Annotated in this window: 52 protein-coding genes, 2 tRNA genes and 1 other RNA gene (1 of these 55 only partly in view); 36 read left to right on the forward strand and 19 right to left on the reverse strand. The window is 59.3% G+C overall.

Going from position 1 to position 56,943, the window contains the following annotated elements; all coding sequences use genetic code 11:
• Window positions 1–170: 170 nt before the first annotated feature.
• From HU811_RS02290 to HU811_RS02320, 7 genes are all read right to left on the reverse strand, one after another.
• Window positions 171–1,325 carry a M20 family metallopeptidase gene (locus tag HU811_RS02290; RefSeq protein WP_186653707.1) on the reverse strand — a complete coding sequence of 385 codons (1,155 nt, stop codon included), beginning with the start codon at window positions 1,323–1,325 and terminating at the stop codon, window positions 171–173.
• Entirely contained in the window at window positions 1,322–2,746 is a 1,425-nt protein-coding gene (locus HU811_RS02295; protein WP_186653710.1) for a M20 family metallopeptidase, read from the reverse strand. Before HU811_RS02295 ends, HU811_RS02290 begins: the two co-directional genes overlap by 4 nt.
• Window positions 2,743–3,732 carry an ABC transporter ATP-binding protein gene (locus HU811_RS02300; RefSeq protein ID WP_092394445.1) on the reverse strand — a complete coding sequence of 330 codons (990 nt, stop codon included), beginning with the start codon at window positions 3,730–3,732 and terminating at the stop codon, window positions 2,743–2,745. The genes HU811_RS02295 and HU811_RS02300 overlap by 4 nt, the downstream gene beginning before the upstream one ends.
• Window positions 3,729–4,745, reverse strand: a complete 1,017-nt coding sequence (locus HU811_RS02305) for an ABC transporter ATP-binding protein (RefSeq protein WP_186653712.1) — start codon at window positions 4,743–4,745, stop codon at window positions 3,729–3,731. Before HU811_RS02305 ends, HU811_RS02300 begins: the two co-directional genes overlap by 4 nt.
• Window positions 4,746–4,761: 16 nt before the next feature.
• On the reverse strand, window positions 4,762–5,664 hold the full coding sequence (locus HU811_RS02310) for an ABC transporter permease (protein WP_092394439.1): 903 nt from the start codon (window positions 5,662–5,664) through the stop codon (window positions 4,762–4,764).
• Window positions 5,665–5,673: 9 nt separating this feature from the next.
• Window positions 5,674–6,591, reverse strand: a complete 918-nt coding sequence (locus tag HU811_RS02315) for an ABC transporter permease (protein ID WP_024077467.1) — start codon at window positions 6,589–6,591, stop codon at window positions 5,674–5,676.
• 104 nt (window positions 6,592–6,695) lie between these two features.
• Window positions 6,696–8,216: an ABC transporter substrate-binding protein gene (locus HU811_RS02320; RefSeq protein WP_092394432.1), complete on the reverse strand. Its 1,521-nt coding sequence runs from the start codon at window positions 8,214–8,216 to the stop codon at window positions 6,696–6,698.
• Window positions 8,217–8,401: 185 nt separating this feature from the next.
• Here HU811_RS02320 and HU811_RS02325 point away from each other — a divergent pair, with 185 nt between their 5' ends.
• The gene (locus HU811_RS02325; protein ID WP_092394429.1) at window positions 8,402–9,319 is read left to right on the forward strand and encodes a LysR substrate-binding domain-containing protein; all 918 of its coding nucleotides are present in this window, start codon (window positions 8,402–8,404) and stop codon (window positions 9,317–9,319) included.
• A 73-nt stretch (window positions 9,320–9,392) separates the two neighbouring features.
• On the opposite strand, the gene HU811_RS02330 is transcribed toward HU811_RS02325, so the two are convergent.
• Window positions 9,393–10,481 carry a GlxA family transcriptional regulator gene (locus HU811_RS02330; protein ID WP_186653714.1) on the reverse strand — a complete coding sequence of 363 codons (1,089 nt, stop codon included), beginning with the start codon at window positions 10,479–10,481 and terminating at the stop codon, window positions 9,393–9,395.
• A 98-nt stretch (window positions 10,482–10,579) separates the two neighbouring features.
• On the opposite strand from HU811_RS02330, the gene HU811_RS02335 reads away from it, so the two are divergent.
• The 7 genes from HU811_RS02335 (at window position 10,580) to HU811_RS02365 (ending at window position 16,707) form a co-directional block, all read left to right on the forward strand.
• The gene (locus HU811_RS02335) at window positions 10,580–11,449 is read left to right on the forward strand and encodes an ABC transporter substrate-binding protein (RefSeq protein WP_186653716.1); all 870 of its coding nucleotides are present in this window, start codon (window positions 10,580–10,582) and stop codon (window positions 11,447–11,449) included.
• A gap of 75 nt (window positions 11,450–11,524) precedes the next feature.
• A complete protein-coding gene (locus tag HU811_RS02340) occupies window positions 11,525–12,313 on the forward strand; it encodes an amino acid ABC transporter ATP-binding protein (protein WP_092394419.1) in 789 nt (262 codons plus the stop codon).
• Window positions 12,313–12,969: an amino acid ABC transporter permease gene (locus tag HU811_RS02345; RefSeq protein WP_186653717.1), complete on the forward strand. Its 657-nt coding sequence runs from the start codon at window positions 12,313–12,315 to the stop codon at window positions 12,967–12,969. Before HU811_RS02340 ends, HU811_RS02345 begins: the two co-directional genes overlap by 1 nt.
• Window positions 12,966–13,649: an amino acid ABC transporter permease gene (locus tag HU811_RS02350; protein ID WP_186653719.1), complete on the forward strand. Its 684-nt coding sequence runs from the start codon at window positions 12,966–12,968 to the stop codon at window positions 13,647–13,649. The genes HU811_RS02345 and HU811_RS02350 overlap by 4 nt, the downstream gene beginning before the upstream one ends.
• 4 nt (window positions 13,650–13,653) lie before the next feature.
• A complete protein-coding gene (locus HU811_RS02355; protein ID WP_186653721.1) occupies window positions 13,654–15,081 on the forward strand; it encodes an amidase in 1,428 nt (475 codons plus the stop codon).
• A complete protein-coding gene (locus tag HU811_RS02360; RefSeq protein WP_186653723.1) occupies window positions 15,081–16,313 on the forward strand; it encodes a D-amino acid dehydrogenase in 1,233 nt (410 codons plus the stop codon). Before HU811_RS02355 ends, HU811_RS02360 begins: the two co-directional genes overlap by 1 nt.
• Window positions 16,314–16,338: 25 nt before the next feature.
• Window positions 16,339–16,707, forward strand: a complete 369-nt coding sequence (locus HU811_RS02365) for a RidA family protein (protein ID WP_186653726.1) — start codon at window positions 16,339–16,341, stop codon at window positions 16,705–16,707.
• Window positions 16,708–16,788: 81 nt separating this feature from the next.
• On the opposite strand, the gene ssrA is transcribed toward HU811_RS02365, so the two are convergent.
• The 7 genes from ssrA to HU811_RS02400 all read right to left on the reverse strand — a co-directional run bounded on the left by ssrA (window position 16,789) and on the right by HU811_RS02400 (window position 25,333).
• Window positions 16,789–17,182, reverse strand: a transfer-messenger RNA (tmRNA) gene (gene ssrA, locus HU811_RS02370).
• 96 nt (window positions 17,183–17,278) lie between these two features.
• Complete coding sequence (locus HU811_RS02375; protein ID WP_186653730.1) at window positions 17,279–17,566, reverse strand: PA2433 domain-containing protein; 288 nt, start codon at window positions 17,564–17,566, stop codon at window positions 17,279–17,281.
• Between the two features lie 98 nt (window positions 17,567–17,664).
• Entirely contained in the window at window positions 17,665–20,532 is a 2,868-nt protein-coding gene (locus HU811_RS02380; protein ID WP_186653732.1) for an FAD-binding and (Fe-S)-binding domain-containing protein, read from the reverse strand.
• Window positions 20,529–21,200, reverse strand: a complete 672-nt coding sequence (locus HU811_RS02385; protein ID WP_186653735.1) for a LutC/YkgG family protein — start codon at window positions 21,198–21,200, stop codon at window positions 20,529–20,531. The genes HU811_RS02380 and HU811_RS02385 overlap by 4 nt, the downstream gene beginning before the upstream one ends.
• Window positions 21,197–22,666, reverse strand: coding sequence for a LutB/LldF family L-lactate oxidation iron-sulfur protein (locus tag HU811_RS02390; protein ID WP_186653737.1), 1,470 nt, complete (start codon window positions 22,664–22,666; stop codon window positions 21,197–21,199). The genes HU811_RS02385 and HU811_RS02390 overlap by 4 nt, the downstream gene beginning before the upstream one ends.
• Entirely contained in the window at window positions 22,663–23,487 is an 825-nt protein-coding gene (locus HU811_RS02395; RefSeq protein ID WP_186653739.1) for a (Fe-S)-binding protein, read from the reverse strand. The genes HU811_RS02390 and HU811_RS02395 overlap by 4 nt, the downstream gene beginning before the upstream one ends.
• A gap of 151 nt (window positions 23,488–23,638) precedes the next feature.
• Complete coding sequence (locus tag HU811_RS02400; protein WP_186653741.1) at window positions 23,639–25,333, reverse strand: lactate permease LctP family transporter; 1,695 nt, start codon at window positions 25,331–25,333, stop codon at window positions 23,639–23,641.
• Between the two features lie 263 nt (window positions 25,334–25,596).
• Between HU811_RS02400 and HU811_RS02405 the strand changes: the two genes are divergently transcribed.
• Window positions 25,597–26,364, forward strand: coding sequence for an FCD domain-containing protein (locus HU811_RS02405; protein ID WP_092394318.1), 768 nt, complete (start codon window positions 25,597–25,599; stop codon window positions 26,362–26,364).
• Between the two features lie 154 nt (window positions 26,365–26,518).
• Here HU811_RS02405 and smpB read toward each other — a convergent pair whose 3' ends face one another.
• Window positions 26,519–27,001, reverse strand: coding sequence for an SsrA-binding protein SmpB (gene smpB, locus HU811_RS02410; RefSeq protein ID WP_025211771.1), 483 nt, complete (start codon window positions 26,999–27,001; stop codon window positions 26,519–26,521).
• Window positions 27,002–27,119: 118 nt separating this feature from the next.
• Between smpB and HU811_RS02415 the strand changes: the two genes are divergently transcribed.
• The 3 genes from HU811_RS02415 to HU811_RS02425 are packed head-to-tail and all read left to right on the forward strand — an operon-like array spanning window position 27,120 to window position 29,273.
• Window positions 27,120–28,523, forward strand: coding sequence for a sodium-dependent transporter (locus tag HU811_RS02415; protein WP_092394918.1), 1,404 nt, complete (start codon window positions 27,120–27,122; stop codon window positions 28,521–28,523).
• A gap of 7 nt (window positions 28,524–28,530) precedes the next feature.
• The gene (locus tag HU811_RS02420; RefSeq protein WP_092394314.1) at window positions 28,531–28,974 is read left to right on the forward strand and encodes a type II toxin-antitoxin system RatA family toxin; all 444 of its coding nucleotides are present in this window, start codon (window positions 28,531–28,533) and stop codon (window positions 28,972–28,974) included.
• Window positions 28,971–29,273 carry an RnfH family protein gene (locus HU811_RS02425; RefSeq protein WP_186653742.1) on the forward strand — a complete coding sequence of 101 codons (303 nt, stop codon included), beginning with the start codon at window positions 28,971–28,973 and terminating at the stop codon, window positions 29,271–29,273. The genes HU811_RS02420 and HU811_RS02425 overlap by 4 nt, the downstream gene beginning before the upstream one ends.
• Before the next feature lie 54 nt (window positions 29,274–29,327).
• Here the strand turns inward: HU811_RS02425 and HU811_RS02430 are convergent, their stop codons facing one another.
• Window positions 29,328–29,855, reverse strand: a complete 528-nt coding sequence (locus tag HU811_RS02430; protein WP_092394308.1) for an outer membrane protein assembly factor BamE — start codon at window positions 29,853–29,855, stop codon at window positions 29,328–29,330.
• Window positions 29,856–29,952: 97 nt separating this feature from the next.
• Between HU811_RS02430 and fur the strand changes: the two genes are divergently transcribed.
• Entirely contained in the window at window positions 29,953–30,357 is a 405-nt protein-coding gene (fur, locus tag HU811_RS02435; RefSeq protein ID WP_092394305.1) for a ferric iron uptake transcriptional regulator, read from the forward strand.
• A gap of 78 nt (window positions 30,358–30,435) precedes the next feature.
• Here the strand turns inward: fur and recN are convergent, their stop codons facing one another.
• Window positions 30,436–32,109, reverse strand: a complete 1,674-nt coding sequence (recN, locus tag HU811_RS02440) for a DNA repair protein RecN (protein WP_186653744.1) — start codon at window positions 32,107–32,109, stop codon at window positions 30,436–30,438.
• Between the two features lie 241 nt (window positions 32,110–32,350).
• On the opposite strand from recN, the gene grpE reads away from it, so the two are divergent.
• From grpE to HU811_RS02480, 8 genes are all read left to right on the forward strand, one after another.
• Complete coding sequence (gene grpE / locus HU811_RS02445) at window positions 32,351–32,917, forward strand: nucleotide exchange factor GrpE (protein ID WP_092394299.1); 567 nt, start codon at window positions 32,351–32,353, stop codon at window positions 32,915–32,917.
• Between the two features lie 101 nt (window positions 32,918–33,018).
• On the forward strand, window positions 33,019–34,935 hold the full coding sequence (gene dnaK / locus HU811_RS02450; protein ID WP_092394296.1) for a molecular chaperone DnaK: 1,917 nt from the start codon (window positions 33,019–33,021) through the stop codon (window positions 34,933–34,935).
• Window positions 34,936–35,295: 360 nt separating this feature from the next.
• Window positions 35,296–36,420 (forward strand): molecular chaperone DnaJ, encoded by a 1,125-nt coding sequence (gene dnaJ / locus HU811_RS02455; RefSeq protein WP_047229065.1) that lies wholly within the window; start codon window positions 35,296–35,298, stop codon window positions 36,418–36,420.
• A 9-nt stretch (window positions 36,421–36,429) separates the two neighbouring features.
• On the forward strand, window positions 36,430–37,236 hold the full coding sequence (gene dapB, locus HU811_RS02460) for a 4-hydroxy-tetrahydrodipicolinate reductase (protein WP_092394293.1): 807 nt from the start codon (window positions 36,430–36,432) through the stop codon (window positions 37,234–37,236).
• Window positions 37,237–37,530: 294 nt separating this feature from the next.
• The gene (gene carA, locus HU811_RS02465) at window positions 37,531–38,667 is read left to right on the forward strand and encodes a glutamine-hydrolyzing carbamoyl-phosphate synthase small subunit (RefSeq protein ID WP_047229063.1); all 1,137 of its coding nucleotides are present in this window, start codon (window positions 37,531–37,533) and stop codon (window positions 38,665–38,667) included.
• Between the two features lie 105 nt (window positions 38,668–38,772).
• The gene (carB, locus tag HU811_RS02470; RefSeq protein ID WP_092394290.1) at window positions 38,773–41,994 is read left to right on the forward strand and encodes a carbamoyl-phosphate synthase large subunit; all 3,222 of its coding nucleotides are present in this window, start codon (window positions 38,773–38,775) and stop codon (window positions 41,992–41,994) included.
• Between the two features lie 2 nt (window positions 41,995–41,996).
• Entirely contained in the window at window positions 41,997–42,473 is a 477-nt protein-coding gene (gene greA, locus HU811_RS02475; protein WP_030139783.1) for a transcription elongation factor GreA, read from the forward strand.
• A gap of 28 nt (window positions 42,474–42,501) precedes the next feature.
• Complete coding sequence (locus HU811_RS02480; protein ID WP_186653746.1) at window positions 42,502–42,906, forward strand: MFS transporter; 405 nt, start codon at window positions 42,502–42,504, stop codon at window positions 42,904–42,906.
• 10 nt (window positions 42,907–42,916) lie between these two features.
• Here the strand turns inward: HU811_RS02480 and HU811_RS02485 are convergent, their stop codons facing one another.
• Window positions 42,917–43,225, reverse strand: coding sequence for a YhbY family RNA-binding protein (locus HU811_RS02485; RefSeq protein WP_003177852.1), 309 nt, complete (start codon window positions 43,223–43,225; stop codon window positions 42,917–42,919).
• 107 nt (window positions 43,226–43,332) lie between these two features.
• Between HU811_RS02485 and rlmE the strand changes: the two genes are divergently transcribed.
• From rlmE to pnp, 15 genes are all read left to right on the forward strand, one after another.
• Window positions 43,333–43,983, forward strand: a complete 651-nt coding sequence (gene rlmE / locus HU811_RS02490) for a 23S rRNA (uridine(2552)-2'-O)-methyltransferase RlmE (protein WP_047229060.1) — start codon at window positions 43,333–43,335, stop codon at window positions 43,981–43,983.
• A gap of 192 nt (window positions 43,984–44,175) precedes the next feature.
• Window positions 44,176–46,089, forward strand: coding sequence for an ATP-dependent zinc metalloprotease FtsH (gene ftsH, locus HU811_RS02495; protein ID WP_047229059.1), 1,914 nt, complete (start codon window positions 44,176–44,178; stop codon window positions 46,087–46,089).
• Between the two features lie 8 nt (window positions 46,090–46,097).
• Window positions 46,098–46,949, forward strand: coding sequence for a dihydropteroate synthase (gene folP / locus HU811_RS02500; RefSeq protein ID WP_092459606.1), 852 nt, complete (start codon window positions 46,098–46,100; stop codon window positions 46,947–46,949).
• A gap of 16 nt (window positions 46,950–46,965) precedes the next feature.
• Window positions 46,966–48,303: a phosphoglucosamine mutase gene (gene glmM / locus HU811_RS02505; protein WP_092394281.1), complete on the forward strand. Its 1,338-nt coding sequence runs from the start codon at window positions 46,966–46,968 to the stop codon at window positions 48,301–48,303.
• A gap of 66 nt (window positions 48,304–48,369) precedes the next feature.
• The gene (tpiA, locus tag HU811_RS02510) at window positions 48,370–49,125 is read left to right on the forward strand and encodes a triose-phosphate isomerase (protein ID WP_092394278.1); all 756 of its coding nucleotides are present in this window, start codon (window positions 48,370–48,372) and stop codon (window positions 49,123–49,125) included.
• A 4-nt stretch (window positions 49,126–49,129) separates the two neighbouring features.
• Complete coding sequence (gene secG / locus HU811_RS02515) at window positions 49,130–49,513, forward strand: preprotein translocase subunit SecG (protein ID WP_047229055.1); 384 nt, start codon at window positions 49,130–49,132, stop codon at window positions 49,511–49,513.
• Window positions 49,514–49,534: 21 nt separating this feature from the next.
• Window positions 49,535–49,620: transfer RNA gene (locus HU811_RS02520), tRNA-Leu, on the forward strand.
• Window positions 49,621–49,717: 97 nt separating this feature from the next.
• Window positions 49,718–49,794: transfer RNA gene (locus tag HU811_RS02525), tRNA-Met, on the forward strand.
• Window positions 49,795–49,934: 140 nt separating this feature from the next.
• A complete protein-coding gene (rimP, locus tag HU811_RS02530; RefSeq protein ID WP_025211790.1) occupies window positions 49,935–50,393 on the forward strand; it encodes a ribosome maturation factor RimP in 459 nt (152 codons plus the stop codon).
• A gap of 59 nt (window positions 50,394–50,452) precedes the next feature.
• Entirely contained in the window at window positions 50,453–51,934 is a 1,482-nt protein-coding gene (nusA, locus tag HU811_RS02535; protein ID WP_047229054.1) for a transcription termination factor NusA, read from the forward strand.
• Window positions 51,935–51,961: 27 nt separating this feature from the next.
• A complete protein-coding gene (gene infB / locus HU811_RS02540; protein WP_092394272.1) occupies window positions 51,962–54,484 on the forward strand; it encodes a translation initiation factor IF-2 in 2,523 nt (840 codons plus the stop codon).
• A gap of 159 nt (window positions 54,485–54,643) precedes the next feature.
• Window positions 54,644–55,045 (forward strand): 30S ribosome-binding factor RbfA, encoded by a 402-nt coding sequence (rbfA, locus tag HU811_RS02545; protein WP_003177871.1) that lies wholly within the window; start codon window positions 54,644–54,646, stop codon window positions 55,043–55,045.
• Between the two features lie 3 nt (window positions 55,046–55,048).
• Window positions 55,049–55,966 (forward strand): tRNA pseudouridine(55) synthase TruB, encoded by a 918-nt coding sequence (gene truB / locus HU811_RS02550; protein ID WP_076383530.1) that lies wholly within the window; start codon window positions 55,049–55,051, stop codon window positions 55,964–55,966.
• 142 nt (window positions 55,967–56,108) lie between these two features.
• Entirely contained in the window at window positions 56,109–56,378 is a 270-nt protein-coding gene (gene rpsO / locus HU811_RS02555) for a 30S ribosomal protein S15 (protein WP_024684882.1), read from the forward strand.
• A 175-nt stretch (window positions 56,379–56,553) separates the two neighbouring features.
• Window positions 56,554–56,943: the start of a polyribonucleotide nucleotidyltransferase gene (pnp, locus tag HU811_RS02560; RefSeq protein WP_047229052.1), read on the forward strand. Its footprint extends 1,716 nt past the window's final position; the window shows 390 of its 2,106 coding nt (coding positions 1–390); its start codon is at window positions 56,554–56,556; its stop codon lies beyond the right edge, outside the window.

A 56,943-nucleotide genomic window follows, 5' to 3' on the forward strand; every position in this document is an offset into this window, starting at 1 on the left:
GAGCAAGCCCGCTCCCACATGTTTTTTGTGTCATGTTCAGATGCTGTGAACACCCGCGGCCCCTGTGGGAGCGGGCTTGCTCGCGAAGGCGGTGGTTCAGCTACATAGAGGCTGGACGTGTGTCCTGCTCTTGTTCTTGCTTTGGACTTTGATCTCGACGCCCCGTTATCTCAACTGCTCTCGCCAACAGCCAGAATGGTCGCCACCAAGGCTTGGGCGCGAGGCACCAGCGTGTCCAGTTCCAGGTATTCGCGATCGGTGTGGACCTTGCCACCCACCGGGCCGAGGCCACACAGGGTGGGAATGCCCAGGCTGGCGGTGAATCCGGAGTCGGCGCAACCGCCGGTGAACTCGCCTTCGACGCTGAAACCCAGCGCCAGCGCTTGTTGTTGGTAGATGTGCAGCAGCCGTTCGCTGTGCTGGGCTTCCATGGGTAGAAAGGTCGTTGCTTCCTTGAGGATGGCGTGGGTGCCGATCAGTTCTTCTTCGGCGACGATGGCCTGGATGGCGCTGAAGATCCGATCCCAGTGCTTGAGTTCGATAAAGCGCACGTCCAGCCGGGCCGAGGCGCTCTGCGCGACGGTGTTGCTGGACGTGCCCCCGGATATCAGGCCAACGTTGGTGGTGATGCCTGCCGGGTAATCGGTCAAGGCATGCAGCTTGACGATCTTGCGTGCCAAGGCCTCGATGGCGCTGGCTCCGTCGGCATGGTTGACCCCGGCATGCGCCGCGCGACCGCTGACTTCGATGATCAGCGTGGCGCCGCCTTTGCGGGCACTGACCACGTTACCGCTGGCCCGGCCGGGTTCGGTATTGAGCACGGCGCGGGCGGCACGGGCGGCGTGTTCGATATGGATTCTGGCGCTACCGGAGCCAATTTCTTCGTCACCGCTGTACAGAACCTGCACCGGATAGGGCAACGCCCCAGCGCGCTTGAGTGCCTTGAGCGCAAAGCAATTGAGCACCAGGCCGCCTTTCATGTCGGCGACGCCGGGGCCAAAGGCGAGGTTGCCATCGCAGCTGTAGCCGCGCGTCGTGGTGGTGCCTTGAGGGAACACCGTGTCGCGATGGCCCAGCAGCAACACTGGCTTTCCAGGTTCGCCTGGTACTTCGGCCAGTAGCACGTCGCCAAAACCCTCCACCGGCATGCGCTTGAGCAGGATGCCGTCGGCTTCCAGTTCAGCCGCGAGCAGCGCGCCCACTGCGTCGACGCCCGCTTTGTCATAGCTGTTGGAATCGGTGTCGACGAGACGCTGCAGCAGCGCTTCCATGGCCTGGCGCTGGTCGGCAAGCCAGTCCAGCGCCTGTTGTGGCGTGGCGCTCATTGTGCCTGCTCCCGCAACTGATGTTCCTGGGTCAGGCGTGCCGCATCGTTGCCCAGGTCCCAGAATAGCCCGGCCATGATTTGCAGGCTTTCCTTGACCACCGGTGCCAGCAAGTGCTCGTTCGGCGCATGTTGTGAGCAGGCCGGGTACGAGTGCGGCACCCACAATGTGGGCAGGCCGAGCACGTCCGCGAACACATCGTTAGGCAGCGAGCCACCGAGGTTTGGCAGCAGCGCAGGTTTTTTGCCGGTGGTCTGGGCCAAGGAGCTGAGCGCCCAATTGACCCAGGGGCTTTGCGGGTCCAGCCGAGTGGCATGCATCACGTCGATGCGGCTTTGCTTGACCTCGACATTACTGAAACCATGAGCATCCAGGTGGGCGCGCACCGCCGGGATGAACGTCGTGTAGTCGCTGTTCACCACGAAGCGGATATGGCAATGGGCGTTGGCCTTGCCGGGGATCGCGTGCACGGGGGCGTCCGGGTTGCCGGTCTTGAAGGCGATGACGTCGAGGGTGTTCCAGCCGAACACTTTTTCGCTCAGCGAGAGTTCCGGGTTACCCCAGTTGGCGTCGATCTGCGGATCGCCCGGGCCGCCACCGACGTCGATATCGGCCAGTGCCTGGCGAACCGGCTCAGGCAGTGTCGCGGGCATCAGCCCCGCCACTTTCACCCGACCGTGCTCATCGACCATGCTCGCGATGGCATTGGCCAGAATGATGCCAGGGTTGGCCAGCAACCCGCCCCAGTTGCCAGAGTGATGAGCGCCTTCGCGCAAATTGACCACCAGCTCGAAGTTGAACACCCCGCGTGAACCGAGAAAAATCGTCGGTCGTGAGGCCGCCAGGCGCGGGCCGTCCGAGGCGATGAAAATATCCGCGGCAAGCTCTTTACTGTGTGCGGCACAGAATGCATTCAAGCCCGGTGAGCCTTCTTCCTCGCCCATTTCCAGCAGCAGTTTGACGTTGAAACCCAGCTTGCCGTCGCGAGCCTTGAGCGTTTGCTCCAGCGCGGTCAGGTTGATCAGGTGCTGGCCTTTGTTATCCGCCGTGCCGCGGCCGTACCAGCGATCGCCTTCAGCAACGACCTGCCACGGCGACAGGCCTTCACGCCACTGTGCTTCATAGCCGCGCACCACATCGCCGTGGCCGTAGCTGAGCACGGTCGGCAGTTCTGGATGTTCAATGCGCGTGGCGATCATAAAGGGGCCGCGCTCTGCCACCGGGTTGTCGTAGATCTTGACGCTAAAGCCCATCGCCTCGACATGCGGGGTGATGAAGTCATTAAGGTAGCGATACAACTCGGGTTGGCTGTCCGTTGCCTGGCTTTCGGTGTGCAAGGCGACGCTACGTTCGAGCAGATTGAAAAATGCGCCGTTATCAAATTGCTCTGTGGTGTTGCTGATGGCCAGTGAACGACTCATGAGTGGACAAGCTCCAGTGTTTGGGCAGGATTGTCGTGAAGGTGACAACGCACGTTGCCGCCGATAATCGGCTCTTTGGCCGGGTAGGCCGTTTTGCAGGGGGCGAAGCAGCTCGGGCAGCGCGGATGGAAGGCGCAACCGGGCGGCGGTGACATCGGATTGGGGAAGGAACCGTGCAGGCCGATGTCGGGGATGCCCAGGCGCGGGTCGGGCGTGAGCACCGAATCCAGCAAGGCGCGGGTATACGGGTGGCCGGGTTTGGCGAACAACGATTCGCGAGTGCGTTCTTCGACGATGCGCCCCAGGTACATCACCGCGACCCGGTCGGCGAGGTGTTCGATGACCGCCAGGTTATGGCTGATCAGTAGATAGGTCAGGCCGAATTCGCGCTTGAGGTCTTGCAGCAGGTTGAGAATCTGCGCCTGCACCGACACATCCAGCGCCGAGGTGGGTTCGTCGCAGATCAACACATCAGGGCGCATGATCAACGCCCGGGCAATGGCCACCCGTTGCCGTTGGCCGCCAGACAGTTGGCTCGGATAGCTGTCGATGACCCGTTTGGGCAGGCCGACCACATCGAGCATCTCTTCGGTCTTCTTGCGCCGCTCGGCGGGGCTGCCAATGTCATGCACGATCAGCGGCAGGGTCACGATTTCGCGCAGCGTCTTGCGTGGGTTCAGCGAGGAATACGGGTCCTGGAATATCGGCTGGATGTGCCGGGACATTGCCTTGCGATCAGTCGCCGCCAGATGTTTGCCATTGACCAGCACATCGCCGCTGGTGGGCGGTAACAGACCGAGCAACATCTTTGCCAGGGTACTTTTTCCGCAACCGGACTCGCCTACCAGACCGAGGGTCTCGCCACGCATCAGCCGCAGGGAAACGCCATCGACGGCCTTCAGGGTGGCGGCGGGTTTGAAAAAGCCCTTGTTGATCCGAAACTCGCGACGGATGTCGCACAGCTCCAACGCGATGTCTTTTTTCATGACCGTGCTCGCTCTTGAAGGCGAATCGGCGCCGGGGCCGGTGTGGCGAACAGGCAGCGCGCCATGTGGCCGTCCTGTTCGACTTCGGGGATGTCTTGCGCGCAGGCCGCTATCGCCTGAGAGCAACGATTGCGGAACGCACAACCTTGTTGTTCGCCTACCAGACTCGGCACCAGGCCTGGAATCGAGCCCAGCGCCGCACCCGGTTTGGTCCGGCCAGGGATTGGAATACTGGCCAGCAGACCACGGGTGTACGGATGCTGTGGGTTTTCGAACAGTTGCAGGGCAGGGGCGGTTTCGACGATTTCCCCGGCATACATCACGGCGACCCGATCGGCGATCCGTGCCACCAGCCCGAGGTCGTGGGTGATGAAGATCACCGCCAGGCCGAACTCTTTCTGAATGTCGCGGATCAAGCGCAGGATCTGCGCCTGGATGGTCACGTCCAGTGCCGTGGTGGGTTCATCTGCGATGATCAGGTCCGGTTCGCACATCAGCGCCATGGCGATGATCACCCGCTGGCGCAAACCGCCAGACAGTTGATGCGGGTACTGACGCAAGCGTTCAGTGGCGTTGCTGATACCGACTTTCTCCAGCATCTGCGCGGCGCGCGCCAGGGCATCCTTGCGTGACACCTTGCGATGCTGAGTCAGCACTTCGCTGAGCTGATCGCCAATGCTGTAGGCCGGGTTCAGCGAGGTCATCGGTTCCTGGAAGATCATCGCCAGCCGGTTACCGCGCAGGTCGCACATGCGCCGCTCGCTCTGGCCGAGCATGTCGATGCCGTCCAGCGTCAGCCGGGACGCGGTGCGTTTGGCCTTGCGGGGCAACAGGTCCATCAGCGCCAGCGAGGTCAGGGATTTACCACAGCCGGATTCGCCGACGATACACAGCATTTCCCCGCGCTCGACTTCAAAATCCAGACCGCGCACGGCATGCAGCATGTCATCTGGCGTCGGGCTGTTGCCCATGGGGATGTCCACGCGCAGGTTTTCAACATGGAGTAGTGCCATTGTTCGGTGCCCTCTATCAGTTGCGGCCGTCGGGCAGGATCAGATCGCGCAGGCCGTCGCCGACCAGGTTGATGCCCAGCACCAGAACCATCAGGGCGACGCCGGGAATGGCGATGACCCATGGGGAAAAGAACATGTAGGGTTTGCCTTCAGCGATCATCAAACCCCAGGACGGCGTCGGCGGTTGCACGCCAACCCCGAGGAACGACAAGGCCGACTCCAGCAGGATCGCGTGGGCCATTTCCAGCGTCGCGACGACGATCAGCGCGCCGACCAGATTGGGCAGAATTTCACTGACCAGAATGCGCAGGGTCGAGCAGCCAAGCGCTTGGGCCGAGGCCACATATTCAGCATCGCGAATCTGTTGCACCGAAGCCCTGACCACCACCGCGAAGCGATCCCATAACAGGCAGCCGAGCAGCACGATGACCACTTTCAGTGAGCCGCCCATCAGCGAGGCCGAGGCCAGCGCGACCATCACCACCGGCATCGCCAGTCGGGTGGTGATCAGGTAGCTGATAAACGCATCGACCTTGCCACCGTAATAACCGGCCAACAGCCCCATGACGGTGCCGATAAAGCCGGAAATCAACGCCGCCGCAATGCCGATGAACAGCGAAATACGTGCGCCGTAGAGCAGTCGCGACAGGTAGTCGCGGCCCAGCTTGTCGGTGCCCAGGACGTATTCCCAGGTGCCGTTGGCCATCCATACCGGCGGTTTCATGCGCAGCATCACGTCTTGCGCATAAGGGTCGTAAGGTGCCAGCCACGGCGCGAACAGCGCGCCGGCGAAGATGATCAGCAACAACACCGCGCCGATGGCGAAACCACGATGACGAAAGCTCTTGCCGAGTACTCGGCTCAGGCTGCTCGGGGGTGGCAGGTAGTCATTGATCGCGAGGGTCGTGGGGGTGCTCATGTAAGCCTCCTAGCGCACGCGAATGCGCGGGTCGAGCAGTGCGTTGAGCACATCGGCCAGCAAGGTGAGGATGATGTAGATCACCGCAATCAGCAGGACCACGGCCTGTACCACCGGAAAGTCGTCACGGGCGATAGCGTCCCAGGCGAGTTGTCCGATGCCTTGCAGGGAGAACACGGTTTCGATCACCACCGAACCGCCGAGCATGAAGCCGAACTCCACCGCCGCCAGCGCGACGACCGGAATCAAGGCGTTGCGCAGGGCATGCTTGAACAACACGCGGGCAGGGCGCAGGCCCTTGGCGCGGGCGGTGCGGATGTAATCGGAACTGAGTACATCCAACATGCCTGCGCGGGTCAGACGCATGATTGCCGGCGTGGCGTAGTAGCCCAAGGCGATGGCTGGCATGACGAAGTGCAGCAGGGTCGAGTTGCCGGACACCGGCAGCCATTTGAGCGTCACCGCGAACACCACGATCAACATCAGCGCAAACCAGAAACTTGGCATGGCCTGACCCAGCACCGCGATGCTCAAGGCCAGTCGATCAACCCAGGTGTCGCGTTTGACCGCCGCCAGCACGCCCAGTGGAATCGCCACCAGCAAGGCGATACCCAGCGCCATGGCACCTAACCCGAGGGTAATCGGCAAGCGGCTGGCAACAAGGTTGTAGACCGACTCCTGAAAGAAAAAAGAGTTGCCCAGGTCCAGCCGCAGCAAATCGCCCAGCCAGTTGAAGTACTGGGTCGGCAGCGGTTTGTTCAAACCGTACTGCACGCGGATCTGTTCGATCTGTTCGCTGGTGGCTTCCGGTCCGCCAATGGCTGTGGCCAGGTCGCCGGACAGGTGCAAAAGAGAAAAGCTGATCACCGACACGGTAATGGCAACGCAAATTGCGATGCCCAGACGGCGCAGAAGGAATCCAAGCATGGCAAGTTTCCTCATATCCAATGGATGACAGGTGTGAGGAGGTTTCCGTGGTGCGGGTTTGTTCGCAGCCACGGCACCTCTCGATCAATCCGCTCGGTGGCGGATTACTTCCAACTGGACTGAACGAAACGCGGCAGCTCATCCGGGTACGGCGTGAACGCGAGTTCGGCGGTGTAGGCGTAGTTCATCGAGTAGTTGAACATCGGCGCCCAGTACGCCTGTTCGCTGATGCGCTGCAACGCCTTGCGGTAGTTGTCCTTGCGCACTTGCGGGTCGAGGGCGTTATCGGCGGTCTGCAACCAACCCTGGACTTGCGGGTCCTTGATGTTGTCGTCCGGATTGCCCTTGAACCAGGTGCCGGCCGACGCCGAGGTGTCGAGGATCGAAAACGAGCCCCAGGCCTGAAACGACATCGGCACCTTGCCGCCACGTTGCTGATCGCGCAGGGCGGCGTACTTCAAGTAACGCAGCTTGGCGTTGATGCCCACAGCACGCAGGTTGCCGATGATGGCTTCGACGTAATCACGGTCGCGATAAGCGAAGATTTCTGTCTCGAAGCCATTTGGGTAGCCGGCTTCGGCGAGCAGCGCCTTGGCCTTGGCCGGGTCATAGTCGTAGACCGTGGCCGCGGTGGTATCGCAGCCGAACTGGCCTGGATAACAGGCAACCTGCAAAGGTTTGGCTTCGCCGCCCACCAATTGCGTGGCCAGCGCATTGCGGTTGATCGCATGGTTGATGGCCTGACGCACTTTGAGGTGCTTCATCGGCGAGTTTTCCGAGGAAGTGCCCCGAGCATCAAGAATCAGGAAGCCGATGCGCATGGTTTCGCCGCTGCTCACGGTCAGGTTCGGCATGCCTTTGAGGTCGACTGCCTGATCCGGGGTCACACGCCAGGTCCAATCGACACCGTCGGTCATCAACTCGGCCAGGCGGGTTTCTGCATCCGGGATCACGCGAAATTTCAGGTGACCGATATGGGGCTTGCCTTGTGGACTGTCCGGGAAGTAGTCCTTGTTGAGCTCCATGGTGACGCCTTCGCCAGCCACCACCGATACGGCTTTATACGGCCCGGTCCCGATTGGCTTGCGGCTGAATTCGGCCAGGCCGACCTTCTCGAAGTACTGTTTGGGGAACATCGGAACGGCGTTGGACAGGTATTCCAGCGCCGGAGGGAAAGGCTTCTTCAAATACAGGCGGACGCTGTAGTCACCGGTTTTTTCGGCGCTCTTGATCCAGTCTACGTTTTGCACGGTAACGACTTTCGATTCTGGCGACACCACGTAGTTGAGGGTGAACACCACGTCGTCGGCGGTGAAGGCGTCGCCGTTGTGAAATTTGACGTCTTTGCGTAAATCAAAGTCGATGGTGGTGTCGTCGACCTGTTTCCAGCGGGTGGCCAACATGGGTTTGTATTCACCGCTGCTGGGGTCGCGGTAGATCAGATTGTCCCAGATCAGCCGGCCAAGAATCACGCCTTCGCGTAAATCGTTGTGATAGGGGCTGATGTTTTCTGGCTCGCTGTCGGAAGCGTAAACCAGGGTGTCGTTGGCTTTACCGGCATGAGCCGGAAAACTGCTGATGAGGCCCATCAGCGCAATACTGCAGGCGAAACCTTTGATGCCCATGCCGTCGTCTCCGTTGGCGAGAGTGGTTGAATCAAAGGGCAGCGAATCGCAAACGCGCAAAGAAGGAAAAAAGATCGGCTCGTGTTTTTTTTGGTCTGGACTCGAATGTAGGGAAAGGCTATCAATGCCACAAGAATAATATTTCGATACTTTCTTTGCCGAAAAGGCAAACCTTGGGGGCGCCAATGCAGCTGTATGGTGTGCAGTCCACGGCACTGCGCTATTTTCTTGAAGTAGCGCGATGCGGATCGATCAGCGAAGCCTCGGTACGGCTGAATGTCGCCGCGTCCGCGGTGAGCCGGCAAATTTCCAAGCTGGAGTTGGCCTTGGATGCCAGCCTGTTCGAGCGCCGTGCCCGGGGCATGGTGCTGAGCGAGGCGGGGACGCGACTGGCGGCTTATGCGCGCAAGTCGCAGCTTGAGGCCGAGCAGGTGGTGCTGGAAATTACCGAGCTGCATGGCTTGCAACGAGGTCATGTGCATGTTGCCTGCTCGGAAGGGTTTGCACTGGAATACATGCCCAGCAGCATTAGCGCGTTCAGGCGTGAGTATCAGGGCATTCATTTCACATTGGAGGTCTGTGCGCCTGCGCAAGCGACGGAGAAGGTGCGTTCCGGCGAAGCCGATCTGGCGATGACCTTCAGCCTGACGCCGCAGAAGGAAATCAAGGTCGAACATGTCCTGGGCGGGGCGATTTTTGCCGTGGTCTCCAATTCCCATCCTTTGGCCGGGCGTGAATCTGTCAGCCTCGCCGAGTTGCAACCCTGGCCCATTGCGCTTCCCAAGGCCGACACCACGATACGGCAACTTTTCGACATCTGTTGCGGTGTACAGGGCTTGTTGTTCGACCCGGTGTTGACCACTAATTACGTTGCCTCGCTCTATAGCTTCGTCCGCGAAGAGGGCGGTATCAGCCTGGCCAGCGAAATGACCTTGCACAAGCAGGTGGCGGACAAGGCACTGCAATGCTTGCCGATCCTCGATGAGGGCATGCAGGCGCGGCGCATCGAACTGCAGAGCATGGCGGGACGCAATTTACCGGCGGCGGTGTCTGCGTTCAGGGATTTTCTGATTGCTGAGCTGGAGAGGGCGAAGCGTCGTTGAAAAAGGACGAGATAGGCGGGCGCACGGTTCCTCAGGAATGGCGTTGTACATAGAGTTAGGGTCACTTGCGGCGTTATTTTCCATCTTGTTGCATCAGGACCTTGCGTAACTTCCCCGGCGACAGGCCAAACAGGCTCTGAAAATGTCGAATGAAATGAGGGGCATCCGCGAAGCCGCATTCAAAAGCGATCTCACCGATCTGACGGTCGGAACTCACGAGGAGCCATCGGCCGAACCTGAGCCGGACTTGGCGATAGAACTGGGCGGGGCTGTTGTTGGTTTCAGCGACGAACAGGCGTTCCAATTGCCGTTTACTGGTGCCGACCAGGTGCGCAATGGCCTCGATCTCCAGAGGTTCGGCCATGTGTTTTTCCATCAACATCACCGCTTCATGCAGCCGCCGATTGGACGAGCTGGCGTACCCGAGTGCCTTGCGCCGATCGACGAAGCTGCTGGACGTGTTCTTTGCCACCGTCATCTGATGCACAACCTTGCCTGCCCGATCCGGCCCGCAATGCAGGCCGATCAGGTGAAGGGCCAATTCGATCACTGAAACACCGCCCGCGCAGGTGATCCGGTCTCGATCGATCAGAAAGTCTCTGTTGATGACAAAGCGCAACGAGGGAAACAGCCGCTTCCAATCGTCGCCATGATAGGCGTGGACACACGCCGTTCGCCCCTCCATCAGGCCATATCGCGCGAGCACGAAGCTGCCGGTGCACAGGCCGATCAACGGCACCTGTGCGGCGGCCGCCTGATGCAGGAACGCGGGATAGGTTTTCGGCACCGCTTCGATGGAATCGAGCAATCCCCCAATGACCACGATGTAGTCGAAGTGCTCTGGGGCAGCGAGTTCGCTGTCGATGGGCACGTCCAGCCCGCTGCTGGAAATGACTCTTTGCCCGGGTGTGCCGAGTACTTTCCATTGGCAGCGTATGGGGCGGCTTTGATCACCGGTATCGGCGGCATGCCGCAATGCATCGGTCAGGCCTGAGAGTGACAGTAGCGGGAAGCGGGGCCATAGCAGGATGCCAATGGACAGCTCGCTGGCGCCGCGGCGGACGGGCGGATGACGGGCGTGACCGCGATCGAGCTCGCTCACCAGACTTTGCTGAAGCGTAGCCGGCTCTTCATCACCAGAATGTCGCAAATGTTCAATCATTTGTGCAAAGCATCCAACTGTCTATGCCGCCGATCCCACTACGATGGGCCCATACGAAACGTTCTGCTGCCACCACTATAACGAGCGAGGAACATCCGATGAAGAGATCAAACACTCAGCGTTTTTCCGGTATTTGTGCCGGTTTTCTGCTGTCTATGCTGGCTGCGGCACCGGTGTTCGCCTTGGAAACGGTAGAACCGGGAAGCCTGACCATCGCTTTCAGTGGTGATATGCCGGGCACAGGATATCAAGACGGTCGGATGGTCGGCTATGACGGTGAAATTATTCAACAAATTTCCGAAAACCTGGGGCTTAAGATCAAGCCGGCATTGATGGAATGGTCAGGGACGATTGCGTCGGTACAGTCCAAGCGGGTGGATGTCATGGCGGGGACTATGGGCTGGACCGAGCAACGCTCGAAAATCATGGCCTTGAGCGACCCTATCCATTACTTCAAGAACGGTATCACCCAGACCCGGAAGACCGATTGGAACAGCCTCAAGGATTTGCAGGGCAAGAAGGTCGGCACCATCACCGGTTTTTCGTTCATCCCTGAGATGCGCAAGATCGATGGCCTGCAAGTCGCGCTGTACGACACATCCGACGCGGCTGTGCGTGATCTGCTTGCCGGACGCATCGATGCGGTGATCGGCGATCCACCGGTCATGCAATACGCCATTTCCCGCAACGAGCAATGGGACCTGCATTTCAACGCCTTTGTCGACAACGACCCGAACTTCCCATTGCTCACTGGCTTGGGCCAGGTGGTGTTCGGCTTCAACAAGGCCAATCCGGAAATGGTGGCTGCGGTGAATGCGCAGATACAGACGCTCTGGAAAAACTGTGAGATGCGCAAGATCGGTGCGCGTTATGGCCTGACCCAGGATGTCTGGTTCATGCCCGAAGGCAAAGACCTGCGCCAGGGTGTCGATCGCCCGTCGGACTGGACGCTGCCTGGCTGCAAGTAAGTGTGAGGCGATGGGACGGGTCACACACCGGCACCGACTCATCGCCAGGCCGACAACAATAAGAGGTGAGCCGACATGTCGAACCCGTCTGGCGCGGCGTTGCTGCGCGTGCATGAATTACACAAGCACTATGGTGATCTGGAAGTACTCAAGGGCATCAGTCTGGAGTTGAAACCCGGTGAAACTCTGTCGCTGATTGGCCCAAGCGGATCTGGAAAATCCACCTGCCTGCGGTGCATCAATTACCTGGAAAAACCTACCAGTGGCGAGATCTGGCTGGGGGCCGAGTTGATCGGGCAGGTCAAGGATGGCAAGCGTTTACGCCTGATGAGCGACCGGGAACTGGCGCCGCAGCGCCGCGAGATCGCCATGGTGTTTCAGTTGTTCTACCTCTGGCCGCACTTGAACGTGCGCGACAACGTCGCACTTGGCCCTATCAAGGCCCAAGGCATACCGCGCAAGCAGGCGTATGAGTTGGCCGACGCGATGTTGGAGAAAGTCCATCTGCGCCACAAAGCCGAGTCTTATCCTGAACAATTGTCGGGTGGTCAGCAACAGCGGGTCGCCATCGCCCGCGCTTTGGCTCAGCAGCCAAAAGTGATCCTGTTCGACGAACCGACTTCCGCGCTGGATCCCGAGTTGGTCGGCGAAGTGTTGGCAGTGATTCGCGAACTGGCGGAGGAGGGCCGCAGCATGATCATGGTCACCCACGAAGTGAAGTTTGCCCGCGATGTGGCGGATCGGGTGATCTTCATGGACGGCGGGCGCATTGTTGAGCAGGGGCCGTCGGCACAAGTAATCGACAACCCTGGACACGAACGCACCCGCAGCTTTCTTGGGCGCATGGCAGTGGAGAGCGCTTGATGGCCAATCTGGACGCTTTCCTCGGGCTGTTGCCCTTGCTGCTGAAAGGCGCCATGAACGCGCTGGAAATCGCCCTCTGCACCTTGGTATTGGCCAGCGTGGGAGGGCTGGTGCTGGCGGTTTTACTGACCTTCAGTCGATCACACCTGGTACACGGCGCCATTGCCTGTTTCGTCGAGTGGATGCGCAATGTACCTGCGCTGGCGCACCTGTTTCTTATCTACTTTGGGCTGTCCTACCTTGGAATCAATTTGCCCGCGTGGCTGGCGGCCATCGTCGGCTTGAGTCTGGTAGGCAGCGCCGTACTGGCCGATATTTTCCGAGCTGGCCTGCAGTCGTTGCACGTCGGCCAACATGAAGCCGGGCAGGCCGTTGGCCTGAGTCGTATGCAAACTCTGCGCTACATTCTCTTGCCCCAGGCCCTGCGCGTTGCGTTGCCGGCGTACGCCAACTATGTCACGCAACTGATCAAGGACACGTCCATCGCTTCGGCCATTGCCGTGCCGGAAATCATGTTCCTGGCACGCAATCTGGTGACGTCGACGTTTCAGACCTCGCTGATTTATCTGGCAGTGATGTGCATCTATGCAGCGATGATTTTGCCCATTGGCGTGGGATTCATCCGACTTGAACGTCATCTGGGGGCGGCGCGATGATCAGTTTTTTCCAGCAGTACCCGGAATATTGGAGCGACTGGAGCGCTCGCCTCCTACTCGGCGCACGGGTCAGCGCCGAATTGTCCCTGACCGGTTTCGCGCTGGCGGCGGTATTGGGCGCGTTACTGGCCTGGGCGATGAAGAGTCCCAGCGTCTGGCTCAAGCCTGTGGCGGTGTCCTTTATTCAGGGTATACGTGCGGTGCCGCTTCTGGCGTTGCTGCTGGCGCTGTATTTCACCTTGCCCAGCCTCGGGCTGACGCTGTCTGGTTACTGGGCAGGAGCCATCGGTCTGGGTTTGCAGGGCTCTGCCTACGTCGCGGAAATCTTGCGCGGTGGACTGGACGCCTTGCATCGCGGCCAACGTGAGTCGGCCATAGCCACCGGCCTGACGCCACTGCAAGCCTTCACCGCAGTGATCTTCCCGCAAGCCATTCGCGGCATGTTGCCGCCGTTGCTCAATGCCTACGTGTCGATTCTCAAGGACAGTTCCCTGTGCGCGCTGATCGCCACCGATGAGTTGATGCTGGCGGCCCGGGCTATCGCATCCGAATCCTTTTTGCCGATGCATATTTTCCTGCTGGTGGGATTGTTTTATTTCGTCATCGCTTTCCCTCTTTCTCTGTTGTCGCGAGCGCTGGAAGTGCGTTTTTCTCGCGGACGCAAAACCATTCGAGGTTGAACATATGAACACCCTGGATCGAACCGCTTCCCACAGCATTGGCCAGTTGCAGCAAGCGCTTGAGGCCGGAACGCTCACCAGCGAGTCCCTGGTTTGCGCGCAACTGGAGCGGATCGAGCACTTCAACGGTCAACTCAATGCTTATGTCGAGGCCTATCCCCAGCGTGCGCTCGGTGCTGCCATCGCTGCCGATCGGCAGCGGGCTGCGGGCGTCAAGCTAGGGCCATTGCACGGCATTCCGGTCGCGATCAAGGATTTGTTCGAGATTGACGGTAAGGCCATCACCGGTGGCTCGCTGGCACAGAAGCCGCGTATCTCGAGGCTGACCGCCACGGCCGTCCAGCGACTGGAACGCGCCGGTGCGATCATTATGGGTAAGACCCACACCGTTGAATTCGCTTTCGGGGGGTGGGGCACAAATGCGGTGATGGGCACGCCGTGGAACCCTTGGGACCGCGAAGTGCATCGTGCTCCCGGGGGTTCCAGCAGTGGTTCGGCGGTGGCCGTGGCTGGCGGGTTGGCCAGCGCGGCGTTGGGCACCGATACCGGCGGCTCGGTGCGGATCCCTGCGGGTATGTGTGGTCTGGTTGGGCTGAAAACCACGCGTGGGTTGATCAGCCGTCACGGTTTGATTGAGTTGTGTCCATCGCTGGATTCGGTGGGGCCCATTACGCACACCGTCGAAGACGCCGCGTGGATGCTTGATGCTCTGCTGGGGCCGGATCCGCTGGATCCGGTTTCGGCCAAGTCGCCGGTATTCAGCGCCGCGGCGGGCTTGAATCGTCCTGTGGCCGGTCTGCGCATCTGGGTGCTGCCACAGACCGAGCGAGTACACATCGCGCCCGGCGTATTGGCCGCGTATGACCGGGGGCTTGAGCAATTGGCGGCACTGGGCATGCACCTGATCGAACAGCCGCTCCCGACTTCTCTGGACCAGTGCATGCGCGTCGCCGGTGGCCTTATGAGCGCCGAAGGCTACGCCAGCCTTGGCAGTTTGTTCGAGCGCGGTGATCTGCGCTTCGATCCTCATGTGCAGCGTCGGGTGCTGAGCGGACGGGCCATCGACGCGGCGGCTTATATCCATTTGCACACTCAGCGACGTGTTGCCCGTCAAGCCATGGATGAAGCCATGTCCAATGTCGATGCCTGTGCGTTTCCGACCAACGCCATTGGCAGTGTGCCGTTAAGTCAGGTCGATGAATATGGCACGCCGCTGGCTTTGCTCGGGCGTTTCGCCAACCTGCTCAATCTCTGTTCAGTGGCGCTGCCGGTGGGCTTCGACGAGCAACGTATGCCGGTCTCGATGCAGATCGTCGGTCGTGCTTTCGCCGAACCCTTGGTCCTGCGGATAGCCCACGCTTACCAGCAAGTCAGTGATTGGCACCAATTGCGGCCTGTGGGCTGGGATCTGTCGGACAGGGTGGTGGCGTAATGGAGATCTGTGTAGTCGGTGCCGGCATCGTCGGATTGAGCAGTGCCTGGTTTTTACACAAGGCCGGTCATCACGTCACCGTTATCGATCGGGCGGGAGGGCCTGGCATGGGCGCCAGCGCTGCCAATGGAGCACAATTGAGTTACAGCTATGTACAACCGCTGGCTGATCCCTCCCTGCTCCCGGGCATTGCGAAGTTGCTGTTGGAGCGCAACGGACCGCTGAAGTTTTCGCCGCAATGGAACGTGGAGCAATGGCGCTGGTGCGTTGAGTTTCTCGCGGCCTGCCGCACGTCCGTTTCGCGTCAGACCACAGTCGAGTTGCTGGCGTTAGCGCATGAAAGTCGGCTGGCGCTGGACGAATTCATCAGTCAGGAACAGGTGCAATGCGACTTCGCCCGTAGCGGAAAACTGGTGCTATACCCTGATGCTCAAAGCCTGCGCAAAGCCAGCGAGCAGGTGCAATTCCAGGCTGGTAAAGGCGCCAGGCAACAAAAAATAGTCGGCCCCGAGCAAGCCGTATCGATCGAACCGGCACTTGAGGGCTACAAGAAGGCGTTTCACGGTGCGATCCATACCGACAGCGAATGTGCGGTCGACGGGCGCAAATTGTGTGAGGAGCTTGCGCGGCTATTGAGCGAGCAGGGGGTGCGTTTTCTGTTCGACAGTGAGGTTAGCGGTTTCCAGCGTGAGCGCGGGAGCATTACCGCGTTGCAGATACACCACGCCATCGAAGGCCCTGGTCTTTTAGGCGCGCAGGCGGTCGTGCTGGCGGCTGGCGCTTACAGTGCGGGGTTGTTATCAGCGTTCGGTGTGCGCATGCCGGTCTACCCGCTCAAGGGCTACAGCATTACGTTGCCGATCACCGATTCGATGAATGCACCGACGGTCAGCGTCACCGACATGCGGCGCAAAACGGTGTTCGCACGGATCGGTGACCGCTTACGCGTCGCGGGGATGGTCGAGTTGTGTGGACTGGATGCATCGATTCCCGCCAAGCGTATCGAGCAACTGAAAACCTCGACGCAGGCATTGTTCGGCCTGAAAGCGAACGCCGTTGATTGCCAGCCTTGGACGGGCTGGCGTCCGGCGACCCCCACCGGGCGGCCGATTCTGGCCGTCAGCGGTTGTGACAACCTGTACGTCAATTGCGGCCAGGGTGCGCTGGGCATGACCTTGGCGTTTGGTAGCGCTCAACGTCTGGTCCGATTGATCGACGGCACAGCGTCTTAACTTTCTCAATTCATGGAGTAAACCGATGGCCACGATTCAACGTTTTCAAAGCAGCGCGCGGATGTCCGGTGTGGTCAGTTGCGGCGATCTGCTCTACCTCTCCGGCCAGGTGCCCACTGATCTGCAAGCCGGCATCGAAGAACAGACGCATCAGGTGCTGGCCAAGATCGAGGCCCTGTTGACACTGGCGGGCAGCGACAAGGGACAACTTTTGAGTGCACAGATCTGGTTGAAAGATATTGAGCGTGATTTCGCGGCAATGAATTCGGTGTGGGACGCCTGGCTACCCACGAACTGTGCTCCGGCACGGGCCACTGTCCAGGCGCGTCTGGCGCGGCCTGAGGTGCTGGTGGAAATCATGGTTATAGTCGTAAAACCTGCTGCTGGTGTTTGAGAGGGCCGGGCCGACGCTTTCTTTCAAGTACAAAAAAGGCACTTGCGATAAACGCTAAGTGCCTGATTTGTAACGCTAATTTGGTGGAGCCGGGGGGATTTGAACCCCCGTCCGCCAGTACTCCGCTGTCGGTACTACATGCTTAGCCGTGTCTATTAAGTTAACCCTCAGCGACCCGACGGGCAGGGTGCTTTGGGCGAGTTGTGTAAGTTTTAGCCGATTCGTCCACAACGTACTGCACGGCGATTCCGTTCTATATGACAATCACTTTGGGTTTACGGACATCCCCTGATGATTGCTGGACCCGAAGGTACCAGAAGGGAAGGGCTAAGGCTGCTTACGCAGCGAGAGCGTATTCCCCGTAGGTTTCGTCATTGGCAACTATAGGAAGTTGCAACAGTGGATTTACGAGTTCTGTTACCAACTCGGCATGCACCTAAAGTTTCGCAACCGGCGTCGAATCCTAAACGGCCCCGAGCCTGTAGCTCCGTGAATCAGTTGGAGCGACAAGCCTGTGCAGTGTACGCCAATACGCAGCTGAGGCCAACCCGAAGGTTGGCCTCACGCAAGGTTACTGCTGATCGCCTTTGTTGTTGTTCTGCAGTTTCTGCAGAGCCTGGGTGGTCAGCGAGATGCAGTTTTCGACGCCTTCCTTGGTGCCCTTGGCCTGCTCGGCCTTGGCTTGGCTCACTGTGGCGGTAACGTCGGTCTTCAAGCCTTCGCTCATTTGTTGAGCGGTGGTCATGTTGTTGTCAATTTTTTGCAGATTGGTATCGCAAAGGGTTGTTTCCGCTGCAAACACCGGAGAGGCCAACAGTGCCGCGGAAATGAACAAGCCAGCAAATGCGGTGCGCTTCATGTGTATCTCCTTGAACGTTTGGTCTCGGTGCTGGCGGACGGTCACGGCCAGGACCCGAGTTAATGAAGGGCCCGACGGCGTCGGGCCTATTCAAGTGACTACAGCGACACACAGGAATTCGATTTTTCTTCGGGTGCGATGGGGAACCCTTCACCGTCGGCGGATTTGGGTCGGGTGACGCGGTCTACCAGATACACCAGGCCGTGGTAGTCGATTTCGCCATGGCGCGTCAGACCGATCTCGCAGGTGCGGCTGGTGGAGACGCCTTCGCTGCAATGCTGCACCGCGTCCTTGAGGGTTCGCAGTGAGTGGGCGTTGAGTTCCGGTGTAGTGAACCCCTTGTCGCCGGCAAACCCACAGCAATGGATGCCTTCGGGGATCACGACTTGCTTGCTGCATTTGCGCGCCAGGTCGATCAGCGCCTGACTTTCGCCCAGGTGCTGGGTACTGCAAGTGACGTGTACGGCGATCGGTTCATCCTGGGGCGTGAATTCAAGGCGCTCCATCAAATGCGTACAAATGAAACGCACCGGATCGTACAGGTCTAGTCGAACATTCCCCAGGTCCTGGACCAGCCGCAACGTGCAAGGGCTGGTGTCGCAGTAAATCGGGTCAATCCCGCCGCGGCTGGCGTGGAGCAGGGCGCCGATCAACTCCTGGCGCTTGTGCTCGGCCTGTTCCGCGTAGCCTTTGGAGGCGAAAGGTTGGCCGCAGCAGAGGCTGTCCACGTTGTCTGGGAAGACCACCTGATAGCCGGCTTTTTCCAGCAGCCGTTGAGTTTTTTCATACAGCGACATCTGTTCTTTATCACCCGCCGCCGGAGCCATTGCCCGCGACACGCAGGCGGCCAGATAGACCACGCGGGGGCGTGCGTCGGACACGGCCGGGCTGAAGCGGATGGCTTTTTCCGGCTGCGGCATGGCGTTGTCCCACTGAGGCACCTGGCCCTTCGATAAGCGGGTCAGGCCGGCTGACAAGCGAGCCAGGCGCGGCGCGCCCAGCAACATTCGGGCGCCGTTGGCGACGTGCAGGGTAAAGCGTGCCCCTTGCAGCGCCGTGGCGAAATGGCTTGCAAGCCAGTCGGCGGTTTTCGTACGTGTGGCGGTACGCGCGCGAAGCTTTTTCACCAGCTCGCCGGTGTTGATGCCGACCGGGCAGCGTTGTGCGCATAAGCCGGTGGCGGCGCAGGTGTCGATGCCCTGATATTGATAGGCCGTTTCCAGTTCTGAAGTGTCGATGCCTGCGCGCTTTTTCGCCTGGATGTCGCGCCAGATCACGATGCGCTGGCGCGGGCTCAAGGTCAGGTCTTTCGACGGACAGACCGGCTCGCAGAAGCCGCATTCGATGCACTTGTCCACTATCTCGTCGGCCGCTGGCAGCGGCTTGAGGTGCTTGAGGTGGATTTGTGGGTCTTCGCTGAGCACCACGTCCGGGTTGAGGATGCCGTTAGGGTCGAGCAGGCGTTTGAGTTGCCACATCAACTGGTAGGCGTCGCTGCCCCACTCCAGTTCGACGAATGGCGCCATGTTGCGTCCGGTGCCGTGTTCGGCCTTCAGCGAACCGCCGAACTCCACCGCCACCAACTGCGCCACGTCGTCCATGAACGCTTGATAGCGCGCAACTTCTTCGGCGTTGTTGAAGCCTTGGGTGAAGACAAAGTGCAGATTGCCTTCCAGCGCGTGCCCGAAAAGAATTGCTTCGTCGTAGTGATGTTTGTCGAACAGCTCGATCAGGCGGTTCACGCCAATGGCCAGTTGCTCGACCGGAAAGGTCACGTCTTCGATGATCACCGTGGTTCCGGTTTTGCGGACCGCGCCCACTGCTGGAAAAGTGTCTTTGCGGATGGCCCAGAGTCGGGCGTTTTCTCGCGGGTCTTCGGTGAAGTCGATCTGTTTTTCCACAGGGAAACCGGCCAGCGATGCCATGATCCGGGCCAGTTGCTCTTGCAGCAAAGATGACGAAGCCGCGCGGGACTCAATCAACAGGGCGCAGGCATTTGTCGACAGATGCTGTACGAAATCCGGCATGCCCGGTTTGTCCTGCACCGAACGCAAGCTGCGCCGGTCCAGCAGTTCCACCGCCGATACCGGTTGGCTTTTCAACACCGTGACGGCGTTGCAGCAGGTTTCCACGTCCGGGAAGACGATCAGCGCCGAGGCTTTGTTCGGGTGATCGATGACGGTGTTGTAGGTCACCGCGCTGATGAAACCGAGGGTGCCTTCGGAGCCCACCAGCAAATGGCTCAAGATATCCACAGGCTCGTCGTAATCCACCAAGGCATTGAGCGACAGGCCGGTGGTATTTTTCAGACGGTATTTGTGGCGAATTCGAGCCGCCAGTTCGGTGTTGGCGCGGGTCTCGCGGCCAAGGGTTGTCAGACGCTCCAGCAGTTCGCCATGGCTTGTACGAAAGGCCGCCACGCTGGCTTCATCCTCAGTGTCCAGATGGGTGCCATCGGCCAGTACCAGGCGGATGCCGGCGAGGGTGTGATAGGTGTTTTGCGCTGTGCCGCAGCACATGCCGCTGGCATTGTTGGCGACGATGCCGCCGATTTTGCAGGCGTTGATCGATGCCGGATCGGGGCCGATCTTGCGGCCGAACGGTGCCAGCCAGGCATTGGCCTGGGCGCCGATCACGCCGGGCTGCAAGCGAATCTGCATGCCTTCTTGGCGAATCTCGCGAGCGTTCCAGTTATCCCCCAGCACGATCAGCACCGAGTCGCTGATGGCTTGGCCGGACAGGCTGGTGCCGGCCGCGCGGAACGTGACCGGAACGTGGTCGCGTTGGGCCAGTTGCAGCAGCGCCACCACTTCGTTTTCGGATTCGACGCGGATCACCAGTTTCGGAACCAGCCGATAGAAACTGGCATCGGTGCCGAAGGCCAGTGTCGACAGCGGGTCGTCGAAACGTCTTTTTGCCGGGATCAGTTGTTGTACATCGCGCAGGAACGGGGCCGGGAGGGTCATTGGTCCTCCAGAATCAAAACCACCAGATCCTTCGGACCATGGGCGCCATAGGCCAGCACTTGTTCGATGTCGGCCGTCTTGGAGGGGCCCGACACCAGCAATGCGTTGGTAGGCATGCCTTGGGCCCAGGCGAACTCCTGCTGCACTTCATAAAAGTTATCGCGGATTTCGCTGGCCTTGAGCAACGCAAAATGCACTGGCGGAACCAGGCTCATCAGCCGCGGTTCTTCCCGCGTCGGCCAGAGAATCAGGCTGCCGGTCGCGGCAATGGCGCCCAGAGTCGCGGTCAGGCTGGCGGGGGTGTCGTTGAACAGCTCTGCTTTCCATTCCTCCACCGGGCGGTCGTAAGCCTTGAGGGTTGGCAGCTCGGGATTGTTCGCCCAGAACTGTGTGATTTTTTGCCCGTGCGGCGTCGTCGGGGCGATGAGCAGGCTTGGCAATTGACGGTCGCGCAGCAACTGAGCCAGCAGCGCAGGCCAACCTTCGCCAGACGTCAGGTGGATTTCAGTGTGCACCGCTTCCATCAGTTTGCGCAGTTGAGCGATGCGCTCTTCGGGGGCGTAGCGATAGATTTTCGTCACCAGTTCGACATCGAAGTTGTCGGCCACTGGCGTGGTGCCGGTCAGGCTTTTACGCAGCTTGGCGAGGATGTTTCCCTTGGCGCTCATCGACGGTCTCCCTGCTGGTTCAGGTGTTCGCGGGCCAGGTCATGCAATGAGCGGGCGGCGGGTTTGGGGGCGCTGTGGTTTTGCGTCCAGGGGCCGACGTTAGCGGGCATCAGGGCGCGCAGGCGCGTGGTGAGGAAAGCGAACAGCCGATACAGGCGCGGTGAACTGTTGAGTCGGGCCCAGGCGTTCCAGATGAAGCGCTCCTTGGGCGAATACTTACTGCCCTGGCCGCGCATCACCGGGTTCGGACTGTCCGGTGCCTTGACGTTTTCTTCGCGCAGGCGCCGCAACAGCGCCGGAATTGGAATCTTCACCGGGCACACTTCACCGCAGGCACCGCACAGCGAAGAGGCGCTTGGGTGGTCCGGCACTTTGGCCAGGCCGACCATATGCGGAGTGATGATTTTTCCGATAGGCCCCGGGTAAACCTCGCCGTAGGCATGACCACCGATTCGGGTGTAGACCGGGCAATGATTCATGCAGGCGCCGCAACGAATGCAGTTCAGGGTCTGGCGCAGTTCGCTGTCGGCAAAGGCCTGGCTGCGGCCATTGTCCAGCAGGACCAGGTGGACTTCCTGGGGACCGTCCAGTTCGTTGGCCTTGCGTGGGCCGGAGATCATGTTGACGTAGGTGGTGATCGGCTGGCCGAGGGCCGAGCGGGTCAGCAGCGAGAGCAGCGGCACCACGTCCCGCAGGTTCTCCACGACTTTTTCAATGCCGGTCACGGCAATGTGGACCGGTGGCACGGTGGTGGACATCCGCCCGTTGCCTTCGTTTTCCACCAGCAGCAGTGTGCCGGTTTCGGCAACGGCGAAGTTGACGCCGGAGACGCCGATGTCAGCCTCGAAGAATTTCTGCCGCAAGACCTTGCGACCGATCTGAATGAGTTGGTCAACGTCCTTGGTGTACTCCACGCCAAGTTTGTCGTGGAACAAGGACGCGACCTGACCGGCGTTCTTGTGGATCGCCGGCATAATGATGTGTGAAGGCTTCTCGTGGTCGAGCTGGACGATGTATTCCCCCATGTCGGACTCGAGACATTCAATGTCCCGACCCTCGAGGAAATGGTTCATCTCCATCTCTTCGCTGACCATCGATTTGCCCTTGATCACTTGCCGCGCCTCGTGAGCGCGGATGATCGAGAGGACGATGCCATTGGCTTCGTCCACCGTTTCCGCCCAGTGTACTTTCACACCGTTGCGGGTCAGGTTGGTTTCAAGCTGCTCGAGCAGGTCGGGCAACTTCGATAACGCACGAGCGCGGACGGCATTGCCCAGCACGCGCAGATGTTCTCTTTCGTGGGCATCGCTGAAGGACGCTGCCCGCTTGGTCATCAGTGAATCCATCGCTGTGCGAAAGTTATTTCGCAGTTGCGTGTCGTCCAGCGCCTTGTGGGCCCGGGCGCGAAAATCTTCCTGCGCCGCAATCGGCACTTCAACGGTCGGAATCAGCGTCGGTGTGCTCATACGACACCCCCGGTGCGCTGCCAGAGGAAGCTCGCCAGGTGCTGGCCGCGTAACGCCTCTTGCTGTTTCTCCAGTGCGCCGTTGATATTCATCAGGCAGCCACAGTCGGCACTGACGACCTGGTGCGCGCCGGACTCCTTCAGCGCGCGGGTCTTGTCGGCCACCATCGCGCCGGAAATATCCGGCATGCGAACGCTGAATGTCCCACCAAACCCACAGCATTCACTTTCATGGCTGTGTTCGACTCGCTCCACGTTGTCCAGCTGCGCCAGTAAGGCGCGGCCATGCAGGTGGGTGTTCATTTCCCGGCGTGCCGAGCAGGAGGTGTGTAGCGCGATCTTCACCGGCTCGCCACTGTCCTGAAACTGCACCTTGCAGACAAATAACAAGAACTCGGCCAACTCATAGGTGCGGGCCGCCAGGGCCTGGACCTGTTTGAGCGTATCGGGCTCGTCCTTGAACAGGTCGGCGTAATGCTCGCGCAGCATGCCGGCACAGGAGCCCGACGGCACCACCACCGGATAATCCCCGGCAAACAACGCCAATTGCGCCCGGGCTACCGTCCGGGCCTGCTCGGTGTAACCGGAGGTGTACGCCGGTTGCCCGCAACAGGTTTGCCCTTGCGGGTAGTCCACCTGGATCCCTTCGCGCTGCAAAAGATGAATCGCATCCATCCCGGCTTCGGGATAGAACAGGTCCACCACGCAGGTTCCGAACAGGTAAACCCGTTCGGGCTTGTTGCTGGGATATTGCCTAGGCTCGGGCAATGGCGGGGCGACACGGGTCGCATTCGGCACGGCGTTGTAAAAAAGCTCGCTCATCAGGCGTGTCTCCGGGTGGTCCCGGTTATCCGTCCGCTGAGGCTGCTGAATATAGATAAGGAATCTTTCAGCAGCCTTGCAGACCCGGTTATCAATAGCAGACGCCGAATCGTGGTTCGGCGTCGTTCTTTTTCGGTGTTAGCTGTCGTGCTTAGTGCACCAGCATGCCGGTGAGCCAATAGGCCTGGGCCAAGGTGATCAAGCCCACGATCGTTGCAAAGAATAGGCTGTGTTTCAGGGTGAAGCGGAACAGATCCGACTCCTTGCCCACCAGGCCGGTCGCAGCGCAGGCCACGGCAATGGACTGTGGCGAAATCATCTTGCCGGTCACGCCGCCGCTGGTATTGGCGGCTACCAGCAATGTGTCATTGACGCCGATCTGGTGCGCGGTGGTGGCTTGCAGCGAGCCGAACAGCGCGTTGGACGAGGTATCGGAACCGGTCAGGAATACTCCCAGCCAGCCCAGGAATGGCGAGAAGAACGGGAACGCCGCGCCCGTGCCGGCCAACACCAGGGCCATGGTGGACGACATGCCCGAGAAGTTGGTGACGAAGGCGAACGCCAACACCATGCCAATGGACAGGATAGGCCACCGCAGCTCGTAGAAGGTTTCTTTTAAAGTGGTAAGACCAGTTCCAAGGTTGATCTTCAGCACCAGCATCGAGATCAATGCCGAAAAGAAAATCGCCGTGCCGGTGGCGGAAATCGGATCAAGTTTGAAGATGGCCGGGATGGCTGTTGGATTGGTCACGATCGGCGCGACCTTGATCACCATCTGATCCAGGTGCGGGATGGCGAAATTGAATACCCAGCCGTACATCGATCCGCCCGGGGCGAACATGGCCTTGAACGGTTTGAGCGTCCAGATCGTCACCAGCACGGTGAGGATCAGGAACGGTGACCAGGCCTTGATGATTTCTCCCAGGCTGTAGGGGGAAGCCACGGTGCTGCGCGGCTGGCCGAAACCGCCGACGCTGGCGGTAATGGCTGCGCTGGAGGTGGCGCCGGCAATCTGCGCGCCGGCAGTGCGTTTTGGCTGCCAGACTTTCAGGAACAGAGTCAGGGAAACCAGGCTGGCCAGAGCCGAGGTGATGTCCGGCAGTTCCGGGCCGATGAAGTTGGAGGTGAAGTATTGGGTGATGGCGAAGCTCAAGCCTGCCACCAGCGCTGCCGGCCAGGTTTCCCGTACGCCGCGCACACCGTCCATCATGAACACCAGCCAGAACGGCACGAACAGCGACAACAATGGCAACTGACGGCCCGTCATGGCGCCGATCTTGAACGCGTCGATCCCGGTGACCTGACCGGCCACGATAATCGGAATGCCCAGGGCGCCGAAGGCCACGGGGGCGGTGTTGGCGATCAGGCACAGGCCAGCGGCGTACAGGGGGTTGAAGCCCAGGCCGACCAACAGTGCTGCAGTAATCGCTACCGGCGCGCCGAAGCCGGCGGCACCTTCCAGAAATGCCCCGAAGCAAAAGCCGATCAACAGCACCTGAAGGCGCTGGTCATCGGTGATCGACAGCACCGAGCTGCGGATCACTTCGAACTGGCCGCTCTTGACGGTCAGTTTGTAGAGAAATACTGCCGCGACGATGATCCAGGCGATCGGCCACAGGCCATAGGCAAAACCATAACCGGCTGCAGCGAACGCCATGTCCGCCGGCATTTGAAACGCGAAGATCGCCACGGCGATCGCCAGGGCCAGAGTGATGCTGCCGGCCACATGTCCCTTGAGGCGAAACACCGCCAGGGCCAGGAAGAAAAATACAATGGGAATGACGGCCGCAAGTGCGGACAAGCCGAGGCTGCCGAGCGGGCTGTAGAGCTGTTGCCAGGTTTGCATAGTGGGTGGGCCCCTAATTGTTGTTGGTCAGGCACTGGTCAGCGATTTTGGGTAATTGGTAAGACCAATTTACAAGCGCTGTCGGCTAGGGTAAAAGCCTTGGTTGTCGCATGTCAATTTGCCGCTCTGAAACTTTCGTCGAATGAGGGCGGTCGTTGGCATCTGATCTGTGGGTATAAGTGGCTTCTGGAGGGTGTCGGCGGGGCGCGGATAGGCCAGAATAGAGAGCCCGGCGAGCCGTCGGGATCGTGGAGAGTCGAGTTATGGGGTTTGATCAGATTCGTCAGCGCCGTTTGTCTGACGATATTGTCGAGCGGCTTGAAGGAATGATCCTTGAAGGCACGCTGAAATCCGGCGAACGCCTGCCCGCCGAGCGTGCCTTGGCTGAGCAGTTCGGCGTGTCACGCCCTTCGTTGCGCGAAGCGATTCAGAAACTGGCGGCCAAGGGTTTGCTGGTCAGTCGTCAGGGTGGTGGCAACTATGTGGTGGAGTCGCTGGGCTCAACCTTCAGTGATCCACTGTTGCAGTTGTTGGAAAGCAATCCTGAAGCGCAACGTGATTTGCTGGAGTTTCGCCATACCCTGGAAGCTTCCTGCGCTTACTACGCGGCACAGCGGGCCACTGACGTGGATCGCGAGCGGCTGACGGCGGCGTTCGAGGAGCTTCAGGATTGCTATTCACGCCATGAAAACGTGAGCCGGGCAGAGGAGGGCGCGGCCGATGCGCGGTTTCACCTGGCCATCGCCGAAGCCAGTCACAATGCAGTGTTGCTGCATACGATTCGTGGCCTGTTCGACCTACTCAAACGCAACGTCGTCACCAACATTGGCGGCATGTACAAGCAGCGCAGCGAAACCCGAGACATGCTCATCAGCCAGCATCGGGAGTTGTACCAGGCCATTATGGGCGGGCACGCCGAGCAGGCCCGGGAAGTCTCCAGCCGGCATATTCTGTATGTGCAGGAAGTGTTGGAAGAGGTACGTCAGGAAGTGCAGCGGGTGGCGCGGGCGGAGCGGCGCAAGGGGATGTAGTCAATTGGTTCTGTAGCGATTGGACCCCTGTGGGAGCGAGCCTGCTCGCGAAAACGGTCTGTCAGACACATCAAGGTTGCATGTGCCTCCGTCATCGCGAGCAGGCTCGCTCCCACATTGGATCTTCAGCGAACACAGAGCCCAGGCGAAAGAGTCAGTCTTCCTTGCCCTTGTTACGCACCGCGCGTTGCAGCTCGCGACCGGCGTCGCGTTCGCGCTCGGTATCACGCTTGTCGTATTCCTTCTTGCCTTTGCCCAGCGCAATTTCGCACTTGATCAAATGCTTGCTCCAGTACAACGACGTGCAGACGCAGGCGTAGCCTTTTTGCTGCACGGACGCGAAGAGCTTTTCCAGCTCGCGCCTGTTGAGCAGCAGCTTGCGCGAGCGTGTCGGATCGGCGATGACGTGGGTGCTGGCGGTGGTCAGGGGCGTGATATGGCTGCCCAGCAGCCAGGCCTCGCCGTCCTTGAGCAGCACATAACTGTCGACCAGTTGCGCCTTGCCTGCACGTAAGCTCTTTACTTCCCAGCCGGCCAGGACCATGCCAGCCTCGAAACGCTGTTCGATGAAGTAGTCGTGTCGCGCTTTTTTATTTTGCGCGATGGTCCCTGTGGGGTGTTTCTTCTGTTTAGCCATAGGGGCGGCATTATAGGCAGTTGCGGGCGTGTCGGCTACGGTGAAGCTACGTGCTTGAGCAGGTTGAATGAATCCCGGACAATGCGGCCTCTTTTTCGAACGCTTGGGCGTGATCACGATGTCGACAGACAAGGTTTCTGTCCACGGCAGTTGGGCTAGCCGCTGGGTCTTCATATTCGCCGCGACCGGTTCGGCCGTGGGGCTGGGCAGTATCTGGAAATTTCCCTACATGGTCGGCGTCTATGGTGGCGGTGCCTTTGTATTGATGTTTCTGGCGTGCATCGCGCTCATCGGTGCGCCGGTGATGCTGGCCGAAACCCTCATCGGTCGTCGCGCCCGGCAAAGCCCGGCCAATGCCTTGAAGGTGCTGGCGCTGGAGGCCGGGCACTCGGCCAAGTGGTCGTGGGGCGCGTTTGCCGGAATGATCACGGCGCTGCTGATTCTGTCTTTCTACAGTGTGGTTGGCGGCTGGTCGCTGGACTACATCATCGATATGGGACGTGGGGACTTTCAGGGGGTGACACCCGATCAGGTCGGCGCCTACTTCGGCGATGTGATCTCCGATCCCTGGCGGCTGACACTTTGGCATACGATTTTCATGCTGCTTTCTGCGGTGGTGATTGCCCGTGGGGTGGTTGCGGGGCTTGAGCGCAGCCTGCGAATCATGATGCCGCTGCTGTTCGTGATGATCCTGGTATTGCTGGGCTACAGCATGACCACCGGGCACTTCATGGAAGGCGTTCACTTCATGTTCGATTTCCAGCCGGAGAAAGTTCTGGATGGCCTGCTGCCGGCCATGGGGCATGCGTTTTTCTCCCTGAGCGTGGGGGTGGGCTCGATCATGATCTATGGCGCCTACATGCCCAAGAGCGCCTCGTTGACCAGGACCGTCGTTGGTGTCGCGCTGCTGGACACCTTTGTATCGTTGTTGGCCGGGCTGGCGTTGTTTCCGATTGTCTTCGCCGCCGGCCTGAACCCTAGCGAAGGGCCGGGGCTGATGTTTGTCAGCCTGCCATTCGCTTTCGGCAACATGGCGTTTGGTCAATTCATGGGCGTGGTGTTTTTTCTCCTGGTGGCCATTGCTGCCTGGAGTTCGGCCATTTCCCTGCTCGAACCCATGGTCGCCTATCTGGTGGAGCGGACCCGGCTCAGTCGCGCCTGGGTGACGTTCTGGCTGGCCTTTACCTGTTGGTTCGTTGGCCTGGGGACGGTGTTTTCCTTCAATATATGGAAACAAGCGAAGTTTTTCGTGAACGACGGCGGGCTGTTCCATCTCTACCAGTGGGGAGCGGCCGGAGGGCTGGATTTCTTCGGCGTGATTGATTTCTTCACATCACGGATCATGCTGCCGCTGGGTGGTTTGTGTTTCGTGGTGTTTGCAGGATGGGTCATGGGGCGTGAGGCGGTGCGTGACGAATTGTCGTTGCGCAGTCCTGTATTGTTTACCTTGAGCCTGTTCTTGATGCGCTATGTGGCGCCCATCGGCATTCTCGTAGTGTTTGCCGCCCAGCTGTGGAAGTGACGCTTACATGACGACACATATTCAACGCTCGGCCTTGCTGCCCTATCCGGCGCAGGCGTTGTACGACCTGGTCAACGATGTAGCAAGTTACCCGCAATTTTTGCCTTGGTGCTCGTCCGCCGAAGTGCTCGAAAGCTCTGAAACCCATATGCGCGCCAGCCTCAATGTCGCCAAGGGCGGATTGAGCCAGCACTTTGTCACGCGCAACACCTTGGTGCCTGGACAGTCCATTGAAATGAATCTGGAAGAGGGGCCTTTCAATCAGCTCCACGGCGTCTGGGTGTTCAAGGCGCTGGGAGAGAAGGCCTGCAAGATCAGCCTGGATCTGTCGTTCGACTACGCAGGCCCGTTGGTGCGAGCCACGCTGGGCCCGCTGTTCAATCAGGCGGCCAATACCCTGGTCGACGCATTCTGTCAGCGCGCCAAGCAAAACGCCGAGCTTGCGCGTTGATTGAGCTGGAAGTGGTGTATGCCTGCGTCGATCGTCAGGTCTTGCGCGTATTTTCCGTGCCCGAAGGCACCAGTGTTCGGGCGGCGTTAGCGGCGTCTGGCATTGCTGCCGAGTTTCCGCAGCTGGATCTGGCCACTTGTCCGGTAGGGATTTTTGGCAAGGTGGTGGCCGATCCGGATCGCCAGGTGGTTCGGGCGGCTGATCGACTTGAAATTTATCGACCGTTATTGGCAGACCCAAAAGAGATTCGGCGGCTGCGCGCCGCCAAGGCCGCTCAGGCGCGCCAAGCTGATCAATAGCGCTGAATTGCAGGCCATAAAAAACCCGGCAAGCCGGGTTTTTTATTGAGCAATTTATTGCGGCGAGGTATCCAGTGGTTCTGGCGTCGGTACCGGTACGGTCTCGACGTTGTCCACGTCCTTCTGGATCTGATCGAGCAACGAGCCTGGCTTGACCGGTTTTTCCGGTTTCGGCTGCTCGGCATTCTGGGCTGGGTCGGTCACCACAGTGCCGCTGTCCTGGCCCATAATGGCCTCGTCGCGGCTCACGCCGGGCATGAAATCGCCCGACAGGCTGACAAGCTGGTCATTGGCGTTGAAGATAACGCTGATGCGTTCCTGTTGGCGTTCACCACCACCTGGTTGCAGGCTGTACAAATAATCCCAGCGATCGGCATGGAACGTGTCGGTCAGCAGAGGGTTACCCATGATAAACCGTACTTGCCGACGGGTCATTCCCGGGCGTAACTGGTCTATCATGTCCTGCGTGACGACATTGCCCTGCTGGATGTCGATTTTGTAAACCCCGGGGAATGAACAACCGGCGAGTGCGAGCAGTCCCACAAAGGTGAAACTGGTTAGCAAGAGCTTGGTGTTTTGCATCGGTGGGCGACTTCCACTATCTTGGCTGGGACAACGTAAACGCCGATCATACCCGCATTAAGAGAAGCTGCGAAGCAGCATCGCGAGAAAGCTGACCATGGTTGAAAATAGCGAACTACGCAAAGCCGGCCTCAAAGTGACCCTGCCACGGGTCAAAATTCTACAAATGCTCGATTCCGCCGAGCAGCGCCACATGAGTGCCGAGGATGTCTACAAGGCACTTATGGAAGCTGGCGAGGACGTCGGTCTGGCCACGGTTTACCGTGTCCTGACCCAGTTCGAAGCGGCGGGGCTTGTGGCTCGTCACAATTTCGATGGCGGTCATGCGGTCTTTGAATTGGCTGACGGGGAACATCACGATCACATGGTGAACGTGGAAACCCGTGAGGTCATCGAATTCATTAGTCCGGAAATCGAAGCGCTGCAAAAGGAAATCGCTGAAAGACATGGTTTCGAGCTGATCGATCACCATCTCGTCTTGCATGTGCGCGAGAAGAAGTAAGCACGTCGCGTGAGCCCAAAGCTCTCAAAACGAAAGAAGGCGACCCCCCGGGGTCGCCTTCTTGCTTTACGGCTTTTGTCAGGCTTTTGCCGCGACGACCATTTTCTTCGCGTGGGCCAGGGATTCTTTGGTGAGATCAATCCCCCCCAGCATCCGTGCCACTTCTTCAACTCGCTCGTTCTTGTTCAGCTTGGACACAGCGGTGCGAGTGGCGTCCTCATCACGCACCTTGTGCACAAATAAATGCTGGTGTCCTTGAGCTGCGACCTGGGGCAGGTGAGTCACTGTCAGCACCTGGCCGCGCTCCCCGAGTCGACGCAGCAACTGGCCGACAATTTCCGCCGTAGGGCCGCCAATACCCACGTCCACTTCGTCGAATACCAGGGTCGGCACGCGAGAGGTCTGTGCGGTGATGACCTGGATGGCCAGGCTGATTCGTGACAACTCGCCACCGGAGGCGACTTTGGCCAGGGCCTTGAGCGGTTGCCCGGGGTTGGCGCTGACCAGCAACTCCACCTGCTCCAGCCCGTTGGGTTGAAGCTCGTCCCCCGTGTTGGGGTGCAGCTCGATGGTGAAGCGCCCGCCGGGCATGCCCAGGCGCTGGATCTCCTGCTCAACGGCACCGGCCAGCCCGGTCGCGGCCTGCTGACGCAGTTCACTGAGCTCCCTGGCTTTCTCCTGATAATGACGGGCATAGGACGCCAGTTCGTCTCCCAGGCGCTCAATGGATTCGTCGTTAGCGTTCAGGGTTTCCAGCTCTTCAAGCAGGCGCTGCTGCAGTTCGGCGACATCGGTTGGCTGGACGCGGTGCTTGCGCGCCAGGGTATAGATAGTGTCCAGGCGTTCTTCCAGATATTGCAGGCGCGCCGGATCGGCGTCGAAATGATCCAGAAACCGGTTGAGTTCGCCGACGGCCTCCTCGACCTGAATCTGTGCACTTGTGAGCAGATTGGTCGCCTCGCTCAGGGCGCCTACCGAATTGTTGACGCTGGACAGCCGGTTCAGGCTGGCGGTCAGTGCATTGAGCACGTTACCCGAGTCGCTTTCACTGCATTGCTCGACCACTTGCCGGCAAATGCCCAGCAGGGTTTCGGCATTGGTGAGGTTCTTGTGTTCCTGTTCCAGTTCCGCCAGCTCGTTTTCACCCAAGGCCAGGTTCTCCAGCTCTTCGAGCTGATAACTCAGCAACTGGTGGCGGGCACGTTGTTCGTCACCGGAGTTGGAGAGTCGATCCAGTTCCTGGCGGGTCTGGCGCCATCGCTGGGCGGCCAGTTGAACCTGGCGGGCCAGGTCGGTGGCGCCGGCGTATTCGTCGAGCAGGCGGCGATGGGTCTCGGTCTTGAGCAGGGACTGGTGTTCATGTTGGCTGTGGATGTCGATCAACAGTTCACCCAACGCCTTGAGGTCGCCGAGGGGGCAGGGCGTACCGTTGATGTAGCCCCGCGACCGACCTTCGGCGGTGATGACGCGGCGCAATATGCACAGGCCGTCGGTATCCAGGTCACGCTCGGCTAGCCAGGTACTCGCCTCAGGGATGTCGACCAGGTCGAAGGTCGCCAGGATGTCGGCCTTGTCCGCGCCGGGGCGTACCACGCCACTGTCGGCGCGATCGCCCAGCGTCAGGCCCAGGGCGTCGAGCATGATGGATTTGCCGGCACCGGTTTCACCGGTGATCACGCTCATGCCCCGATCGAGTTCGAGGTCGAGGTGTTCGACGATGGCGTAGTTGTGTACGGACAGGTGCACCAGCATAAAGGCCGCTCCCAGGCTTAGGTCTGGTTATTTATACAGTGTTTTGTTTCGAGCTGACAATGCCTTCGCTTAGCTCGATTTGCTTGAGCGAATGACTTTCTTAGCACCGGGAGGAATGGATATGCAGGGGTTTTTTGTAAGGTTAATTCGTCGGACCGCCCTTGAAGCTGAAAAACCCGGCCCCATATACCGGGGCAGAAGCGCGAGTTGAGCTCGCGGACGAAGTTGAAAGGAGAAATCTATGGCTGACGAACAGACGCAGGACACGCAAAATCTAGACGCCAATCAGGCTCCCCAGGATTCGGGTGACGACCTGGCGGCACGTGTACAAGTGCTCGAAGAGCAACTGGCCGGTGCGCAGGATCAGGCGCTGCGTGTAGCCGCCGACCTGCAGAATGTCCGCCGTCGCGCCGAGCAAGATGTTGAAAAAGCTCATAAATTCGCCCTGGAGCGGTTCGCAGGCGACCTGTTACCGATCATCGACAGTCTGGAGCGCGGCCTGGAGCTGTCCAATCCGGACGACGAAAACATTCGTCCGATGCGTGAAGGCATTGAGCTGACCTTGAAAATGTTCCAGGACACGCTCAAGCGCTATCAGCTTGAAGCCATTGATCCGCATGGCGAGCCCTTCAATGCCGAGCACCATCAGGCCATGGCGATGCAGGAAAGTGCAGACGTCGAGCCCAACAGCGTATTGAAGGTTTTCCAGAAGGGCTACCTGCTCAACGGTCGCTTGCTGCGCCCGGCCATGGTTGTGGTCAGCAAGGCACCAGCACCGGTTTCGCCTTCTATTGATGAGCAGGCTTGAAATTCCGCGCAGCGGCCCCATTTAGAAGTCAAGCGTTTAAGTGCTACCGCAGTTAGCCACCACTGCTGCGGCAACAAAATCCAAGTTCCGGGAGAGTTAACATGGGCAAGATTATCGGTATCGACCTGGGGACCACCAACTCGTGCGTCTCCGTGCTGGAAAACGGCAAGGCCAAAGTAATTGAAAACGCTGAAGGCGCGCGTACTACGCCGTCGATCATCGCGTACGCCAACGATGGCGAAATTCTGGTTGGCCAGTCCGCCAAGCGTCAGGCAGTGACCAATCCGCATAACACCCTCTACGCGGTGAAGCGTCTGATCGGTCGTAAGTTTGACGAAGAAGTCGTTCAGAAAGACATCAAGATGGTGCCTTACAAAATCGCCAAGGCTGACAACGGCGACGCCTGGGTTGAAGTGAACGGCCAGAAAATGGCGCCGCCACAGATCTCGGCGGAAATCCTGAAGAAAATGAAGAAAACCGCCGAAGACTACCTCGGCGAAGCGGTGACCGAAGCGGTCATCACTGTTCCGGCCTACTTCAACGACAGCCAGCGTCAGGCGACCAAAGACGCCGGCCGCATCGCGGGCCTGGACGTCAAGCGCATCATCAACGAGCCAACCGCAGCCGCTCTGGCTTACGGCATGGACAAGGCCAAGGGCGATCACACCGTGATCGTTTATGACTTGGGTGGCGGTACCTTCGACGTCTCCGTTATCGAGATCGCTGAAGTCGATGGTGAGCACCAGTTCGAAGTACTGGCCACCAACGGTGACACCTTCCTCGGTGGTGAGGACTTCGACATTCGTCTGATCGACTACCTCGTCGACGAATTCAAGAAAGAAAGCGGCATGAACCTCAAGGGTGACCCGCTGGCCATGCAGCGTCTGAAAGAAGCTGCCGAAAAAGCCAAGATCGAGCTGTCCTCGAGCCAGTCGACCGACGTGAACCTGCCGTACATCACTGCAGATGCCACCGGTCCGAAGCACCTGAACGTGAAAATCTCCCGCGCCAAGCTCGAAGCGCTGGTGGAAGACCTGGTTCAGCGCACCATCGAACCTTGCCGCATTGCCATGAAGGACGCCGGTATCGACGTTGGTTCGATCAACGACGTGATCCTGGTCGGCGGCCAGACCCGTATGCCGCTGGTTCAGAAGCTGGTGACCGATTTCTTCGGTAAAGAAGCGCGTAAAGACGTGAACCCGGACGAAGCCGTTGCCATGGGTGCCGCGATCCAGGGTGCTGTTCTGGCCGGTGACGTGAAAGACGTTCTGCTGCTCGACGTCAGCCCGCTGACCCTGGGTATCGAAACCATGGGTGGCGTGATGACTGCGCTGATCGAGAAAAACACGACGATTCCTACCAAGAAATCCCAAGTGTTCTCGACCGCCGATGACAACCAGAACGCCGTGACCATTCACGTGCTGCAGGGTGAGCGCAAGCAAGCTGCGCAGAACAAGTCCCTGGGCAAGTTCGACCTGGCCGAGATTCCGCCTGCTCCACGTGGCGTGCCACAAATCGAAGTGACCTTCGACATCGACGCCAACGGCATCCTGCACGTTGGTGCGAAAGACAAGGCCACCGGCAAGACCCAGTCGATCGTGATCAAGGCCAACTCCGGTCTGTCCGAGGAAGAAATTCAGCAGATGGTTCGCGATGCTGAAGTCAACGCCGAAGAAGACCGCAAGTTCGAAGAGCTGGCCAGTGCTCGCAACCAGGGTGACGCCCTGGTGCACTCGACTCGCAAGATGATCGCTGATGCGGGCGACAAAGTGACTGCTGAAGAGAAAACCGCCATCGAGGCTGCCGTGGTTGCCCTTGAAGCAGCTGTCAAAGGCGACGACAAGGCAGCCATCGAGGCGAAGATCGAAGAGCTGTCCAAGGTCTCCGCTCCAGTGGCTCAGAAGATGTACGCCGAGCAGGCTCAGCCGGCTGAAGGCGCTGCGCAGCAAGGCGAGTCGGCCGAAAAAGCCGATGATGTCGTTGATGCCGAGTTCGAAGAAGTGAAAGACCACAAGTAATCGCTTGTTGGTCGGCCGGTTGACTGCATTTGTGCGGTGACTGGTAGGATGTCGCCGCGCGGGAGCTTGCTCCCGCGTTGGCGTGTCTGGAGTCAGTGAATTTTTACAGCATGCGACAGCGTTCGGATGCTGGCGGTGTGATCGGGAATGCTCCTGCTTTCCGAGCGAGAGACGCCGCGTTTTGGCCGGTTCCCTGGCTGAAAGAGGTGGGTTTGTACGGAAAGTCGCACTTTTCGTTCAAGGCCCAAGACCAGGATCGTTGAATCGACGTGAGTTGGGTCCGGGCCTGTATTGCGGCTCAACGAGTTTGGCAAGGTTCAGGAGAGGTTTGCCGGACGTCCTATAAGAGTGCAAAGACTAATGGCAAAGCGTGACTATTACGAAGTATTGGGTGTCGAGCGTGGTTCAAGCGACGCGGACCTGAAAAAGGCCTACCGTCGTCTGGCAATGAAGCACCACCCGGACCGTAATCCCGACGACAAAGCGTCGGAAGAGTTGTTCAAAGAAGCCAACGAGGCTTACGAAGTACTGTCCGACTCCAGCAAGCGTGCAGCTTACGACCAGTACGGTCATGCTGGTGTCGACCCGAGCATGGGTGGCGGCGGTGCCGGTTTTGGCGGGCAGAACTTCTCCGATATTTTTGGCGATGTGTTCAGCGACTTCTTCGGCGGCGGTCGCGGTGGTGCGCGTGGTGGCGCCCAGCGCGGCAGCGATTTGCGCTACACGCTGGAGTTGAATCTGGAAGAGGCGGTGCGCGGTACCACCGTCAACATCCGTGTTCCCACGCTGGTCAATTGCAAGCCGTGTGACGGTTCGGGCGCCAAGAAGGGCTCCTCGCCCGTCACCTGCCCGACCTGCGGCGGCATCGGTCAGGTGCGTATGCAACAGGGCTTCTTCTCTGTGCAGCAGACCTGCCCGCGTTGCCACGGGCAAGGCAAGATCATCTCCGATCCGTGCGATTCCTGCCACGGCGAAGGGCGCGTCGAAGAGTACAAGACGCTGTCGGTGAAAGTGCCGGCTGGTGTCGATACCGGTGACCGCATCCGTTTGTCCGGCGAAGGCGAGGCGGGTGCCCAAGGCGGCCCGACTGGCGACTTGTACGTGGTCATCAATGTGCGTGAGCACGCTATTTTCCAGCGCGACGGCAAGCATCTGTTCTGCGAAGTGCCGATCAGTTTCGTCGATGCGGCCTTGGGCGGCGAACTTGAGATCCCGACCCTCGATGGTCGCGTGAAGCTGAAAATCCCCGAGGGCACGCAAACCGGCAAGCAGTTCCGGATTCGCGGCAAGGGTGTAGCGCCGGTGCGTGGCGGCGGTGCGGGTGACCTGATGTGCCGTGTTGCGGTGGAAACTCCGGTCAACCTGAGCCGGCGCCAGCGCGAATTGCTGGAAGAGTTCCGCAGCTCGCTGGCGGACGATAACAGCCACTCCCCGAAAACCACCGGTTGGTTCGAAGGCGTGAAGCGCTTCTTCGGCGATCTGTAAGGAGCTCGCATGCGACGTATAGCTGTGATGGGCGCTGCCGGGCGCATGGGCAAGGCGTTGGTCGAGGCGGTGCAGCAGCGCTCGCCGCTCTCGGGCCTGACAGCCGCTATCGTCCGGCCCGACAGTACGCTTGTCGGTGCTGATGCGGGTGAGCTGGCATCCCTGGGGCGTATCGGCGTCCCGATGTCCGGTGGCCTGGAAAAGGTCTTGGATGAGTTCGATGTCCTGATCGATTTCACCCTGCCGCAAGTGATGCTGAAAAACCTCGCCATTTGCCGTAAGCACGGCAAGGCGATGGTCATTGGCACGACCGGGCTGGATGCTGCGCAAAAGCAGTTGCTGGCCGAGGCTGGCAACGATATTCCGATCGTTTTTGCGGCGAACTTCAGCGTGGGTGTGAATCTGTCGTTGAAGCTGCTTGAGATGACGGCTCGGGTTTTGGGTGACGATGCGGATATCGAAATCATCGAGGCTCACCACCGACACAAGATCGACGCGCCTTCGGGCACGGCCCTGCGTATGGGTGAAGTGATTGCCGATGCCTTGGGTCGCGATCTGCAGAAGGTCGCCGTCTACGGGCGCGAAGGGCATACCGGTGCCCGTGAGCGAGACACCATCGGTTTTGCCACGGTTCGTGGTGGTGATGTGGTGGGGGATCACACCGTGCTGTTCGCCACAGAGGGTGAGCGTCTGGAGATCACTCACAAGGCATCAAGCCGGATGACCTTCGCCAAGGGTGCGGTGCGTGCCGCTTTGTGGCTGGATGGTCGCGAGGCTGGTCTGTACGACATGCAGGATGTTCTCGACCTGCGTTGATGTTCCGGTGTGCTGTCTCGCAAACCTTTTGCCAGACGCAGCGCCAGAAAGCGGGGTTCAGGTTATACTGAGCCCCGTTTTACACCGCCTCGCGACGACCTGTCGCATTCCCCTGCCTTTAAGGCTCATTAGCGGTGGACCAAAAAAGCCTTTTTCTGTAAGCTACAGCTTTAGTGTGTCCACTAAAAGCGCGCAGAATAATTCAGTGAACAAGCGGGGTGACGTGTCCATACGTCACTCCGCTTTTTTACAACCTGCGATCGCCCTTTCAGGCTTTATTTACGGGAGGTCTTCTTGACTAAGCCAGCCATACTCGCCCTTGCTGATGGCAGCATTTTTCGCGGCGAAGCCATTGGAGCCGACGGTCAGACCGTTGGTGAGGTGGTGTTTAACACCGCAATGACCGGCTATCAGGAAATTCTTACCGATCCTTCCTACGCCCAGCAAATCGTTACTTTGACTTACCCGCACATCGGCAACACCGGCACCACGCCGCAAGATGCCGAGTCCGATCGTGTCTGGTCCGCCGGCCTGGTCATACGTGATCTGCCGCTGGTAGCGAGCAACTGGCGTAACACCATGTCCCTGTCCGACTACCTGAAAGCCAACAACGTTGTGGCGATCGCCGGTATCGACACCCGTCGCCTGACCCGCATCCTCCGCGAGAAAGGCGCGCAGAACGGCTGCATCATGGCCGGTGACAACATCACCGAAGAAGCTGCCATCGCTGCTGCCCAGGGCTTCCCTGGCCTTAAGGGCATGGATCTGGCGAAAGTCGTCAGCACCAAGAAGCAGTATGAGTGGCGCTCCACGGTCTGGGACTTGAAAACCGACAGCCACGCGACGATCGAGGCTTCCGAGCTGCCGTACCACGTGGTTGCGTACGACTACGGCGTCAAGCTGAACATTCTGCGCATGCTGGTGGAGCGTGGTTGCCGCGTGACCGTGGTGCCCGCGCAGACCCCGGCGGCAGATGTCCTGGCCCTCAATCCTGACGGCGTGTTCCTGTCCAACGGCCCGGGTGACCCCGAGCCTTGCGACTACGCTATCCAGGCGATCAAGGACGTGCTGGAAACCGAGATCCCGGTGTTCGGCATTTGCCTCGGTCATCAGTTGCTGGCCCTCGCGTCGGGCGCCAAGACCTTGAAAATGGGTCACGGCCACCACGGCGCCAACCACCCGGTCCAGGACCTGGATACTGGCGTGGTGATGATCACCAGTCAGAACCACGGCTTTGCGGTGGATGAGGCGACCCTACCGGCAAACGTGCGTGCGATCCACAAGTCGCTGTTCGACGGCACGCTGCAAGGCATCGAGCGTACCGACAAGAGCGCATTCAGCTTCCAGGGCCACCCTGAAGCGAGCCCTGGCCCGAACGATGTAGCGCCGCTGTTCGATCGCTTCATCACCGAGATGGCCAAGCGACGCTGACCGCGTGAAGCCCGAGGGCGGCCCCGAAACCGGTGGTCCCCTTGGGCGCTGCAAAGATTGTTCGACGGCCTAGCCGACTGACCTGCGGATTTGAGTGACAAACCCATGCCAAAACGTACAGACATAAAAAGCATCCTGATTCTCGGCGCTGGCCCGATCGTGATCGGCCAGGCTTGCGAATTCGACTACTCCGGCGCCCAGGCCTGTAAAGCCCTGCGCGAAGAGGGCTATCGCGTCATCCTGGTGAACTCCAACCCGGCCACCATCATGACCGACCCGGCCATGGCCGACGCCACCTACATCGAGCCGATCAAGTGGCAGACCGTTGCCAAGATCATCGAAAAGGAGCGCCCGGACGCACTGCTGCCGACCATGGGTGGTCAGACTGCACTGAACTGCGCCCTGGACCTGGAACGTGAAGGCGTCCTGGAGAAGTTCGGTGTGGAAATGATCGGCGCCAACGCCGATACCATCGACAAGGCCGAAGACCGTTCGCGCTTCGACAAGGCGATGAAATCCATCGGCCTGGACTGCCCGCGCTCGGGCATCGCCCATAGCATGGAAGAGGCCAACGCCGTTCTGGAGCGTCTGGGTTTCCCGTGCATCATCCGTCCGTCCTTCACAATGGGCGGCACCGGTGGCGGCATCGCTTACAACCGTGAAGAATTCGAAGAAATCTGTGCCCGTGGTCTGGATCTGTCGCCGACCAAAGAGCTGCTGATCGACGAATCCCTGATCGGCTGGAAAGAATATGAAATGGAAGTTGTCCGCGACAAAAAGGACAACTGCATCATCGTCTGCTCCATCGAAAACTTCGACCCGATGGGCGTGCACACCGGTGACTCCATCACCGTCGCACCCGCCCAGACCCTGACTGACAAGGAATACCAGATCCTGCGTAACGCCTCCCTGGCGGTGCTGCGTGAGATCGGTGTGGAAACCGGCGGCTCCAACGTCCAGTTCGGCATCTGCCCGAACACCGGTCGCATGGTGGTCATCGAGATGAACCCGCGGGTATCCCGTTCCTCGGCCCTGGCCTCGAAAGCCACCGGCTTCCCGATCGCCAAGGTCGCGGCCAAACTGGCTGTGGGTTACACCCTGGACGAACTGTCGAACGACATCACCGGCGGGAAGACCCCGGCGTCTTTCGAGCCGTCCATCGACTATGTCGTCACCAAGCTGCCACGTTTCGCCTTCGAGAAATTCGCCAAGGCCGACGCCCGCCTGACCACTCAGATGAAGTCGGTCGGCGAAGTCATGGCCATCGGCCGGACCTTCCAGGAGTCCCTGCAGAAAGCCCTTCGCGGTCTGGAAGTGGGTGTTTGCGGCCTCGATCCGAAGCTGGATCTGAGCCATCCGGACGCCATGAGCGAGCTCAAGCGTGAGCTGACCGTGCCGGGTGCCGAGCGGATCTGGTACGTGGCGGACGCCTTCCGTGCCGGCATGACCGTCGAGCAGATCTTCGGCATGAACATGATCGACCCTTGGTTCCTGGTGCAGATCGAAGATCTGATCAAGGAAGAAGAGAAGGTCAAGACCCTGGGCATGTCCAGCATTGACCATGCCACCATGTTCCGCCTCAAGCGCAAGGGCTTCTCCGACATGCGCCTGGCAAAACTGCTGGGTGTGACGGAGAAGAGCCTGCGGGCTCATCGCCACAAGCTTGAAGTGTTCCCGGTCTACAAGCGCGTAGACACCTGCGCCGCCGAATTCGCCACCGACACCGCTTACCTGTACTCCACGTACGAAGAAGAGTGTGAAGCCGCGCCGTCGACTCGTGACAAGATCATGATCCTGGGCGGCGGTCCTAACCGGATCGGCCAGGGTATCGAGTTCGACTACTGCTGCGTGCACGCGGCACTGGCTCTGCGCGACGACGGGTACGAGACCATCATGGTCAACTGCAACCCGGAAACCGTGTCCACCGACTACGACACCTCTGATCGCCTGTATTTCGAACCAGTGACCCTGGAAGACGTGCTGGAAATCGTCCGCGTCGAGAAGCCAAAAGGTGTGATCGTCCAGTACGGTGGCCAGACCCCTCTGAAACTGGCGCGTGCTCTTGAAGCGGCCGGTGTGCCGATCATCGGGACCAGCCCGGATGCCATCGACCGTGCCGAAGACCGTGAGCGCTTCCAGCAGATGGTTGAGCGTCTGAACCTGCGTCAGCCGCCTAACGCTACCGTGCGCAGTGAAGACGAAGCGATTCGCGCCGCCGCCAAGATCGGTTACCCGCTGGTGGTGCGTCCGTCCTATGTACTGGGCGGTCGGGCGATGGAAATCGTCTATCAGGAAGATGAGCTCAAGCGCTACCTGCGCGAAGCGGTTCAGGTGTCCAACGACAGTCCGGTGCTGCTGGACCACTTCCTCAACTGCGCCATCGAAATGGACGTGGATGCGGTCTGTGACGGCAAGGACGTGGTGATCGGCGCGATCATGCAGCATATCGAGCAGGCCGGTGTTCACTCCGGTGACTCCGCTTGTTCGCTGCCGCCTTATTCGTTGCCGGCCCACATCCAGGACGAAATGCGCGAGCAGGTCAAGAAAATGGCCTTGGAACTGGGCGTGGTCGGCCTGATGAACGTGCAACTGGCCCTGCAGGGCGAGGACATCTACGTCATCGAAGTCAACCCGCGCGCTTCCCGTACCGTACCGTTCGTCTCCAAGTGCATCGGTGTGTCCCTGGCGATGATCGCTGCACGGGTCATGGCCGGTAAGACCCTGAAAGAGCTGAACTTCACCAAGGAAATCATTCCGAACTTCTACAGCGTCAAAGAGGCGGTGTTCCCGTTCGCCAAGTTCCCTGGCGTGGACCCGATCCTCGGCCCTGAAATGAAGTCCACCGGCGAAGTCATGGGCGTGGGCGATACCTTCGGCGAAGCGTTTGCCAAGGCCCAGATGGGCGCCAGCGAAGTTCTGCCGACTGGCGGCACGGCGTTCATCAGCGTGCGTGATGACGACAAGCCGCTGGTTGCAGGCGTGGCCCGTGATCTGATCAACTTGGGCTTCGAAGTGGTCGCCACTGCCGGTACCGCCAAGCTGATCGAAGCGGCTGGCTTGAAGGTGCGCCGCGTGAACAAGGTGACCGAGGGGCGTCCGCACGTGGTCGACATGATCAAGAATGACGAAGTCACGCTGATCATCAACACCACCGAAGGTCGCCAGTCGATCGCCGATTCGTATTCCATTCGTCGCAACGCGCTGCAGCACAAGATCTACTGCACCACGACCATTGCTGCGGGCGAAGCTATCTGCGAAGCGCTCAAGTTCGGTCCCGAGAAGACCGTGCGTCGCTTGCAGGATCTACATGCAGGATTGAAGGCATGAGCATAACCAAGTACCCGATGACTGTTCAGGGCGCGAAGGCCCTGGAGGAAGAACACGCTTTCCTGACCAAGGTCGAGCGCCCGCGCCTGAGCCAGGCGATTGGCGAAGCGCGTGAGCTGGGCGATCTCAAGGAAAACGCCGAATACCACGCTGCCCGCGAGGAGCAGGGTATGGTTGAGGCGCGAGTCCGTGATATCGAAGGCCGCATGCAGAATGCCGTGATCATCGATGTCACGACGATCCCGCACACTGGCAAGGTCATTTTCGGCACCACGGTGGAAATCGCCAACGTTGAGACGGATGAAAGCGTCACTTACCAGATCGTTGGTGAGGATGAGGCGGACATCAAGCTCGGCAAGATTTCCGTCGGCTCTCCCATTGCCCGCGCCTTGATTGCCAAGGAAGAGGGTGATGTGGTGGCTGTGAAGACACCAGGTGGTGTCATCGAGTATGAGATTGTCGAAGTCCGTCACATCTGAGCGAAGGCGTCCGCTGCGAGCTGGCGCCATGATCTGGCAGCTCACCCAGATGTTGTGGGTGGGCGGCGTCTGGTTGTTGCACGTCGGTTTGCTGCCGGTGCTGGGTCGAATCGGCCTGGCACCGCTGCTCATCGATGAAATCGCAGCTATGCTGACGTCGCTTCTGGTGGGTTTTGCCTCGGCATGCGTAGTGTTTCAGGCTTTGGTGCTGGTTCAGGCCGAGGGCCTTGACAGTCTATGGCGCGACATTCGTGGGCAGTTGCTGCTCATGTCGTTGTATGCGTGCGGGATGTTTCTTGCTGTACGTCTCGGCTGGCCGGATGCGAGCCTGTGGCAGGTATTCAGTTACCTGGTGCTGGGTTTTTCCGGGTTGGTGCTGGTGTTGCAACCGGTACCCGGATGGAGCAGCAGGGTGCGCGAAGCACACCCCTGACCCTTTGGCATTACTTGAAGCGGTGAACGTTCGACAGTTGCTTGTTGACGCTGAAATTCTTGCGATAAATCAGTGCCATCTTGCCGATGACCTGCACCAGGTCTGCCTTGCCGGTCTTGCACAGTTCGGCAACGGCAGCCAGGCGGGCTTCGCGATCGAGAATATTGAGCTTGATCTTGATAAGCTCATGATCGCCCAAGGCGCGTTCCAGCTCAGCTAGAACACCTTCAGTCAAACCGTTGTCAGCCACAGTCAAAACCGGTTTCAGATGGTGGCCAATGGATTTGTATTGTTTCTTCTGCTCTTGAGTGAGCGGCATAATCTGACCCCTGCGTCTGATCTTGTAAAAAGCGGCGGCCAGTTTACCCGAGCGAGTCCGGGACCGCCCAGTTAATCACGACCCGTTTTATTTTTTAGAGGTGGCCCGTGGCCCGTTCCAAGACTAGCCAGAACTGGCTCAGAGAGCATTTCAACGATCCGTACGTCAAAATGGCGCAAAAAGACGGCTATCGTTCTCGTGCCAGCTATAAATTGCTCGAAATCCAGGAAAAGGATCGTCTGATCCGCCCTGGCATGACCGTGATCGACCTCGGCGCCGCGCCGGGGGGGTGGTCTCAGGTGACCAGTCGTCTGATCGGCGGTCAGGGGCGGTTGATTGCTTCCGACATCCTGGAAATGGACAGTATCCCCGACGTGACCTTCATTCAGGGCGATTTCACCGAAGACGCCGTGCTGGCGCAGATTCTCGAGGCTGTCGGAAATACGCAGGTTGACCTTGTGATTTCCGATATGGCCCCCAATATGAGTGGATTAGCAGCTGTCGACATGCCTCGAGCCATGTTCCTCAGCGAGTTGGCCCTGGATCTTGCCGGGCGGGTGTTGCGCCCAGGTGGTGATTTTTTGATCAAAGTCTTCCAAGGTGAAGGTTTTGATGAATACCACAAGGGGATGCGCAAGCTGTTCGACAAAGTGCAGATGCGCAAGCCATTGTCGTCGCGCGATCGCTCTCGTGAGCAGTATCTACTGGCGCGGGGCTTCCGGGGAATTGAAGGCGCAGCCAGTGATGAGCGTCTTTGATAAAGGCTGATAGTTTTTTTTGTCTCGCCTTGCAAGAGCCGTGTTACGAAAATTACGCGGTCAGAGTTTCACAAAGGGTTACAGACGGCGCCTGCCAGAGTCGTAGGTAATGTAGTAAGTTAGGCCGGTGAATATCATGCGAAGCGCGCGCCAGTAGCGGAGCTTGCTTCAGAGGGTAGTTAATTGAACGATATGGCAAAGAATCTGATCCTGTGGTTGATCATCGCCGCTGTCCTTGTGACCGTGATGAACAACTTCTCCAGCCCTAACGAGCCGCAGACCCTCAACTATTCCGACTTCATCCAGCAAGTCAAGGATGGCAAGGTCGAGCGCGTTGCCGTCGATGGTTATGTGATTACCGGCAAGCGCACCGATGGCGACAGCTTCAAGACCATTCGTCCGGCGATTCAGGACAACGGCCTGATCGGCGATCTGGTGGACAACCACGTCGTGGTCGAAGGCAAGCAGCCTGAGCAGCAGAGCATCTGGACCCAGCTGCTGGTGGCCAGCTTCCCGATCCTGGTGATCATCGCGGTGTTCATGTTCTTCATGCGCCAGATGCAGGGCGGTGCCGGTGGCAAGGGCGGGCCGATGAGTTTCGGCAAAAGCAAGGCCCGACTGCTCTCTGAAGACCAGGTGAAGACCACCCTGGCCGACGTCGCCGGGTGCGATGAGGCCAAGGAAGAGGTCGGCGAGCTGGTTGAATTCCTGCGTGATCCGGGCAAGTTCCAGCGCCTGGGCGGCCGTATCCCGCGCGGCGTGCTGATGGTGGGTCCTCCGGGTACCGGTAAAACCTTGCTGGCCAAAGCGATTGCCGGCGAAGCCAAAGTACCGTTCTTCACGATTTCCGGTTCCGACTTCGTTGAAATGTTCGTCGGTGTGGGCGCCAGTCGTGTGCGTGACATGTTCGAACAGGCCAAGAAACACGCGCCTTGCATCATCTTCATCGACGAAATCGACGCTGTCGGTCGCCATCGTGGCGCCGGCATGGGTGGTGGTCACGACGAGCGCGAGCAGACCCTCAACCAGTTGCTGGTCGAGATGGACGGTTTTGAAATGAATGACGGCATCATCGTGATTGCCGCCACCAACCGTCCGGACGTGCTCGACCCTGCGCTGTTGCGTCCAGGCCGTTTCGACCGCCAGGTCGTGGTGGGGCTGCCGGACATTCGTGGTCGCGAACAGATCCTCAAGGTTCATATGCGCAAGGTGCCGATGGGTGACGACGTCGCTCCGGCAGTGATCGCTCGTGGCACGCCGGGTTTTTCCGGTGCCGACCTTGCGAACCTGGTCAACGAGGCGTCGCTGTTCGCTGCTCGTACCGGCAAGCGTGTCGTTGAAATGAAAGAGTTCGAGCTGGCCAAAGACAAGATCATGATGGGCGCGGAGCGCAAGTCCATGGTCATGTCCGAGAAGGAAAAGCAGAACACGGCGTACCACGAAGCGGGTCACGCGATCGTTGGTCGTGTGGTGCCTGAGCATGATCCGGTCTACAAGGTCTCGATCATTCCGCGCGGTCGTGCCTTGGGTGTGACCATGTTCCTGCCGGAAGAGGATCGTTACAGCCTGTCCAAGCGGGCGTTGATCAGCCAGATCTGTTCGCTCTACGGTGGCCGTATTGCCGAAGAAATGACGCTGGGCTTTGACGGTGTGACCACCGGCGCGTCCAACGACATCATGCGTGCCAGTCAGATCGCCCGGAACATGGTCACCAAGTGGGGCCTGTCCGAAAAACTGGGCCCACTGATGTATGCCGAAGAAGAGGGTGAAGTGTTCCTCGGTCGTGGTGGCGGTGGCCAGCACGCAAGCTTCTCTGGCGAGACGGCAAAGCTGATCGACTCTGAAGTGCGCAGCATCATCGACCAGTGCTATGGCACCGCCAAGCAGATCCTCACGGATAACCGTGACAAGCTCGACGCCATGGCTGATGCCCTGATGAAGTATGAAACCATTGATGCCGAGCAGATCGACGACATCATGGCAGGGCGCGAGCCTCGCGAACCTCGTGACTGGTCGGGCGGCGGCACCGGTACGTCCGGTACGCCTCCGGCGGTACAGGGCGAGCGTCCGGAGACACCGATTGGCGGTCCGGCTGCTGACGTTTAAGGCTTGAAATGACTTCTGTTCAGTCCTCAACCCGGTTGCCTTGCGGCAACCGGGTTCTTGATTTGTCCCATGTCCATGTCATGGGCATTCTCAATGTCACTCCCGATTCCTTTTCCGATGGCGGTCGATTCAGTCAGCTTGATGCTGCCTTGCGGCATGCCGAGGCCATGGTCGCCGCCGGCGCGACGCTGATCGATGTCGGCGGCGAGTCGACTCGCCCAGGTGCGCGCGCGGTTTCGCCCACCGAAGAGCTGGAGCGTGTGGCGCCGATTGTCGAGCGCATCCATCGCGAGCTTGATGTCATAATCTCGGTGGATACGTCCACGCCTGCGGTCATGCGTGAGACTGCGCGACTTGGAGCGGGTTTGATCAACGACGTTCGTTCCTTGCGGCGCGATGGTGCCCTGGATGCCGCAGCGGCTACGGGGTTGCCGGTGTGCCTGATGCATATGCTGGGCGAGCCCGGAACCATGCAGGACGACCCGCACTATCATGATGTGACCAGGGAAGTCGGTGAGTTTCTCGTGGAGCGTCTGGATCAATGTGCCGCCGCAGGCATTCCTGCGCAGCGGATCATTCTTGATCCCGGGTTCGGCTTTGCCAAGACGCTGGCTCACAACCTGAGCCTGTTCAAACATATGGAAGCCTTGCATGCCCTGGGGCGGCCCCTGTTGGTCGGGGTTTCGCGAAAGAGCATGATAGGCAATGCCCTGGGTCGTCCCGTGGGGGAGCGCCTGTACGGCGGTCTTGCGCTGGCGGCCCTGGCTATTACAAAAGGCGCACGCATATTGCGGGTGCATGATGTGGCCGAAACGATGGATGTTGTGCGGATGATCGCAGCAGTGGATTCAGCCGAATAAGAATGACGGAGCACTTATGAGCAAGAAATACTTTGGCACCGACGGTATTCGTGGTCGGGTCGGTGAATACCCTATTACCCCTGATTTCATGCTCAAGCTCGGCTGGGCTGCCGGCATGGCGTTCCGCAAGATGGGCGCCTGCAAGGTACTGGTTGGCAAAGACACGCGAATTTCCGGCTACATGTTCGAATCGGCGCTTGAGGCCGGCCTGACTTCGGCGGGCGCCGATGTGATGCTGCTCGGCCCGATGCCGACGCCGGCCATCGCCTACCTGACGCGCACGTTCCAGGCCCAGGCAGGTATCGTGATCAGTGCTTCGCACAACCCGCATGATGACAATGGCATCAAGTTCTTCTCCGGCCAGGGTACCAAGCTGCCGGATGATATCGAGCTGATGATCGAAGAGCTGCTGGACGCGCCGATGACTGTGGTTGAGTCGAGCAAGATCGGTAAAGTGTCGCGGATCAACGATGCTTCAGGTCGTTACATTGAATTCTGCAAAGGCAGCGTGCCCACCGGTACGAGCTTTTCGGGCCTGAAAATTGTCGTCGATTGTGCTCATGGCGCAACTTATAAAGTCGCACCAAGCGTATTCCGCGAGTTGGGGGCAGAGGTTGTCGTACTCTCCGCCCAACCTAACGGGCTGAACATCAACGACAATTGCGGTTCCACTCATACCGAGGCGCTGCAAGCGGCTGTGCTGGCCGAGCAGGCTGATCTCGGGATTGCCTTTGATGGTGACGGTGATCGGGTCTTGATGGTTGATCACACCGGCACTGTCGTCGATGGTGATGAGCTGCTGTTCATCATTGCTCGCGACTTGCACGGGCGCGGCAAGCTGCAGGGCGGTGTGGTGGGGACGTTGATGAGCAATCTCGGGCTCGAGCTGGCCCTGGCGGACCTGGATATTCCCTTCGTGCGGGCCAACGTCGGTGATCGCTATGTGATCTCGGAGCTGCTGGAGCGCAATTGGGTGATCGGGGGCGAGAACTCCGGGCATATCGTTTGTTTTGACCACACCACCACTGGTGATGCGATTATTGCTGCCTTGCAAGTGCTGATGGCGCTCAAGGCGCGCAATGAAGGACTGGCGCAGTCGCGTCAGGCATTGCGCAAATGTCCGCAGGTGCTGATTAATGTACGTTTCGGCGGAGGTGCGAACCCTCTGGAGCATGCGACGGTCAAGCAAGCCAGCGAGCGCGTAACGCAAGCTATGGCCGGGCGTGGGCGCGTGCTATTGCGCAAGTCGGGTACCGAGCCGTTGGTGCGGGTCATGGTCGAAGGCGAGGATGAAGCACAGGTCCGCGGTTATGCTGAAGAGCTGGCGAAGCTTGTTAGTGAAGTTTCTGCCTGAATTCGGCTTGCCAGTCATCAATCGGTTGGGTAACATCTGCGCCCACTTTGACCGACGAGGTACAGCATGCGTCGCCCTATGGTAGCTGGTAACTGGAAGATGCACGGTACCCGCGCCAGCGTCGCTGAGCTGATCAACGGCCTTCGTCATCTGGCCTTGCCAAGCGGTGTTGATGTCGCGGTATTCCCGCCTTGCTTGTATATCAATCAAGTGGTTGATGGCTTGAAAGGCAAGTCGATTTCGGTCGGCGCGCAGAATTCTGCGGTGGAATCCATGCAAGGCGCGTTGACCGGTGAGATTGCGCCAAGTCAGTTGGTGGATGCAGGTTGTTCCCTGGTCCTGGTCGGGCACTCCGAGCGCCGCATGATCATGGGTGAGAAGGACGGGGCTCTGACTCGCAAGTTTGCGGCGGCCGAGGCTTGTGGTTTGATTCCGGTGTTGTGCATAGGGGAGACCCTTGAGCAGCGTGAGTCCGGGAAAACCCTTGAGGTTGTCGGGCGTCAGCTGGGCAGCATCATCGAAAGTCTGGGTATCGGTGCTTTTGCAAAGGCGGTCATTGCTTACGAGCCGGTCTGGGCCATTGGCACCGGACTGACTGCTTCGCCGCAACAGGCGCAGGATGTGCACGCCGCCATCCGCGCGCAGTTGGCGGCAGAGAATTCTGAAGTGGCACGAGGTGTGCGGCTTCTATACGGCGGCAGCGTGAAGGCGGCCAATGCGGTCGAACTGTTCGGCATGCCGGATATCGATGGGGGGCTCATTGGTGGAGCGTCCCTGAATGCAGATGAGTTCGGTGCGATCTGTCGCGCCGCGGGAAACTGAAAAAATGCTGGAAACAGTCGTAGTCGTTTTTCATCTGCTGGGTGCATTGGGTGTAGTTGCCCTGGTATTGCTGCAGCAGGGTAAAGGTGCGGATGCTGGTGCGTCTTTCGGTGCAGGTGCTTCAAATACTGTGTTCGGAAGCCAAGGTTCCTCTACCTTTCTTAGTAAGTTTACTGCTATACTCGCCGCCGGTTTCTTCATAACCAGCTTGGGGTTAGGTTACTTTGCTAAAGAGAAGGCTCAAGAGCTGACTCAAGTAGGTTTGCCAAACCCAGCGGTGTTGGAAGTACCAAAGCAACAACCGGCTTCTGATGATGTACCGGTGCTTCAAGAGCAACAGTCGGCCAATCCGGCGACTGACGTACCTCCAGCTCAAGAGCAGAAGTAAGAAGGTTTCAAACGCTGTATTGCCGAGGTGGTGGAATTGGTAGACACGCAACCTTGAGGTGGTTGTGCCCATAGGGTGTAGGGGTTCGAGTCCCCTTCTCGGTACCAATTATCAGGAGAGCCCGCGATTGCGGGCTTTCTTGTAGGTGGAAGGGTTACATTGACCCTGTAAGGGATCGGTCGTATACTTCCGCCCCAGCTTTGTCGCGGGATGGAGCAGTCTGGTAGCTCGTCGGGCTCATAACCCGAAGGTCGTCGGTTCAAATCCGGCTCCCGCAACCAGTTTCAGGGGCCCCTTCCAAGGGGCTTTTTGTTAGCTGGACACTTTATAACGCCGCTGTTCAACGGCGTTTCAGGGATGGGCTATTCGCCCATTTTTTTTTATTTGCACAGCATGCACAAACATGCACGAGGGGGTTCAGGTGTCGAGCAAGCTAGAACAGTTGCAGGCCTTGTTGGCCCCGGTGGTCGTGGCCCTTGGCTATGAATGCTGGGGTATTGAGTTTTCGGCTCAAGGTCGCCACTCACTGTTGCGCGTTTATATCGATAAGGAAGGCGGCGTATTGGTGGATGACTGCGCCATCGTCAGCCGTCAAATCAGCGGTGTATTGGATGTCGAAGATCCAATCACTTCCGAATACACCCTTGAAGTTTCCTCGCCTGGCATGGAACGCCCTCTGTTCACCCTTGAACAGTTCGCTTCGTTTGCCGGTGAACAAGTGAAGATCAAGCTGCGCTCGCCCTTCGAAGGTCGACGCAACTTTCAAGGCCTTCTGCGCGGTGTAGAAGAGCAGGATGTCGTGGTGCAGGTAGAAGACCATGAGTTCCTGTTGCCGATCGATATGATCGACAAGGCCAACATTATTCCCAGTTTTGACTGATACGTGCCAGATACTGCGGATCCCGCGGATCCAATGGCTTGCGAAAGGCGAGGCGTACGATGAGCAAAGAAGTACTGCTGGTTGTTGAGTCGGTATCCAATGAAAAGGGCGTACCGGCTAACGTTATTTTTGAAGCGCTGGAGCTGGCCCTGGCCACTGCTACCAAGAAGCGGTTTGAAGACGAAGTTGATTTGCGTGTGGAAATCAATCGCCACACCGGTGCCTATGAGACTTTCCGTCGCTGGACGGTAGTCGAAGAAGCCGACCTGGACGATCCGGCTATCGAAACCTGGCCAAGCAAGGTTGCAGAAACGCATCCTGGCGCCAAGGTAGGTGATGTAGTCGAAGAAAAGATCGAATCCATCGAGTTCGGTCGTATTGCTGCGCAGACCGCCAAGCAGGTCATCGTGCAGAAAGTTCGCGAAGCCGAGCGTGCGCAAGTCGTCGATGCTTATCGCGAGCGCCTGGGGGAAATCATCTCCGGCACCGTGAAAAAAGTCACCCGCGACAACGTGATCGTCGATCTGGGCAACAACGCCGAAGCGTTGCTGGCCCGTGAAGACATCATATCTCGCGAAACTTTCCGGGTTGGCGTGCGACTGCGTGCGCTGCTCAAGGAAATCCGCACCGAGAACCGGGGCCCGCAGCTGATCCTGTCGCGTACCGCGCCGGAAATGCTGATCGAGTTGTTCCGCATCGAAGTGCCGGAAATTGCTGAAGGCCTGATCGAAGTAATGGCCGCCTCCCGTGATCCGGGTTCGCGTGCCAAGATCGCGGTCCGCTCCAAGGACAAGCGCATCGACCCGCAAGGTGCCTGCATTGGCATGCGTGGTTCGCGTGTCCAGGCCGTATCCGGCGAGTTGGGCGGCGAGCGTGTGGATATCGTCCTGTGGGACGACAACCCGGCTCAGTTCGTGATCAACGCCATGTCGCCTGCTGAAGTGGCGGCAATTATCGTCGACGAAGATGCCCATGCAATGGACATCGCCGTTGGCGCAGACAATCTCGCTCAGGCCATCGGTCGCGGTGGTCAGAACGTGCGTCTGGCTAGCCAATTGACTGGCTGGACACTGAACGTGATGACCGAATCGGACATCCAGGCTAAGCAGCAAGCTGAAACCGGCGATATCCTGCGCAACTTCATCGAAGAGCTTGAAGTCGATGAAGAACTGGCGCAGGTGCTGGTGGATGAAGGCTTTACCAGCCTGGAAGAGATTGCCTACGTACCGGTGGAGGAAATGCTCAACATCGACGGCTTTGACGAGGACATCGTCAACGAGCTTCGCGCTCGGGCCAAGGATCGTTTGTTGACCAAAGCCATCGCTACTGAGGAAAAGCTGGCAGACGCCCATCCGGCCGAAGACCTGCTCTCGCTTGAGGGCATGGACAAGGATTTGGCGATGGAACTGGCGGTGCGCGGCGTAATTACCCGCGAAGACCTGGCCGAGCAGTCTATTGACGATCTGCTCGACATCGACGGCATTGACGATGATCGTGCCGGCAAGTTGATCATGGCCGCCCGAGCCCACTGGTTCGAGTAATTAGGCGCGGCCTGAGGAGAGAAGTGCATGACGCAAGTCACGGTGAAACAACTGGCCGATGAGGTCAAAACACCGGTAGAGCGCCTGTTGCAGCAGATGCGTGAGGCAGGTCTGCCGCACACCGCCGCCGAGGAACATGTGACCGACAGTGAGAAGCAGTCCCTGCTGACTCACTTGAAGAGCAGTCACAAGGCGAAAGTGGAAGAACCGCGCAAGATCACTCTGCAGCGTAAAACCACCAGCACCCTGCGTGTTGCCGGTAGCAAAAGCATCAGCGTTGAAGTACGCAAGAAGAAAGTCTTCGTACAGCGCAGCCCGGAAGAAATCGAAGCCGAGCGCAAACGCGAACTGGAAGAACGTCGCGCAGTAGAAAATGCTGCACGTCAGAAGGCTGAAGAAGAAGCCAAGCGTCGCGCCGAAGAAGAAGCGCGTCGCCAGCCTGCTGCTGCGCAATCCGCTCCGGCCGAAGCCGTTGCGGCTCCAGCCCCGGCAGCCGAACCCGTGCGTGAAAGCGCGCCGGTCCTGGCAGCAGCTCCAGCACCTGCGGCCGATACTCGCAAGCGCGACGAACAGCGTCGTCCGGACAAGCCACGTGCCGACGACAACCGTCGGGGCAGTGGCGATGGCGAGCGCAAAAACGCTCCTCATCGTGCTTCGGTCAAGGAAAAGGCGCCAGCGCCACGCGTTGCGCCACGTACCACCGACGAAGAAAGCGATGGCTTCCGTCGTGGCGGTCGCGGCAAGGCCAAGCTGAAGAAGCGCAACGCCCACGGTTTCCAGAGCCCTACCGGCCCCGTCGTGCGTGAAGTGAAGATCGGCGAGACCATCACTGTGGGCGATCTGGCCCAGCAGATGTCGGTCAAGGCTGCTGAAATCATCAAGTTCATGTTCAAGCTGGGTACGCCGGCCACCATCAACCAGGTACTGGATCAGGAAACTGCCCAACTGGTTGCCGAAGAGCTGGGCCACAAAGTGACCCTGGTCAGCGACACTGCCCTGGAAGATTCCCTGGCCGAGTCCCTGAAGTTTGAAGGTGAGGCGGTTTCCCGTGCGCCGGTCGTGACCGTAATGGGCCACGTTGACCACGGTAAAACCTCCCTGCTCGACTATATCCGTCGTGCGAAGGTTGCGGCAGGCGAGGCGGGTGGTATCACCCAGCACATCGGCGCCTACCACGTTGAAACCGACCGCGGCATGGTGACGTTCCTCGACACCCCGGGTCACGCTGCGTTTACCGCAATGCGTGCTCGTGGTGCCAAAGCGACCGACATCGTGATCCTGGTGGTCGCAGCGGACGACGGCGTGATGCCACAAACCATCGAAGCTGTTCAGCATGCCAAGGCAGCTGGCGTCCCTCTGGTGGTTGCGGTGAACAAGATCGATAAGCCGGGCGCCGATCTCGATCGCATCCGTAGCGAACTGTCGGTTCACGGCGTGACTTCCGAAGAGTGGGGTGGCGATACTCCATTCGTACCGGTTTCCGCGAAAATGGGTACCGGCGTTGACGAACTGCTCGAAGCCGTTCTGTTGCAAGCCGAGGTTCTGGAACTGACCGCTACACCTTCGGCTCCTGGCCGCGGTGTGGTCGTCGAATCCCGTCTCGACAAGGGCCGTGGCCCGGTTGCGACCGTTCTGGTTCAAGACGGTACCCTGCGCCAGGGCGACATGGTGCTGGTCGGTTCGAACTATGGCCGCGTGCGCGCCATGCTCGACGAGAACGGCAAGCCCATCAAGGAAGCAGGTCCTGCTATCCCGGTCGAGATTCTCGGCCTGGACGGCACTCCGGACGCTGGCGACGAGATGAGCGTTGTGGCTGACGAGAAGAAAGCCCGTGAAGTGGCTCTGTTCCGTCAAGGCAAGTTCCGCGAAGTCAAACTGGCCCGTGCTCACGCTGGCAAGCTGGAAAACATCTTCGAGAACATGGGCCAGGAAGAGAAGAAGACGCTCAACATCGTCCTCAAATCCGACGTCCGTGGATCGCTGGAAGCGTTGAACGGCGCCTTGAATGGCCTGGGTAACGACGAAGTGCAAGTGCGCGTGGTCGGTGGCGGTGTCGGTGGTATCACCGAGTCCGACGCCAACCTGGCACTGGCCTCCAACGCTGTACTGTTTGGCTTCAACGTGCGTGCCGATGCCGGCGCTCGCAAGATCGTCGAGCAGGAAGGTCTGGATATGCGTTACTACAACGTGATCTACGACATCATCGAAGACGTCAAGAAAGCCCTGACCGGTATGCTGGGCAGCGATGTTCGCGAGAACATCCTGGGTACCGCTGAAGTGCGTGACGTGTTCCGTTCGCCGAAGTTTGGCGCGATCGCCGGTTGCATGGTGATCGAAGGTGTCGTTCACCGTAACCGTCCAATCCGTGTACTGCGTGAAGACATCGTTATCTTCGAAGGCGAGCTGGAATCCCTGCGCCGCTTCAAGGATGACGCTTCGGAAGTCCGTGCCGGCATGGAATGCGGTATTGGCGTCAAGAGCTACAACGACGTCAAGGTCGGCGACAAGATCGAAGTCTTCGAGAAGGTCCAGGTTGCTCGCAGCCTCTGACTCGCGTACTTCAAGAGCCGTACTGGGCAGCCGCATGAACATGCGCTGCCACTCAGGCGGACTCTAAACGCAACGCCCGGTCTGGCTTTTGTCAGGCCGGGCGTTTGCCGCTTTCAGACCTCACGGGTTTGACCGTGGGGCAGTAACAGGTAACAAGACATGGCAAAAGAATATAGCCGTACCCAACGAATCGGCGATCAGATGCAGCGCGAGCTGGCCCAACTGATCCGTCGCGAAGTCAAAGACCCGCGCGTCGGCCTGGTCACCATTACCGCAGTGGAAGTCAGCCGTGACGTCGGTCATGCAAAGATTTTCATCACCGTGATGGGGCAGGACAGCGCCGAAGAAATCGCCCAAAGCATCAAGGTGCTCAACTCGGCTGCCGGTTTCCTGCGTATGCAGTTGGCCCGGGAGATGAAGTTGCGCAGCGTTCCACAGTTGCACTTCCACTACGACGAAAGCGTCGTGCGGGGCGCGCATCTGTCGGCCCTGATCGAGCGCGCCGTGGCTGAAGACAGTCAGCACCCGGTTGCGGCTGAACCCGAAGACACCAAGGAGTAAATGGTGGCTCAGGTCAAACGTATCCGCCGTAACGTCAGCGGCATCATCCTGCTCGACAAACCGCTGGGGTTCACCTCCAACGCGGCGTTGCAGAAGGTTCGCTGGCTGCTCAATGCCGAGAAAGCCGGGCACACCGGCAGCCTCGATCCGCTGGCCACCGGCGTGCTGCCGCTGTGTTTTGGTGAGGCGACCAAGTTCTCCCAGTACCTGCTCGATTCCGACAAGGGTTATGAAACCCTGGCGCAACTGGGCAAGACCACCACCACGGCGGACGCCGAAGGTGAGGTGTTGCTGGAGCGGCCGGTGACCGTTGGTCAGGCTGATATCGAGGCTGTGTTGCCGGGTTTTCGCGGCCAAATCAGCCAGATACCGCCGATGTACTCTGCTCTCAAGCGTGATGGCCAGCCGTTATACAAGCTGGCCCGTGCAGGCGAAGTAGTGGAGCGTGAACCGCGTTCTGTTACTATTGCGCGCTTGGAATTGCTGGCCTTTGACGGTAATACTGCGCGGCTGGCAGTCGATTGCAGCAAGGGCACCTATATCCGGACCCTGGTGGAGGATATCGGTGAAAAGCTCGGCTGTGGTGCGTACGTGGCCGAACTGCGACGGACCCAGGCCGGACCTTTCACGCTGGCCCAGACGGTCACGCTGGAAGAGCTCGAAGCGGTACATGCCGAAGGCGGCAACGAAGCGGTCGACCGCTTCCTGATGCCATCGGACAGCGGCCTGCTGGACTGGCCACTGTTGCAGTTCTCCGAGCACAGCGCGTTCTACTGGCTCAACGGCCAACCGGTACGTGCCCCGGATGCACCGAAGTTCGGCATGGTACGGGTACAGGATCACAATGGCCGCTTCATCGGTATCGGTGAAGTGAGCGAAGACGGGCGCATTGCGCCGCGTCGACTGATTCGGTCGGAATGACCGGAACCAGCCTGTGTAACAGCAGGTTGGCGAGTGTGGCTGTTAACAGGCACGGTCACTACTCATTTATAGATACAGGGATTTGTCCCTGGCCTGTTGGTACGGTTTCCTTGGGAACGGTACCTTACAAGAGGAAAGCCACATGGCACTCAGCGTTGAAGAAAAAGCTCAGATCGTGACCGACTACCAGCAAGCTGTTGGTGATACTGGTTCGCCAGAAGTGCAAGTTGCACTGCTGACCGCCAACATCAACAAACTGCAGGGTCACTTCAAGGCCAACGGTAAAGATCACCACTCCCGTCGTGGTCTGATCCGCATGGTAAACCAGCGTCGTAAGCTGCTGGATTACCTCAAGGGTAAGGACGTAAGTCGTTACAGCACCTTGATCGGTCGCCTGGGTCTGCGTCGCTAATCAGCGATTGCGCTATGAGGTTGGTTGTCTGCCTGTTGCCTGCGTTTTGCGCCGGCAGCCGGCAGGCTCCCAGCCTCAAGTTTTATCTGGACAGTCGTTGGGCCGATTCCCCGCACTGCCCAAGAATTTCGCAAGAAGACAAGTTCCCCAAGAGCCACAAAGAAGGTAGGACACCGTGAACCCGGTAATCAAAAAATTCCAGTTCGGTCAGTCGACCGTTACCCTCGAGACTGGCCGTATCGCCCGTCAGGCCTCCGGCGCAGTGCTGGTCACCGTTGACGACGACGTCAGCGTATTGGTGACCGTTGTCGGTGCCAAGCAAGCCGATCCAGGCAAGGGCTTCTTCCCTCTGTCTGTCCACTACCAGGAAAAGACTTACGCTGCCGGTAAGATCCCTGGCGGTTTCTTCAAGCGCGAAGGCCGTCCTTCCGAGAAGGAAACCCTGACTTCCCGACTGATCGACCGTCCGATCCGTCCGCTTTTCCCTGAAGGTTTCATGAACGAAGTGCAGGTTGTCTGCACCGTCGTTTCCACCAGCAAGAAGACCGATCCGGACATCGCAGCG

This window comes from Pseudomonas tehranensis, assembly GCF_014268615.1.
Lineage (GTDB): Bacteria > Pseudomonadota > Gammaproteobacteria > Pseudomonadales > Pseudomonadaceae > Aquipseudomonas > Aquipseudomonas tehranensis.

Excerpts from the sequence above, each read along its gene's own strand:
- HU811_RS02290 (WP_186653707.1), bottom strand. The coding sequence starts at position 1,325 with ATGAGCGCCACGCCACAACAGGCGCTGGACTGGCTTGCCGACCAGCGC.
- HU811_RS02295 (WP_186653710.1), bottom strand. The coding sequence starts at position 2,746 with ATGAGTCGTTCACTGGCCATCAGCAACACCACAGAGCAATTTGATAAC.
- HU811_RS02300 (WP_092394445.1), bottom strand. The coding sequence starts at position 3,732 with ATGAAAAAAGACATCGCGTTGGAGCTGTGCGACATCCGTCGCGAGTTT.
- HU811_RS02305 (WP_186653712.1), bottom strand. The coding sequence starts at position 4,745 with ATGGCACTACTCCATGTTGAAAACCTGCGCGTGGACATCCCCATGGGC.
- HU811_RS02310 (WP_092394439.1), bottom strand. The coding sequence starts at position 5,664 with ATGAGCACCCCCACGACCCTCGCGATCAATGACTACCTGCCACCCCCG.
- HU811_RS02315 (WP_024077467.1), bottom strand. The coding sequence starts at position 6,591 with ATGCTTGGATTCCTTCTGCGCCGTCTGGGCATCGCAATTTGCGTTGCC.
- HU811_RS02320 (WP_092394432.1), bottom strand. The coding sequence starts at position 8,216 with ATGGGCATCAAAGGTTTCGCCTGCAGTATTGCGCTGATGGGCCTCATC.
- HU811_RS02325 (WP_092394429.1), top strand. The coding sequence starts at position 8,402 with ATGCAGCTGTATGGTGTGCAGTCCACGGCACTGCGCTATTTTCTTGAA.
- HU811_RS02330 (WP_186653714.1), bottom strand. The coding sequence starts at position 10,481 with ATGATTGAACATTTGCGACATTCTGGTGATGAAGAGCCGGCTACGCTT.
- HU811_RS02335 (WP_186653716.1), top strand. The coding sequence starts at position 10,580 with ATGAAGAGATCAAACACTCAGCGTTTTTCCGGTATTTGTGCCGGTTTT.
- HU811_RS02340 (WP_092394419.1), top strand. The coding sequence starts at position 11,525 with ATGTCGAACCCGTCTGGCGCGGCGTTGCTGCGCGTGCATGAATTACAC.
- HU811_RS02345 (WP_186653717.1), top strand. The coding sequence starts at position 12,313 with ATGGCCAATCTGGACGCTTTCCTCGGGCTGTTGCCCTTGCTGCTGAAA.
- HU811_RS02350 (WP_186653719.1), top strand. The coding sequence starts at position 12,966 with ATGATCAGTTTTTTCCAGCAGTACCCGGAATATTGGAGCGACTGGAGC.
- HU811_RS02355 (WP_186653721.1), top strand. The coding sequence starts at position 13,654 with ATGAACACCCTGGATCGAACCGCTTCCCACAGCATTGGCCAGTTGCAG.
- HU811_RS02360 (WP_186653723.1), top strand. The coding sequence starts at position 15,081 with ATGGAGATCTGTGTAGTCGGTGCCGGCATCGTCGGATTGAGCAGTGCC.
- HU811_RS02365 (WP_186653726.1), top strand. The coding sequence starts at position 16,339 with ATGGCCACGATTCAACGTTTTCAAAGCAGCGCGCGGATGTCCGGTGTG.
- HU811_RS02375 (WP_186653730.1), bottom strand. The coding sequence starts at position 17,566 with ATGAAGCGCACCGCATTTGCTGGCTTGTTCATTTCCGCGGCACTGTTG.
- HU811_RS02380 (WP_186653732.1), bottom strand. The coding sequence starts at position 20,532 with ATGACCCTCCCGGCCCCGTTCCTGCGCGATGTACAACAACTGATCCCG.
- HU811_RS02385 (WP_186653735.1), bottom strand. The coding sequence starts at position 21,200 with ATGAGCGCCAAGGGAAACATCCTCGCCAAGCTGCGTAAAAGCCTGACC.
- HU811_RS02390 (WP_186653737.1), bottom strand. The coding sequence starts at position 22,666 with ATGAGCACACCGACGCTGATTCCGACCGTTGAAGTGCCGATTGCGGCG.
- HU811_RS02395 (WP_186653739.1), bottom strand. The coding sequence starts at position 23,487 with ATGAGCGAGCTTTTTTACAACGCCGTGCCGAATGCGACCCGTGTCGCC.
- HU811_RS02400 (WP_186653741.1), bottom strand. The coding sequence starts at position 25,333 with ATGCAAACCTGGCAACAGCTCTACAGCCCGCTCGGCAGCCTCGGCTTG.
- HU811_RS02405 (WP_092394318.1), top strand. The coding sequence starts at position 25,597 with ATGGGGTTTGATCAGATTCGTCAGCGCCGTTTGTCTGACGATATTGTC.
- smpB (WP_025211771.1), bottom strand. The coding sequence starts at position 27,001 with ATGGCTAAACAGAAGAAACACCCCACAGGGACCATCGCGCAAAATAAA.
- HU811_RS02415 (WP_092394918.1), top strand. The coding sequence starts at position 27,120 with ATGTCGACAGACAAGGTTTCTGTCCACGGCAGTTGGGCTAGCCGCTGG.
- HU811_RS02420 (WP_092394314.1), top strand. The coding sequence starts at position 28,531 with ATGACGACACATATTCAACGCTCGGCCTTGCTGCCCTATCCGGCGCAG.
- HU811_RS02430 (WP_092394308.1), bottom strand. The coding sequence starts at position 29,855 with ATGCAAAACACCAAGCTCTTGCTAACCAGTTTCACCTTTGTGGGACTG.
- fur (WP_092394305.1), top strand. The coding sequence starts at position 29,953 with ATGGTTGAAAATAGCGAACTACGCAAAGCCGGCCTCAAAGTGACCCTG.
- recN (WP_186653744.1), bottom strand. The coding sequence starts at position 32,109 with ATGCTGGTGCACCTGTCCGTACACAACTACGCCATCGTCGAACACCTC.
- grpE (WP_092394299.1), top strand. The coding sequence starts at position 32,351 with ATGGCTGACGAACAGACGCAGGACACGCAAAATCTAGACGCCAATCAG.
- dnaK (WP_092394296.1), top strand. The coding sequence starts at position 33,019 with ATGGGCAAGATTATCGGTATCGACCTGGGGACCACCAACTCGTGCGTC.
- dnaJ (WP_047229065.1), top strand. The coding sequence starts at position 35,296 with ATGGCAAAGCGTGACTATTACGAAGTATTGGGTGTCGAGCGTGGTTCA.
- dapB (WP_092394293.1), top strand. The coding sequence starts at position 36,430 with ATGCGACGTATAGCTGTGATGGGCGCTGCCGGGCGCATGGGCAAGGCG.
- carB (WP_092394290.1), top strand. The coding sequence starts at position 38,773 with ATGCCAAAACGTACAGACATAAAAAGCATCCTGATTCTCGGCGCTGGC.
- HU811_RS02480 (WP_186653746.1), top strand. The coding sequence starts at position 42,502 with ATGATCTGGCAGCTCACCCAGATGTTGTGGGTGGGCGGCGTCTGGTTG.
- HU811_RS02485 (WP_003177852.1), bottom strand. The coding sequence starts at position 43,225 with ATGCCGCTCACTCAAGAGCAGAAGAAACAATACAAATCCATTGGCCAC.
- ftsH (WP_047229059.1), top strand. The coding sequence starts at position 44,176 with ATGGCAAAGAATCTGATCCTGTGGTTGATCATCGCCGCTGTCCTTGTG.
- folP (WP_092459606.1), top strand. The coding sequence starts at position 46,098 with ATGACTTCTGTTCAGTCCTCAACCCGGTTGCCTTGCGGCAACCGGGTT.
- glmM (WP_092394281.1), top strand. The coding sequence starts at position 46,966 with ATGAGCAAGAAATACTTTGGCACCGACGGTATTCGTGGTCGGGTCGGT.
- tpiA (WP_092394278.1), top strand. The coding sequence starts at position 48,370 with ATGCGTCGCCCTATGGTAGCTGGTAACTGGAAGATGCACGGTACCCGC.
- secG (WP_047229055.1), top strand. The coding sequence starts at position 49,130 with ATGCTGGAAACAGTCGTAGTCGTTTTTCATCTGCTGGGTGCATTGGGT.
- nusA (WP_047229054.1), top strand. The coding sequence starts at position 50,453 with ATGAGCAAAGAAGTACTGCTGGTTGTTGAGTCGGTATCCAATGAAAAG.
- infB (WP_092394272.1), top strand. The coding sequence starts at position 51,962 with ATGACGCAAGTCACGGTGAAACAACTGGCCGATGAGGTCAAAACACCG.
- rbfA (WP_003177871.1), top strand. The coding sequence starts at position 54,644 with ATGGCAAAAGAATATAGCCGTACCCAACGAATCGGCGATCAGATGCAG.
- rpsO (WP_024684882.1), top strand. The coding sequence starts at position 56,109 with ATGGCACTCAGCGTTGAAGAAAAAGCTCAGATCGTGACCGACTACCAG.